Genomic DNA, 55,918 nt, shown 5'->3' on the forward strand with positions numbered 1-55,918 from the left:
GGCCTGTTGGGGGTCTGGTACAACAACTTCCACGACGCCCAGTCGCACGCGGTGCTGCCGTACTCGCACTACCTGTCGAAGTTCACCGCCTACCTGCAGCAGCTCGACATGGAGTCCAACGGCAAGTACGTCGGCCGGGACGGGCACGAGGTCGACTGGCAGACCGGCCCCGTGGTGTGGGGCACGCCCGGCACCAACGGGCAGCACGCCTACTACCAGTTGATCCACCAGGGCACCAAGCTGATCCCCGCCGACTTCATCGGTTTCGCCGAGCCCGTGGAGGAACTGAGCGAAGGGCTCGCCGCCCAGCACGACCTGCTGATGGCCAACTTCTTCGCCCAGACGCAGGCGCTGGCCTTCGGCAAGACCCCGGACGAGGTGCGCGGCGAGGGCGTGCCCGAGGAACTGGTCCCGCACAAGACCTTCCAGGGCAACCACCCCACCACCACGATCGTCGCGCGCGCCCTCACGCCGTCGGTGCTCGGCCAGCTCGTGGCGCTGTACGAGCACAAGGTGTTCGTACAGGGCGCCGTGTGGGACATCGACTCCTTCGACCAGTGGGGCGTCGAACTCGGCAAGGTGCTCGCCAAGCGCGTCGAACCCGCCCTCACCGAGGGTGCCGACGTCCCCGGCCTCGACCCGTCCACCCAGGCACTGGTCGCCGCCTACCGGGAACTGCGCGGCCGGAACTGAGCACCCGGGAGGCGGACGGCGGCCCGCCGTCCGCCTCCCGCGGGCATACAACCTCCGGCTCAGGCCACCGCGCTCAACGTGTCCGCGAGGCGGCGGCGGGCCGCGCGGGCGGCCGGGAGCGCGGCGAGGGCGGCGGCGCCCAGGACCGCGGCCGTACCGAGCAGCACCAGCAGCGCGGGGGACGGCAGCTGGGCGATCCCCGCGCCGATGCCGCTCGACCGGCCCTGGGCGTCGATCAGCCAGTGCGCCAGGGGCAGCCCCAGCGCGGTGGCGAGGAGCACCGCCGCCAGGGCCGTACCGGCGGTGGCGGTGACCGTGACGGCGGTGATCTGCCGGGGGGACAGGCCGACGGCCTTCAGCGCCAGCAGGTCGCGCTCACCCTCGCGGACGGTGCCGCCGATCGCCGTCAGCAGTTCGACCAGCCCGATGAGGGCCAGCACCACGACCAGCCCGAGCACCACCGCGCGCAGCGGGGACAGCCCGTCGGCCGGGTTGGCCACGGTGTGCACGTCCAGGTGACCGCGGCCCTCCGACGCGAGCCGCGCCGCCACCTCGGCCGGGTCCGCGCCCGGCCGCAGACGCAGCTGGTAGAGGCCCGGCCGCATCTCCGGGTCGTTGGCGCGCAGGGTGTCGAGCGAGGTGGAGATGACCCGGCCGGCGTTCTCCGGCTCGATGCTCCGGCCGACGATGTGCAGGATCTGCGGCCGGTCCCCGACGGTCATCCGCACCCAGTCGCCCACCCGCACGTGCAGCAGGTCGAGCAGTCCCTGCCCGGCCACCGCCTCGTCCGGGCCGCGCGCCGCCCGGCCCTCGGCCACCGAGAACGGGTACGGCTCCTCGTGGGTGCCGAACCCGCGCAGGGCGATCGTGGCGGTCTGGCCGGGGACCAGCGCGGCCACCTCCACACCCGGATGGGCGGCGGTGACCCCCGGATCGCTCTCCAGCAGGGCCCGTACCGCCCCGTCGTCCAGCGAGGCGTCGGCGCGGACGCTCAGCGCGGCGGGCAGCCCCACCCGCTCGGGGGCGCCGTGGAAGCGGTCGATCGTCGTCCACGCGCTCAGCGCCACCACGATCAGCAGCAGCGGCAGCGCCAGCCGGCCCACCGCGCCCAGCGACCGCGGCCGCCGGGTGAACGCCTTGTGCCAGCCCAGCACCAGCGCCGGAGGCACCCGCGCCCCCAGCGCGCGGCGCGCCACACCGGTCAGCCGGCCGGCCGGCGCCGCCGCGGGCCGCGGCACCGGAACCGGCGGGACCCGGCCCGCCCGCCAGGCGGCCAGCCCGGTGGTCGCGCCGATGAACAGCACCGCCCCCACCGGTACGACGAACAGCGCGACGGTGTGCCCGGGCAGCCCCTGCCACACGTCCACCGCGTCCCCGAGCCGCCCCGGCACCGCACCGCCGAGGGCCTCGGTGAGCGCGGCGGCGGCCACCGCGCCGAGCAGGGCGTAACCCAGGTGCTGGATCAGGAAGACGCGCACCACCTGGCCGGGCGTGAAGCCGATCGCCTTGAGGACGGAGATGTCCCGCAGATGGCCCCGGATGCGCGTGGTGATCGCCCCGTGCACGGCGAGCCCCGCGGCGACCAGCGCGCCCAGCCCGAACAGGCCCAGCACCTGCCCGAGCAGCCGGTTGTCGCCCTGTGCCTCGGCGCGTGCCTGCTGCCAGGTCGCCACCTCGCCGATCGCCCCGGCGCCCAGCGCGGTCACCGCCCGCTGCACGGCGTACCCGGTGTCGCCCGGATCGGCCAGCCGCAGCCCGATCACCTGGCCGTCCGGCTCGGGCACCGCGGACGGCAGCGCCCACACCAGCCCGGCCCGCTCACCCGGCCGGAAACGCGGCTCGGCGCTGTCCGCCACACCCACCACGGTCAGCCGGCGCGCGGTGCCCGGCACGGTGAGGGTGTCGCCGGGGGCGGTCAGCAGCGCGCGGGCGAGGCCGCTCTCCAGCACCACCCCGTCGGGCGTCGCCGGGTCCAGCCAGCGCCCGGAGGCGACGAGGGGGCGGCCCACCTCGGGCCGGTCCGCGGTGCCCCGCATCTCGACGGAGGCCCGGCCGCCCTGCGAGGCCAGGGTGAGCGAGGCGGTGGGGTAGGGGCCCGCGACGGACCGCACCCCGTCCAGGCCCGCCAGCCTGGACGCGTCGGCGGACGCCGTGGTGTGCAGGGTGACGTGGGCGCCGTGCGCCTGGGTGAAGACCCGTTGCCAGGGGTTGGTGGCGTACCCGAAGAGGGCCGTGGCCAGCAGCAGGGAGACCACGACGCCGGCGGTGGCGAGCACCAGGAACAGGGCCTCGCCGCGGTGCGTGCGCAGATCGGAGTGCGCCCAGCGCAGAGTCGCTCGCACCGGTCTCAGCCCCTCGCGGGTCGGTCGTGGACGCGTATGCGCGTGCGCGCGGCAGGTCGGTGGGTGACGCTCATGTCAGTCCCTGAGCTCCAGCACGCCGGACGTACCGGCCCGGCGCGGCGGGGGACCGGCGTCGAGTTCGGCGTCGTCGGCTATCCGGCCGTCGAAGAAGCAGATCACCCGGTCCGCGGCGCTCGCCAGCCGGGCGTCGTGCGTGACCAGCAGGATCGTCTGCCCGCGCTGGTGGAAGCGGGACAGCAGCCGCATCACCTCGCGGGTGCCCTTGCTGTCCAGGCTGCCCGCGGGCTCGTCGGCCAGCAGCAGCGGCGGGTGGTTGACCAGCGCCCGGGCCAGGGCCACCCGCTGCTGCTCACCCCCGGACAGCTCGCCCGGCATGCTCCGCTCCTTGCCCGTGAGGCCCAGCTCGGCGAGCAGCTCCGCGCGTGCGGCGCGGGCCTTCCTCGGCGGCATCCCGGCGAGCAGCGCGGGCAGTTCCACGTTGTCCGCCACGGACAGGTCGGAAACCAGGTTGAAGAACTGGAAGACGATCCCGATCCGCCGGCGCCGCTCGACCGCCCAGCGGGCCTCGCTCCAGCCGTCGGTGCGTTCACCGTCCAGCCGGATGCCGCCCGCGTCGGGCCGTTGCAGCCCGCCCAGCAGATGCAGCAGTGTCGACTTGCCCGCCCCGGAGGGACCGGTGATCGCCACGAACTCGCCCCGGGTGACCCGCAGGTCGACGCCGCGCACGGCGTGCGCCGGGGCGCCCTCGCCGTGGTGCGTCTTGACCAGGCCTTCGGCGCGCAGCACGGGAGCGTCGCTCTCGCTCACTGAAGCTCCTCCAGCTCTTCCTGACACCGCTCCAGCCAGTCGAGATCGGCCTGCAGGTGCAGCATCGCGCCCTCGATCAGCAGATGGGAGATGCGGTTGTCCCGGTCCTCGGCGGCCGCCAGCTTCGACAACTGCCGCATGGTGTTCAGATACTGGCGCCGCTGCCTGTTGATGAGGGCGATCTGGTCGGCGAGACCGGTCTGCGGGGCCAGGGCCAGCTTCATGAAGAACTCGTCCCGCACCCGGGGTTCGTCCGCCGTCTCCTCGTACCAGGCGCGCAGCGCCTCGTGCCCGGCCTCGGTGAGGTGGTAGACCTTCTTGTTCGGCCGGCTCGACTGCTCGATGGCCTCGCCCTCGATCAGTCCCGTCTTCTCGAGGCGGCCGAGGGTGACGTAGATCTGGCCGACGTTCGGCTGAGGGTACGCGGAGCCCAGCAGTTGCTCAAGGTCCTGCTTGAGCTCGTAACCGTGCGCCGGGCCGCGGGCGAGCAGCGCCAGGAGGGGCAGCCGCACTCGTGCTCTCCTCCTCGCGCTCCTGGGTAATGTGCCGCAGGACCTAGTATCGCCCATACCTAACGGGTATACATGGCCTCTGACCCCGGCAAGGGTGCCCGGGTGCCGGTGTTACAGGGAGGAACCTATGCGGTGGATCCATGCCGCGGGTAGGGGCCTTCTCGTCCTGATCGTCGTTCTGACCGGTTACGTCGCCTCCGGGGCGCAGGCCGGCGAGGGTCCGGGCGACGGGCGTGGACCGCTCACCCTGGCGACCGCGGGGGACCTCACCGGCTATCTCGGCTCCGTCCTCGACGGCTGGAACCGCACCCATCCCGGCGAGGAGGTCACCCTCGTCGAACTGCCTGACTCCGCCGACGAGACCCGCGCGCAGATGATCACCGATCTGCGCGGCGGCGAGCGGGGCCGCTTCGACGTGCTGAACATCGACGTCAGCTGGACCTCGGAGTTCGCCGCCGCCGGCTGGATCCGCCCGCTGCCCCGCGACCGCTTCCCGCTGGAGACCTTCCTGCCTCGGGTCGTCGACACGGCCACCTACGACGACCGGCTGTACGCCGTCCCGTACGTCACCAACGCCGGGCTGCTGCTGTACCGCAAGGACGTCCTCGCCGACGCGGGCGTCCCGCCGCCGCGCACCTGGGCCGAACTGGAACGGGCCGCGAAGACCCTCGCCCCCGCACACGGTCTGGACGGCTACGCCGGCCAGTTCCTGCCGTACGAGGGTCTCACCGTGAACGCCGCCGAGGCCGTCTACTCGGCGGGCGGCAGCATCCTGGGCGACGAGGGCGAACGCGTCACCGTGGACTCCCGGGCGGCCCGCAAGGGCATCGGCTTCCTCGCCCGGGGTGTCCGCGAGGGCTGGATCCCCCGGGAGGCGCTGGCGTACAAGGAGGAGGAGTCCAAGCAGGCCTTCCAGGACGGCCGGCTGCTCTTCCTGCGCAACTGGCCCTACGCCTACGTCGCCGCCTCCGCGCCCGGCTCCAAGGTCGCCGGCCGGGTCGGCGCCGTGCCCCTGCCCGGACCGGACGGCCCGGGCACCAGCGTCCTCGGCGGCTCCAACCTGGCCGTCAGCAGCCACGCCCGGCACCCCGACTCCGCCGCCCGCCTGATCGCGTACCTCACCAGCGAGCGGGTGCAGCGCCAGGTGCTCACCCGCGGCGCGCTGCCGCCCGTACGGGCCGCCCTGTACGACGACCAGCAACTCGTGCGCCGGTTCCCGTACCTGCCGAGCCTGCGGGAGAGCGTGCTGGCCGCCGCCCCCCGGCCCAAGAGCCCGCACTACGACCAGGTGAGCCTGGTGGTGCAGGCGGTGGTGCACGACGCGATGAACGGGCGGCAGACGCCCGGCGCGGCCGTGCGCCGGCTGGCGGCCGAGCTCGCCGCCGTCTCCTCCCGCTGACTCATCCTAGTTACATGTTAGGTAACGCGCGCGTCTCAGTCGCGACCAAGATGCCCCAGCTTGCCCCGCCCTGTACCCCGTAACCTCCCGGTAGCTTGCACCAGTTCATTGACACCTGCTGTTCACCGCTACCTAACATGCATGCATAACAGGCAGCAGCTCTCCTCACAGACGGGTCGACGGGGTGAACAGGCACCACTGGTGGCGTGACGCGGTGATCTATCAGGTGTACGTCCGCAGCTTCCTGGACAGCACCGGTGACGGCATCGGCGATCTCGCGGGGGTCAGGGCGGGACTGCCGTACCTGAGGAAGCTCGGCGTCGACGGGATCTGGCTCAGCCCCTTCTACCCCTCGCCGCAGCACGACCACGGCTACGACGTGGCCGACTACCGCGACGTCGACCCGGTCTTCGGCGACCTCGCCGAGTTCGACCGGCTGGTGGCCGCCGCCCACCGGCTCGGCATCCGGGTCCTGCTGGACATCGTCCCCAACCACTGCTCCAGCGAGCACCCGTGGTTCCGCGAGGCCCTCGCCGCCGCGCCCGGCAGCCCCGAACGCGCCCGCTTCCACTTCGCCGACGGCCGCGGCCCCGACGGCGGCGAGCCGCCCAACAACTGGCACGCCATGTTCGGCGGCCCCGCCTGGACCCGCGTCACCGAGCCCGACGGCCGCCCGGGCCAGTGGTACCTGCACATGTTCACGCCCGAGCAGCCCGACTGGAACTGGCGCGAGCCCGCCGTCGCAGCCGAGTTCGACCACACCCTGCGCTTCTGGCTCGACCGGGGCGTCGACGGCTTCCGCATCGACGTCGCCGCCGGCCTGTACAAGCACCCGGACCTGCCCGACTCCCCGGACCCCGAGGCCGACGCCCGCACCCGCGACTCGGTCAACCCGCTCGCCTGGAACCAGCCCGAGGTGCACGACGTGTGGCGGCACTGGCGCGCCGTGTGCGAGGAGTACACCGCCCGCGACGGCCGCGAACGCCTCCTGGTCGGCGAGGTCTCCGTGCCCTCCGCCCGCGAACACGCCAAGTACGTCCGCCCGGACGAGCTGCACCAGGCCTTCTTCTTCGACCTGCTCGGCGCGCCCTGGGACGCCGACGCCTTCCGCAAGGTCGTCTCCGAGGCCATGCAGGACATCGCGGGCACCGGCTCCACCGTCACCTGGGTCCTCAACAACCACGACCAGGTGCGCACCGTCACCCGCTACGGGGAGCCCGCCGAGGGCAGCGGACTCGGCGCCGCCCGCGCCCGTGCCGCCGCGCTGCTGATGCTGGCGCTGCCCGGCGCCGCCTACATCTACCAGGGAGAGGAGCTGGGGCTGCCGGAGGTCGTCGACCTGCCCGACGACGTGCTCACCGACCCGATCTTCCGCCGCACCGGCAGCCGCGCCCGCATACGGGACGGCTGCCGGGTGCCGCTGCCCTGGTCCGGGCAGGCCTCGCCGTTCGGCTTCACCTCCGGCACCGAGAGCGCCAAGCCATGGCTGCCGCAGCCAGAGTACTTCGCCGAGTACGCCACCCACCGCGCCCTCGCCGACACCCGCTCCTCCTGGCACCTCTACCGGGACGGTCTGCAACTGCGCGCCGCCCTGGACCAGTTGGGTGAGGGTTCGCTGCGCTGGCTGGAGACCCAGCCCGGCGTCCTCGCCTTCACCCGCGGCGACGACCTCGTCTGCGCCGTCAACTTCGGCACCGCCCCCGTACCCGCCCCGGTCCCCGGCACCCCGCTGCTCGCCAGCGGCCCCTGCCCGCCCGGAGAACTGCCCGGCTCCACCGCCGCCTGGTGGATCGACGGCTCCTGAGAAGCACGCCCCGCAACCTCCCGTACCCCCGAAAGGACATCGATGATGATGCGACGACGTACCACCCTGCTCGCCGGATGCACCGCCCTCGTCCTCGCGCTCGGCGCGACCGCCTGCGGAAGCGGCGACCCCGTCACCGCCGGCGGCGGCGACAAGTCGCTCGACGGTCAGACCGTCACCGTGGCCGGCGTCTGGTCCGGCAGCGAGCAGAAGAACTTCCAGAAGGTGCTGGACGCCTTCACCGAGAAGACCGGCGCCAAGACCCAGTTCGTCTCCACCGGCGACAACGTCTCCACCGTCGTCGGCAGCAAGATCGAGGGCGGCAACGCCCCCGACGTCGTGATGGTCCCGCAGGTCGGCGTGCTCAAGCAGTTCGCCGGGCAGGGCTGGCTGAAGCCGCTGGACAAGAAGGTGCAGTCCGCGGTCGGTGCCAACTTCGCCGAGGTGTGGCAGAACTACGGCACGGTCGACAGCACCCTGTACGGGCTGTACTTCAAGGCCGCCCACAAGTCGACCGTGTGGTACAGCCCCGACGCGCTCGAACAGGCCGGCGTCGCGGAGCCCAAGACCTACGACGAGATGCTGAAGAACGGCCGGACGATCTCCGACTCCGGACTCGCCGCCTTCTCCGTCGCCGGCCAGGACGGCTGGACCCTGACCGACTGGTTCGAGAACGTCTACCTCTCCCAGGCAGGACCCGAGAAGTACGACGCCCTCGCCGCGCACGAGATCAAGTGGACCGACCCGACCGTGGTCGACGCGCTCACCACCCTCGGCAAGCTGTTCAAGGACAAGCAACTCGTCGCGGGCGGCCAGAAGGCGGCCCTCAACACAGACTTCCCCGGCTCGGTGGAGAAGGTCTTCGGCCCGAAGGCCGAGGCCGCCATGGTCTACGAGGGCGACTTCGTCGCCGGCGTCGCCAAGGACCAGTTCGGCAGGACCATCGGCACCGACGCGAACTTCTTCCCGTTCCCGCCGGTCGGCGCCGGCGAGGCACCCGTGGTCAGCGGCGGCGACGCGGCCGTCGTCCTCAAGGACGGCAAGAACAGCGACGCCGGCATGGCCCTCGTCGAGTACCTGGCGAGCCCCGAGGCGGCTGCCGTGTGGGCCGAGGCGGGCGGCTTCCTCTCCCCGAACAAGAAGCTCGACCTGTCCTCCTACGGCGACGACGTCACCCGCGCCACCGCCGAGTCCCTGATCGCCGCCGGAGACTCCGTCCGCTTCGACATGTCCGACCAGGCCCCCGCGGCCTTCGGCGGCACCAAGGGCACCGGCGAGTGGAAGATCCTTCAGGACTTCCTGCGCGACCCGTCCGACCCGGCGAAGACCGCGGCCGAGCTGGAGAAGGCCGCCGCCAAGGCCTACGGGAACTGACGGCCATGACCGCCACACTCCTGAAAGAGGCGACCCCGCCGGCCCCCGCGCGCCCCGACGGCGCGCGCGGGCGGCGCCTGCGCCGGCGAGGGCGGATCGTCGCCCTGCTGTTCGCGCTCCCCGCGCTGCTCCTGCTGGGCGCGCTGGTGGTCTACCCGGTGCTGTTCTCCGTCGGCCGCAGCTTCTTCGACGCCTCCGGCACCGAGTTCGTGGGCGGCGAGAACTACGCCGAGATGTTCCGCGACCCGACCACCCTCAAGGCCGTCCGCAACACCGCGATCTGGGTCGTCGTGGCCCCGACCCTGCTCACCGGACTCGGCCTGATCCTGGCCGTCCTGGTGGAGAAGGTGCGCTGGGCCACCGCCTTCAAACTGCTGCTGTTCATGCCGATGGCGGTCTCCTTCCTCGCCGCCGGCATCATCTTCCGCCTCGCCTACGACGAGGACCCCGACAAGGGCGTCCTCAACGCGGCCGTCGTCTCCGTCCATGACGCCTTCACGGGCAGCTCCTCCTACCCGACCGCCCGCGCCCGCGACGACCAGGGACTCACCAAGGAACCGGACGGCTCCTACGTCACCGCGGCGGACGTCTCACCCGGCGGCACGGCGGCGCTCGGCCTGGTCGGCGTCGCCCCCAAGGACCTGCCCGGCGAGGCCGAACCCGCGGCGAAGGCGGCGTCGGACACGGCCGCCGCGGACGAGGTGCGCGGTGTGGTGTACCTCGACTTCACGCCCGGCGGGGGAGGGCGGCAGGGAGCGGTCGACCCGGACGAGAGCGGACTGCCCGGGGTGACCGTCGAGGCGGTGCGCGACGGGAAGAACGTCGCGAGCACCACCACCGCGGCCGACGGCTCCTTCCGCTTCACCGGACTCGACGACGGCTCCTACGCGCTGAAGCTGCCGTCGGCCAACTTCGCTCCGCCCTACGACGGCATCTCCTGGCTCGGCCCGGCGCTGGTCACCCCGGCGATCATCGGGGCCTACCTGTGGATCTGGACCGGGTTCGCGATGGTGCTGATCGGGGCCGGCCTCGCCACGCTGCCCCGGGACGCGCTGGAGGCGGCGCGGATGGACGGCGCGAACGAGTGGCAGATCTTCCGGCGGATCACCGTCCCGCTGCTCGCACCGGTGCTGACCGTCGTCTTCGTGACACTGGTGATCAACGTGATGAAGGTCTTCGACCTCGTCTACATCATCGCGCCCGGCCCGGTGCAGGAGGACGCGACCGTGCTGGCGACGCAGATGTGGCTGGTGTCCTTCGGCGGCGGCAACAACCAAGGACTGGGCAGCGCGCTCGGCGTCCTGCTGCTGCTCCTGGTGGTTCCGGCCATGGTGTTCAACGTCCGCCGCTTCAAGAGGAGTCAGCGATGAACGCGATCCGTCGCGGCCTGAGCAGCGCGGTGGTGCAGGCCTTCCTGGTGGTGATCGGGCTGGTGTGGATCACCCCGCTGGCCGGACTGTTCCTGTCCTCGCTGCGGTCGGCGGAGGACACCGCGAAGGGAGGCTGGTGGACCGTCCTCACCAGCCCCGGGCAGCTGTCCTTCGACAACTACTCGGCGCTGCTGGAGAACTCCGGCATGACCCAGGCGTTCTGGAACACCGTGCTGATCTCGGTGCCGACCACCGTGCTCGTCGTGGTCGTCGCCGCGCTCGCCGGGTACGCCTTCGCCTGGCTGGAGTTCCCGGGCCGGGACGCGGTGTTCCTGGTCGTGGTGGCGCTGCTGGTGGTCCCCGTGCAGATCGGACTGCTGCCGGTCGCCAAACTCTTCGGCCAGCTGGGCCTGTTCGGCACCATCCCGGGCGTGGTGCTGTTCCACGTGGCGTACGGGCTGCCGTTCGCGGTGTTCCTGCTGCGCAACTACTTCGCGGAGATGCCGAAGGAGATGCTGGAGGCCGCCCGGATGGACGGCGGCAGCGAGTGGCGGATCTTCACCCGGCTGGTGCTGCCGGTGGGGCGGCCGGCCATCGCCAGCCTCGCCATCTTCCAGTTCCTGTGGGTGTGGAACGACATGCTGGTGGCGCTGCTGTTCGCGGACAGTTCGTCGCAGCCGTTGACGGTGGAACTGCAGTCGCAGATCCGGCAGTTCGGCAGCAACGTGGATGTGCTGGCGCCGGGGGCGTTCCTGTCGCTGGTGGTGCCGGTGGTGGTGTTCTTCGCGTTCCAGCGGCACTTCGTGCAGGGGGTCATGGCGGGGTCCGTGAAGTAGGGGGTGGGGCGGGGAGGGTTGTTCGCCCCCTCCGCCCCTTCCCTTCCCGTCCCTGGGGCTGCGCCCCAGGCCCCCCTACGGCCCTTCGGGCCTTGTCCGCAAACGCCGGACAGGCTGGGTGTCCGCCGACTACGGAATCGCCGGACGGTACAGCGTCCTCGGGAGTTGCGAGGCCGCTGCCGTGTCCAGGAGCCACAGGGTGCGGGTGCGGCCGTGCGCTCCCGCTGCCGGGGCCTGGATGTCGCCCGCGCCGGAGAGGGCGATGGCCGCCGCCTCCGCCTTGTCCTCGCCCGCCGCCAGGAGCCACACCTCACGGGCCGCGCGGATCGCCGGCAGGGTGAGCGTGACCCGCGTCGGCGGGGGCTTGGGGGCGCCGTGCACGCCGACCACCGTGCGCTCCGTCTCGCGGACCGCGGGCAGTTCGGGGAACAGGGACGCCACGTGCGTGTCCGGTCCCACGCCCAGCATCAGCACGTCGAAGGCCGGAACCGGGCCGTGGTCCTCCGGGCCCGCCGCCGCGGCCAGCTCGGCCGCGTAGGCGTCGGCCGCCGCCTCCACGTCCGAGCCGTGCGGACCGTCCGACGCGGGCATGGCGTGCACGCGCTTCGGGTCCAGCGGCACCGCGTCCAGCAGCGCCTCACGCGCCTGCGTGACGTTGCGGTCCGGGTCGCCTTCGGGCAGGAACCGCTCGTCGCCCCACCACAGGTCCAGGCGCGACCAGTCGATCGCGTCCCGGGCCGGGGCGGCGGCCAGCGCCGCCAGCAGGCCGTTGCCGTTGCGCCCGCCGGTCAGCACGACCGACGCCTCGCCCCGGGAGGACTGCGCGTCCACGATCCGGGTGATCAGCCGGGCCGCCGCGGCCTGCGCCATCAGCTCCTTGTCCCGGTGCACGACCAGCTGGGGTGCCGTACTCACTTGACCGCCGCCCTCTTCACCGGTGCCTCCGCCGTCGCTTCGGCCGCGGGACCTTTCGCAACCGACTCGACGGGAGCCGGGACGGCCTCCCGTCCGCCGGCCTCCCCTTCTCCTTTGGCCGGCGCGTCACCGCCGTTCCCCTGCTTCAGCCGCTCCACCCCGTAGCGCAGGGCGGACGCGTAGGTGTCGTCCGGGTCCAGCCGGCGCAGCTCCTCCGCGATCAGCTCCGCGGTCTCCCGGCGCTTGAGCGCCACCGCCCGCTTGGGCTGGCCCTGGATGGCCAGCGTCGCCAGCGAACCGTCGGCGCGGTCCAGCACGACCGGGCCGCAGTCGGTGTCCATGCGGACCGCCGTGAGACCCGGGCCGGTCGAACGGGTGCGCCTGACGGGGACGTCCAGCCGGTCCGCGAGCCACATCGCCAGCAGCTCGCAGCTCGGGTTGAACTCCTCGCCCTCCACCTCGACGCCCTGCACCTCGCAGGCGACCTGGTCCAGCGCGGCGGCCAGCATCGAACGCCACGGCGTGATGCGGGTCCACGACAGGTCCGTGTCGCCCGGGGTGTAGGCGTCGGCGCGGGCGGCGAGTTCCTTCACCGGCTGCTCGCAGGCGTAGGTGTCGGTCACCCGGCGCTGGGCCAGCGCGCCCAGCGGGTCGTTCGCCGGGTCCAGCGGCGCGTTGACCGGCCACCACACCACCACCGGGGCGTCGGGCAGCAGCAGCGGCAGCACCACCGACTGGGCGTGGTCGACGACCTCGCCGTGCAGCCGCAGCACCACCGTCTCGCCGGTGCCGGCGTCCGCGCCGACCCGCACCTCGGCGTCCAGCCGCGACTGTGTCCGGTCGCGCGGGGAGCGGGAGACGCGCTTGATGACGACCAGGGTGCGCGAGGGGTGCTCGCGCGAGGCGTCGCCGGCCGCCTTCAGCGCGTCGTAGGCGTTCTCCTCGTCCGTCACGATGACCAGCGTCAGCACCATGCCGACGGCCGGCGTGCCGATGGCCCGCCGCGCCTTCACCAGCGCCTTGTTGATCTTGCTGGCCGTGGTGTCCGTGAGGTCTGTCTTCATGGCCGGCGCCAGCTCCGTCCGTCTCGCTCGAGCATTTCGTCCGCCTCGACGGGTCCCCAGGTGCCGGCCGGGTACTGCGCCGGCGTGCCGTTGGTGTCCCAGTACTCCTCGATCGGGTCGAGGATCTTCCAGGACAGCTCGACCTCCTCCGTGCGCGGGAAGAGGTTGGAGTCGCCCAGCAGGACGTCGAGGATCAGCCGTTCGTACGCCTCCGGGCTGGACTCGGTGAAGGACTCGCCGTACGCGAAGTCCATCGACACGTCCCGGATCTCCATCGACGTGCCGGGCACCTTGGAGCCGAACCGCACCGTGACGCCCTCGTCCGGCTGGACGCGGATCACGATGGCGTTCTGGCCGAGCTCCTCGGTGGCCGTCGTGTCGAAGGGGGAGTGCGGCGCCCGCTGGAAGACGACCGCGATCTCGGTGACCCGGCGGCCCAGGCGCTTGCCGGTGCGCAGGTAGAAGGGGACGCCCGCCCAGCGGCGGTTGTCGATGCCCACCTTGATCGCGGCGTAGGTGTCGGTCGTGGAGGACCGGTCGATGCCCTCCTCCTCCAGGTACCCGATGACCTTCGCACCGCCCTGCCAGCCGGCCGCGTACTGGCCGCGCACGGTGTCGCGCCCCAGGTCCTTCGGCAGCCGCACGGCGCCGAGCACCTTGGTCTTCTCCGCGGCCAGCGCGTCCGCGTCGAAGGAGGCGGGCTCCTCCATCGCGGTCAGCGCCAGCAGCTGGAGCAGGTGGTTCTGGATGACGTCGCGGGCGGCGCCGATGCCGTCGTAGTAGCCGGCCCGGCCGCCGATGCCGATGTCCTCGGCCATGGTGATCTGCACGTGGTCCACGAAGGACCGGTTCCAGATCGGCTCGAACATGGTGTTGGCGAAGCGCAGCGCCAGGATGTTCTGGACGGTCTCCTTGCCCAGGTAGTGGTCGATCCGGAACACCTGGTCCGGTGCGAACACCTCGTGGACGATCGCGTTGAGCTCCTCGGCCGACCTCAGGTCGTGTCCGAACGGCTTCTCGATGACCGCGCGCCGCCAGGAACCGTCCGTCTGGTCGGCCAGCCCGTGCTTCTTCAGCTGCTGGATGACCACCGGGAAGGACCGCGGCGGCACCGACAGGTAGAAGGCGAAGTTGCCGCCCGTGCCCTGCGCCTTGTCCAGCTCCTCGATCGTGCTCCGCAGCCGCTCGAAGGACTCGTCGTCGTCGAAGGTGCCCTGCACGAAGCGCATGCCCTGGATGAGCTGCTGCCAGACCTCCTCACGGAAGGGGGTCCGGGCGTGCTCCTTGACCGCGTCGTGGACCTCCTGCGCGAAGTCCTCGTTCGCCCACTCGCGGCGGGCGAAGCCGACCAGCGAGAAACCCGGCGGCAGCAGCCCCCGGTTGGCCAGGTCGTACACGGCCGGCATCAGCTTCTTGCGCGACAGGTCACCCGTGACGCCGAAGATGACCAGGCCCGACGGCCCCGCGATACGCGGGAGCCGTCGGTCCGCGGGGTCACGCAGCGGATTGCTGCTCGACAAGATCTCAGCCCTCCGAGGGGGCGAGGCGCTGGAGCTCCGCCTCGGTCGACTTCAGCAGGTCGTTCCAGGCACTCTCGAACTTGTCGACGCCTTCGTCCTCCAGAAGCCGCACCACCTCGTCGTACGAGATGCCGAGCGCCTCGACCGCGTCGAGGTCCGCGCGCGCCTGCTCGTACGTGCCCGCGACGGCGTCGCCCCGGATCTCGCCCTTCTCCTCGGTGGCGAACAGCGTCGCCTCCGGCATGGTGTTCACCGTGTTGGGCGCGACCAGCTCGTCGACGTACATGGTGGCCTTGTAGGCCTTGTCCTTCACACCGGTCGAGGCCCACAGCGGACGCTGCTTGTTGGCGCCCTCGCGCTCCAGCGCGGCCCAGCGGTCGGTGGAGAAGACCTCCTCGTACGCCTGGTAGGCCAGGCGCGCGTTGGCGATGGCGGCCTTGCCGCGCAGCGCCTTGGCCTCGTCGGTGCCGAGCGCGTCGATCCGCTTGTCGATCTCGGTGTCCACGCGGGACACGAAGAAGGACGCCACGGAGTGGATCTTCGACAGGTCCAGGCCCTTGGCCTTGGCCTGCTCCAGACCGGTCAGGTAGGCGTCCATGACCTTGCGGTAGCGCTCCAGGGAGAAGATCAGCGTGACGTTGACGCTGATGCCCAGCCCGATGGTCTCGGCGATCGCCGGGAGACCGGCCTCGGTCGCCGGGATCTTGATGAGCGTGTTGGGGCGGTCCACCAGCCACGCCAGCTGCTTGGCCTCGGCGACCGTCGCCTTGGTGTTGTGCGCCAGACGGGGGTCCACCTCGATCGAGACCCGGCCGTCGCGGCCGTCCGTGGCGTCGAAGACCGGGCGCAGGATGTCGGCGGCGTCACGGACGTCCGCCGTGGTGATCATCCGGATGGCCTCCTCCACCGACACCTTGCGGAAGGCGAGGTCGGAGAGCTGCTGGTCGTAGCCGTCGCCCTCGGAGATCGCCTTCTGGAAGATCGACGGGTTGGTGGTGACGCCCACGACGTGCTGCTGGTCGATCAGCTCGGCGAGGTTGCCGGAGGTGATCCGCTTGCGCGACAGGTCGTCCAGCCAGATCGCGACGCCTTCGTCGGAAAGGCGCTTCAGTGCGTCTGTCATGGAAATTCCATCTCCTACGTGTCGTATATGAGCGTCAGCGCCGGGCGGCGGCGATCGATTCCCGCGCGACGGCGGCCACGTTCTCGGCGGTGAAGCCGTACTCCTGGAACAGCACCTTGCCGTCGGCGGAGGCACCGAAGTGCTCCAGCGAGACGATGCGGCCGGCGTCGCCCACGAACCTGTGCCAGGTGAGGCCGATCCCCGCCTCGACGGCCACGCGCGCCTTCACGGACGGCGGCAGGACGCTGTCCCGGTACCCCTGGTCCTGCTCCTCGAACCACTCCACGGACGGCATGGACACCACGCGCGTCGGTACGCCGTCGGCCTGCAGCCGCTCCCGCGCCTCGACCGCGACGTGCACCTCGGAACCGGTGGCGATCAGGACGACCTCGGGCTCGCCGCCCTCGGCCTCGAACAGCACGTAACCGCCACGGGCCGCGTCCTCGTCGGGCTCGTACGTCGGCACGCCCTGGCGGGTCAGCGCCAGACCGTGCGGGGCGCCCTTGCCGAACTCCTTCGTCCAGCGCCTGAGGATCTCGCGCCAGGCGATCGCGGTCTCGTTCGCGTCGGCCGGGCGGACCACGTTCAGGCCGGGGATGGCGCGCAGCGCGGCCAGGTGCTCGACCGGCTGGTGGGTCGGGCCGTCCTCGCCGAGACCGATGGAGTCGTGCGTCCACACGTACGTCACCGGCAGGTGCATCAGCGCGGACAGCCGCACCGCGTTGCGCATGTAGTCCGAGAACACCAGGAAGGTGCCGGCGTAGATGCGGGTGTTGCCGTGCAGCGCGATGCCGTTCATCTCCGCGGCCATGGCGTGCTCGCGGATGCCGAAGTGGATCGTGCGGCCGTACGGGTCGGCCTCCGGCAGCGGGTTGTCCGCCGGGAGGAACGACGACGTCTTGTCGATCGTGGTGTTGTTGGAGCCGGCGAGGTCGGCCGAGCCGCCCCACAGCTCCGGGATCACCGCGCCGAGCGCCTGCAGCACCTTGCCGGAGGCGGCGCGGGTGGCGACAGCCTTGCCCGGCTCGAACACCGGCAGCGCGTCCTGCCAGCCCTTGGGGAGCTCACCGGCGGCGATGCGGTCGTACTCGGCGGCACGCTCGGGGTTGTTGTCCCGCCACTGCTGGAAGGACTTCTCCCACACCGAGCGGGCGGCCTGGCCGCGCTCCAGCGCCTTGCGGGTGTGCCCGATGACCTCGTCGGAGACCTCGAAGGACTTCTCCGGGTCGAAGCCGAGGACCCTCTTGGTGGCCGCCACCTCGTCGTCGCCGAGCGCCGAGCCGTGCGCGGCCTCGGTGTTCTGCGCGTTCGGGGCGGGCCAGGCGATGATCGAGCGCATCGCGATGAAGGACGGGCGGTCGGTGACCTTCCTGGCCTCCTGGATCGCGTCGTAGATCGCGTTCGGGTCCAGGTCGCCGTCCGGCTTCGGCGCCACACGCTGCACGTGCCAGCCGTAGGCCTCGTACCGCTTGACCGTGTCCTCCGAGACGGCCGTCTCGGTGTCGCCCTCGATCGAGATGTGGTTGTCGTCCCACAGCAGGACCAGGTTGCCCAGCTTCTGGTGGCCGGCCAGCGAGGACGCCTCCGCGGAGATGCCCTCCTGGAGGCAGCCGTCGCCGGCGATGCAGTAGACGAAGTGGTCGAAGGGGGACTCGCCCGCGGGCGCCTCCGGGTCGAACAGACCCCGCTCGTAGCGGGCGGCCATCGCCATGCCCACCGCGTTGGCGACACCCTGGCCGAGCGGACCGGTCGTGGTCTCCACGCCCGTGGTGTGGCCGTACTCCGGGTGGCCCGGGGTCTTGGAGCCCCAGGTGCGGAAGGACTTCAGGTCGTCCAGCTCCAGGCCGAAGCCGGCCAGGTACAGCTGGGTGTAGAGGGTCAGGGACGAGTGGCCCGCGGACAGCACGAAGCGGTCGCGGCCGACCCAGTCGGCGTCCGCCGGGTCGTGCCGCATCACCTTCTGGAAGAGGGTGTACGCCGCTGGTGCCAGGCTCATCGCCGTGCCCGGATGGCCGTTGCCGACCTTCTGTACGGCATCGGCGGCCAGGACGCGGGCGGTGTCGACGGCCCGCTGGTCCAGCTCGGTCCACTCGAGGTCTGTGGTGGTCGGCTTTGTGCTCACCCTGGGTCAGGGCTCCTCTCCACATGTCGGATGCCGGTGAGTACCCACCGACGAGGTCGAGCCTACCCCCGTAGGACGTGCCTTTTTCCGGGTCGTTCCAGAGTGCGGGCACTCCCCGGGATCCGCCTCCTGACTGGGAAGTTTCCGTATTCGGCAGATGAATACGGAGCCGCTCATCCGCGTGCTCAATCGAGCTGGGGAACGCACCTCGGAGAGCACCTCGGGAGGTACCTCGGAGGGCATTCGCCAACACGACCGGACCCCCGCGAATGCCCGGGTCTGGGCAACGTCTAGAGTGGCGTGGTACGCGCGAGCCTTTACCGCCACTTCACATGGGGAGGCTCGCTGGGATGTCTCTGTAGGGGTGTGCGTGACGGCCGTTGAATCCCGCCCGGCGGGGGTCCTGGGGACGAATCAGAGCCCTGCGCATCGGCCGTTCGGGGCCCGTGTGATGGCTTTCGTGGCTCTCACCAAGCCGCGGATCATCGAACTGCTGCTCATCACCACCGTCCCGGTGATGTTCCTGGCGCAGCAGGGCGTGCCCGACCTGACGCTCGTGCTGCTGACCTGCGTCGGCGGCTACCTGTCGGCGGGCGGCGCCAACGCGCTCAACATGTACATCGACCGCGACATCGACGCGCTGATGGACCGCACCTCGCAGCGGCCGCTGGTGACCGGCCTGGTCAGCCCCCGTGAGGCGCTGGTCTTCGGCATCACCCTGGCGGTCGCCTCGACGCTGATGTTCGGCCTCACCGTCAACTGGCTGTCCGCCTGGCTCTCCCTCGGCGCGCTCCTCTTCTACGTGGTCGTCTACACGATGATCCTCAAGCGGCGCACGTCGCAGAACATCGTGTGGGGCGGCATCGCCGGCTGCATGCCGGTGCTGATCGGCTGGTCCGCGGTCACCAACTCGATGTCCTGGGCCCCGGTCGTCCTCTTCCTCGTCATCTTCTTCTGGACGCCGCCGCACTACTGGCCGCTGTCCATGAAGGTGAAGGAGGACTACGCGCGCGTGGGCGTGCCGATGCTGCCGGTCGTCGCCGGGAACAAGACGGTCGCCCGGCAGATCGTCCTCTACAGCTGGGTGATGGTCGGCGTGTCGCTGCTGCTCACCCCGATGGGCTACACCGGCTGGTTCTACACCGCGGTCGCCCTGGCGGCCGGCGGCTGGTGGCTGTGGGAGGCGCACGCCCTGCTGCACCGCGCCAAGGCCGAGGTGACGGGCGCCAAGCTCAAGGAGATGCGGCTGTTCCACTGGTCCATCACCTATGTGTCGCTGCTCTTCGTCGCCATCGCGGTGGACCCCTTCCTGCGCTGAGACACCTGCTGCACGCCGACGGGCGGGGCACGTGGCCAAGGCCACGGACCCCGCCCGTCGCCGTTCGATCTACCCGTCGGTAGCATCCTGGTCATGGCAGACACGCAGCAGGTGGACCCGAAGGACGGGCAGAAGGCGGCCCGGCTCGCCAAGCGGATCGGCGGCTTCGCCAAGGAGCACGGCGGCGTCGAGGGACACGTGGAGTACCTCGGACAGCGCGGCGCCCGGATCGTCCTCGTCGGCGAGGACGGCGCCTGGGGTGACGTCTTCGCCCCCTCCATGGAGATCGCGCGGCAGGCCGTCGAGAAGGCCGGCATCACCGTGCACGAGGAGTTCGACGGCGAGTTCGCCGCCAAGGTGAAGACCGGCCCGTACGAGTGGAGCCGCATGGCGGGCATCCAGGTCGGCGGCCCCTCCAACGACTGAGGGCCCCCAGGGCAACACCTCTTCACCGGTTCACCCGTTAGGACGTGTAGGCAGCGACAGCGTCCACACGGGGAGAGCCCGGAGATGATCGACCCGCCGTCCCTCGTGGACCAGTACTGCCACGGCGTACTGCGCACGGAGCTGGGCCTCGGCACGTTCGAGGCCCAGCTGGCCCGCACCGAGGGACCGCCCGCGCCCGGCACCACCCTCTTCGACACGCAGACCGGGTTCGCCGTGCGCCGCTGGTGCCCGCCGCTGCTGGGCCTGGAGCCGCACTGCCCGCCCTCCCGCTACCTCGCCCGGCGCCGGGAGCTGGGCAGCGTCGAGGCGGGCCGCCGGCTGCTGCGGGGCAGCGGCATCACCGCCTACCTCGTCGACACCGGCCTGCCCGGCGACCTCACCGACCCCGCCGAGCTGGGCCGGGCCGGGGAGGCCGAGGCGCACGAGATCGTCCGCCTGGAGCAGCTCGCCGAACAGGTCGCCGACACCTCCGGCACCGTCGAGTCCTTCCTGGCCAACCTCGCCGAGTCCGTCCACGCCGCCGCCGCGCACGCGGTCGCCTTCACCTCCGTCGCCGGGCTGCGCCACGGGCTGGCGCTCGCCCCCGAACCGCCGGACGCGGGGGAGGTGCGCGGGGCCGCCGGACGCTGGCTGGCCGCGCGCGGCGCCGGGGGCCGGCTGAGCGACCCGGTGCTGCTGCGCCATCTGCTGTGGATCGCGGTGGCCTCCGGTCTGCCCCTCCAGCTGCATGCCGGACTCGGCGCCCCGGGCGCGCGCGTCGACCGCACCGACCCGGTGCTGCTGACCGACTTCGTGCGGGCCACCGCGGGGCTCGGCACCGACCTCGTGCTGCTGCACGGCTACCCGTACCACCGGCACGCCGCCCACCTCGCCGGGGTCTTCCCGCACGTCTACGCCGACTGCGGCGCCGCCCTGGTGCGCACCGGCGCCCGCGCCGCGACCGTCCTCGCGGAGGTGCTGGAGCTCGCCCCCTTCGGCAAGATCCTCTTCTCCAGCGGCGCCCGCGGCCTGCCCGAGCTGCACGTGGTCGGCGCCCACCTGTTCCGTGAGGCCCTCGGGCGGGTCCTCGGCACCTGGGTGGCCGAGGGCGCCTGGTCCCTGGACGACGCCCGGCGCGTCGCCGCGATGATCGCCTCGGGCAACGCGTGCCGGGTGTACGGGCTGGAGTGACTGACTGACCGGCTGACCGACTGACGGGGGCGGTGGTGTACGGCGGACCGGCCGGAAGACGCCCGCCGGGGGAGTACCGGGGTGGAGACTGGGCGGATGCAGCAGACCGACGCCCTGCTCGACCGCTTCCTCACCGGGCTCGCGCCCCTGTCCCCGGTCGCCGTGTGGGCGCACGGCTCACTGGCCGGGGGCGACTACGTGGAGGGCCGCAGCGACCTCGACCTGATCGCGGTCCTGCCCGCGCCGATCGGCCCGCGCACGGTGTGGCGGCTCGCCGTCCTGCATGCCCGGCTGCGCGCCGAACCGCTCGCGGCCGGGCTCCACTGCACGTATCTGACCCCCGGCACCGCGGAGGGCGCGGAGCGGCGCCACCTCACCTGGGCGCACGAACGGCTGTTCCGGCGCACCGTCACCCCCGTCACCCGGACGGAGCTGCACACCTTCGGCCGGGTGCTGCGCGGGTCACCGCCCGCGCACGTACTGCCTCCGGTGACGGACGGCGAACTCGCCGCGTACGTGCTGCGCGACCAGCGTGACTACTGGCGTCCGCACGTGGACCGGGCCGACCTGTGGACCCGGGACATCTGGGTCGACCTGGGCATGGTGACCTTCGCGCGGGTCACCGTCACCGTCCGGGAGGGACGCCTGATCTCCAAGCGGGAAGCACTCGAGGTGCTGCCGGCGCTGGGCGCGCCCGAGGAGGTCGTCGCGGACATCCGGGCGCGCCGCTACGGCGGGACGGTGGCCACCGACGGGAAGTGGATCCTGCGGCGCGCCGAACTGGTCCGGGGCTACCTGGGGCCGGCGATCGACGGGCTGGTGGCCGGTTCCTGAGCCGGCACGGGCGTGGCCACGGGGGCCGCCGCCTCCTCCGGGCGCTCGCGCAGCGACAGCAGGACGCGCAGCACCCAGATCCACATCACGCAGGAGCCGAACATGTGCAGGCCCACCAGGACCTCGGGCAGGTCCGTGAAGTACTGCACGTAGCCGATGAGGCCCTGCGCGAGCAGGACGAGGAACAGCTCGCGGGTGCGGGCCAGCGGGCCCCTGGGGGCGTCCACCGCCTTGAGCACGAACCACAGGGCGAACGTCAGCGTCACCACGATCCACGCCAGCACGGCGTGCAGCTTGGTGACCGTCTCCCAGTCCAGGGGCATCCGCGGGACCTCGCTGGAGTCACCCGCGTGCGGGCCCGCGCCGGTGACCACCGTGCCGGCCGCGATCAGCAGCGCGGACGCGGCCACCAGGATCCACACCAGCTGCCGCACGGCCTTGCCGACCAGCGGGCGGGGCTCGGCGTCGCCCTCGCGGGTGCGCTGCCACATCACCGTGGCGACCGCGATCAGCGCCGAGGATAGCAGGAAGTGCGCCGCGACCGTGTACGGGTTCAGGCCGACCAGCACCACGATGCCGCCGAGGATCGCGTTGCCCATCACGATCCAGAACTGCGTCCAGCCCAGCAGGGTGAGGCCGCGCCGGTACGGCTTCTGCGAGCGCGCGGCGATGATCGCCCAGCCGACGGCGGCGCAGAGCACGTAGGTCAGCAGGCGGTTGCCGAACTCGATGACGCCGTGCAGGCCCATCTCGCTGGTCGTGGTGAGCGAGTCGTCGGTGCACTTGGGCCAGGTCGGGCAGCCCAGTCCGGAGCCGGTCAGCCGCACCGCGCCGCCGGTGACCACGATGACCACCGACATGACGAGCGCGGTGAGGGCCGCGCGGCGGACGGTCCGGGGATCCGGGGTCCAGCGGGCGGCGATGAAGGCGAGCGGGTTGCGCAGGGCCGCCTGGGCGTCGGCGCGGGTCACGTTTGGCACGCGTCCCATCGTAGGCCGCCGCTTGTGCACGCTTTCACGAGGGTCGGTTCCGGGCATCCCTCGCCTACTCCCAGCGGAAGAACGCGCCGGCCGCCGCGAGCCCCGCGACCGCCCACGCGGTGAGGACGCCCAGGTCGGCCCAGGGCATGCCGGCGCCGTGCTGGAGCACGTCCCGCAGGCCCTCCGACAGCGCGGCGATGGGCAGCAGGCCGAGCACGTCCTGCGCCGCGTCGGGGAACCTGTCCAGCGGCACGACCACCCCGCCGCCGACGAGCAGCAGGAGGAAGACCAGGTTGGCGGCGGCGAGCGTCGCCTCCGCCTTGAGTGTGCCCGCCATCAGCAGCCCGAGTCCGGAGAAGGCCGCCGTGCCGAGGACCAGCAGCGCGACCACCGCGAGGGCGCCGCCCCGCGGGTCCCAGCCGAGCAACAGCGCGATCACCGTCACCAGGACCACCTGGAGCACCTCGGTGACCAGCACCGACAGCGTCTTGGCGGTCATCAGACCCCAGCGCGGCAGCGGCGACGCCGCGAGCCGCTTCAGCACGCCGTAGCGGCGCTCGAAGCCGGTGGCGATGGCCTGCCCGGTGAACGCGGTCGACATCACGGCGAGCGCCAGGATGCCGGGCGCGAGGAAGTCGACCGCCGCGCCGTCACCGGTGTCCACCACGTCCACGGTGCTGAACAGCACCAGCAGCAGGGTGGGGATGATCACGGTGAGCAGCAGCTGCTCGCCGTTGCGCAGCAGCATCTTCGTCTCGAGCACCGCCTGGGCGGCGATCATGCGGGCCAGCGGCGCCGCGCCCGGCTGCGGTGAGTAGGTCCCGGTGGCCGTCACGAACGCAGCTCCTTGCCGGTCAGCTCGAGAAAGACGTCTTCGAGGGTGTGGCGCTCCACCGAGATCCGGTCCGGCAGCACGCCGTGCTGCGCGCACCAGGACGTCACCGTGGCGAGCAGCTGCGGGTCGACCTTGCCGGTGACCCGGTAGGAGCCCGGGGTCACCTCGGCGGCCGAGGCGTCGGACGGCAGTGCCTTCAGCAGGGACGCCACGTCCAGCCCGGGCCGCCCGGAGAAGCGCAGGGTGTTCTCGGCGCCGCCCCGGCACAGCTCCTCGGGGGAGCCCTGGGCGACGACCCGGCCGGCGTCGATGATCGCCACGTCGTCGGCGAGCTGCTCGGCCTCGTCCATGTAGTGCGTGGTCAGGACGACGGAGACCCCGTCGGTGCGCAGGTCGCGGACCAGGTCCCAGGTGGCGTGGCGGGCCTGCGGGTCGAGGCCGGCGGTCGGCTCGTCCAGGAACACCAGCTCCGGGCGGCCCACCACGGCCATCGCCAGCGCGAGCCGCTGCTGCTGCCCGCCGGACAGCCGCCGGTACGTGGTCCGGCCGCAGGAACCGAGGCCCAGCCGCTCGATCAGCGCGTCCACGTCCAGCGGACGGGCGTGCAGCTTGGCCACGTGCCGCAGCATCTCCTCCGCCCGGGCCCCCGCGTACACGCCGCCGGACTGGAGCATCACGCCGATGCGGGGACGCAGCGCCGCCGCCTGGCGGACCGGGTCGAGGCCCAGGACGCGCACCGTGCCGGAGTCCGGCCTCCGGTACCCCTCGCAGGTCTCGACCGTGGTCGTCTTGCCGGCGCCGTTGGGGCCGAGCACGGCGGTCACGCCCGGCCGGGCCACCAGGTCGAGGCCGTCCACCGCGGTCTTCGTGCCGTACCGCTTCACCAGGGCCTGCACCTGGACCACGGGCTCACTTCGCATGGGTCACGAGTCTAGGGAGATGCCGGAGGGCCCCGACCGGCGGGTGCGGGAAGTCGCCCGGACGGGAAAGGCGCCCTTGCGTGGACTCCCGCCGTGTGGTCCGCGACGGACAACCGGGCCGGTCGGAGGGGGTGCGAGGGGCATCGGCAGGGTCCCCGGGAGCGTCCCCGGTTTGATCGATCAAAGATCGTTTGCGCAGGTCGGATTAGGTTCACCTAAGTGATGCAGCGCACGGGGGGCGGTCAGGACGCGGCTTGCCCGGCTCCGATGAATTACGCAACAATGGCGTTGTGAAAAACGTTGGCGAGGCGTCCCACGAGGATCTGGCAACCGGTGAGCGGTCCACCCGCAACCGCGTCGCCCGCTCCATCCTGGACCACGGCCCGTCGACCGTCGCCGAACTGGCCGAGCGGCTGAAGCTCACCCAGGCGGCCGTACGCCGGCATCTGGACGCCCTGACCGCGGACAACGTGGTGGAGGCCCGTGACCGCCGCGTCTACGGCACCCGCTCGCGCGGACGCCCGGCCAAGGCGTTCGCCCTGACCGACTGCGGCCGGGATGCCTTCGACCAGTCCTACGACAAGCTGGCGGTGGACGCGCTGCGCTGGATCGCGGAGCGGGAGGGCGGCAGCGAGGCCATCGCCGCGTTCGCCCGCGCCCGCATCGCCGGTCAGGCCGGCGCCTACCGCAAGGCGGTCGAGGATGTGCCGCCCGAGAAGCGGACGGAGGCGCTGGCCAGGGCGCTCAGCGCGGACGGGTACGCTGCCACCGCGCGCAGCGCACCGGTCGGCGAGCAGCTCTGCCAGCACCACTGCCCGGTCGCCCACGTGGCCGAACAGTTCCCACAGCTCTGCGAGGCCGAGACGGAATTTTTCGCCGAGCTTCTCGGTACGCACGTACAGCGGCTGGCGACGATCGCGCACGGCGACGGCGTCTGCACGACGTTCATCCCCAAGATTTCCCACAACGCATCTGCAAGCACGTCCGGGAGGAACCCCGCATGACTCTCCCCACGGAGACTGCCCACCCCGAGCTGGAGGGTCTGGGCAACTACGAATACGGCTGGGCCGACCGTGACGAGGCCGGTGCGTCGGCGCGACGCGGCCTGAACGAGGAAGTCGTCCGGGACATCTCCGGGAAGAAGGACGAGCCGGAGTGGATGACCAAGCTCCGTCTCAAGGGCCTGCGCCTGTTCGAGAAGAAGCCCATGCCGAACTGGGGCTCCGACCTCTCCGGCATCGACTTCGACAACATCAAGTACTTCGTGCGCTCCACGGAGAAGCAGGCGGAGTCCTGGGAGGACCTCCCCGAGGACATCAAGAACACCTACGACAAGCTGGGCATCCCCGAGGCCGAGAAGAACCGCCTCGTCGCCGGTGTCGCCGCCCAGTACGAGTCGGAGGTCGTCTACCACCAGATCCGCGAGGACCTGGAGGAGCAGGGCGTCATCTTCCTCGACACCGACACCGCCCTGAAGGAGCACCCGGAGCTCTTCAAGGAGTACTTCGGCACGGTCATCCCGGTCGGCGACAACAAGTTCGCGTCGCTGAACTCCGCGGTGTGGTCCGGCGGCTCCTTCATCTACGTCCCGCCGGGCGTGCACGTGGAGATCCCGCTCCAGGCCTACTTCCGGATCAACACCGAGAACATGGGCCAGTTCGAGCGGACCCTGATCATCGTCGACGAGGGTGCCTACGTGCACTACGTCGAGGGCTGCACCGCGCCGATCTACAAGTCGGACTCGCTGCACTCCGCGGTCGTCGAGATCATCGTCAAGAAGAACGCCCGCTGCCGTTACACGACCATCCAGAACTGGTCGAACAACGTCTACAACCTGGTCACCAAGCGTGCCGTGGCCTACGAGGGCGCGACCATGGAGTGGGTCGACGGCAACATCGGCTCCAAGGTCACCATGAAGTACCCGGCCGTCTACCTGATGGGCGAGCACGCCAAGGGCGAGACCCTGTCCATCGCCTTCGCGGGCGAGGGCCAGCACCAGGACGCCGGCGCCAAGATGGTCCACATGGCCCCGAACACCTCGTCCAACATCGTCTCCAAGTCGGTGGCGCGCGGTGGCGGCCGTACCTCCTACCGCGGCCTGATCGAGATCGGCGAGGGCGCCCCCGGCGCCAAGTCGAACGTGCTGTGCGACGCGCTGCTCGTGGACACCATCTCCCGCTCGGACACCTACCCCTACGTGGACGTCCGCGAGGACGACGTGTCCATGGGCCACGAGGCGACCGTCTCCAAGGTCTCCGAGGACCAGCTCTTCTACCTGATGAGCCGCGGTCTGAGCGAGTTCGAGGCGATGGCGATGATCGTGCGCGGCTTCGTCGAGCCGATCGCCAAGGAACTGCCGATGGAGTACGCGCTCGAGCTCAACCGGCTGATCGAGCTCCAGATGGAAGGCGCGGTCGGCTGACACCGGCCAGGGGCGGCCAACCGGCCGCCCCGCCGTTCCGTCAAGCCCCTTACGTAAGGAAAGCGAGCACTACGACAGCCATGGCTGAGGCTCAGAACATCCCGGTGGGCTCCACCACCGCCGGTTCGATCGCGGTCGCCGCCGAGTCGACCGTCGCCACGCGCATGAGCGCGCCCCCGTCCTTCGACGTGGCGGACTTCCCCGTCCCCCACGGCCGCGAGGAGGAGTGGCGCTTCACCCCGCTGGAGCGGCTGCGCGGCCTGCACGACGGCACCGCCACCGCCACCGACGAGGGCGTCAAGGTCGCCGTCGAGGCGCCCGAGGGCGTCACCGTCGAGACCGTCGGCCGCGACGACGCCCGGCTCGGCCGCACCGGCGCCCCTGCGGACCGCGTCGCCGCCCAGGCGTACTCGGTCTTCACCCAGGCCTCGGTCGTGACCGTGCCCAAGGAGACCGTCCTCACCGAGCCGATCCGCATCGCGGTGCACGGCGACGGCGGCACCGCCTTCGGCCACCAGGTGATCGAGCTCGGCGCCTTCGCCGAGGCACTCGTGGTCATCGACCACACCGGCGACGCGGTGCTCGCCGCCAACGTCGAGTACGTCCTCGGTGACGGCGCCAAGCTCACCGTGGTGTCGGTCCAGGACTGGGACGACAAGGCCGTGCACGTCGCCCAGCACAACGCGCTCGTCGGCCGCGACGCCTCCTTCAAGTCGGTCGTCGTCACCTTCGGCGGCGACGTCGTCCGCCTCCACCCGCGCGTCACCTACGCGGCCCCCGGCGGCGAGGCCGAGCTGTTCGGCCTGTACTTCACCGACGCCGGCCAGCACCAGGAGCACCGCCTCCTGGTCGACCACAACGTCCCGCACTGCAAGTCCAACGTCGTCTACAAGGGCGCGCTCCAGGGCGAGCAGGCGCACGCCGTGTGGATCGGCGACGTGCTCATCGAGGCCAAGGCCGAGGGCACCGACACCTACGAGATGAACCGCAACCTCGTCCTCACCGACGGCGCGCGGGTCGACTCGGTGCCGAACCTGGAGATCGAGACCGGTGAGATCGTCGGCGCCGGCCACGCCTCCGCGACCGGCCGCTTCGACGACGAGCAGCTCTTCTACCTGATGGCCCGCGGCATCCCCGAGAAGGACGCCCGCCGCCTGGTGGTCCGGGGCTTCTTCGCCGAGCTCGTCCAGCAGATCGGCGTCCCCGACATCGAGGAGCGCCTGATCGCCAAGATCGAGGAGGAGCTGGAGGCCGCGGTCGCATGACCTTCGTACGCGTCTGTGGACTGGGCGAGCTGGAGGAGGACACCCCCAAGCGGGTGGAACTCGACGGCACGCCGGTCTCCGTCGTGCGCACCGAGGGCGAGGTGTTCGCGATCAACGACATCTGCTCGCACGCGAACGTCTCCCTCTCGGAGGGCGAAGTCGACGACTGCCACATCGAGTGCTGGCTGCACGGCTCGCGCTTCGACCTCCGTTCCGGAAAGCCCGACGCCCTCCCGGCGACGCGCCCCGTCCCCGTTTACCCCGTAAAGATCGAAGGGGACGACGTGCTCGTCTCCGTCACCCAGGAGTCCTGAGGCACCCATGGCAACGCTTGAAATCCGAGACCTGCACGTCACCGTCGAGGCCGACAACGCCACGAAGGAGATCCTCAAGGGCGTCGACCTGACCGTGAAGCAGGGCGAGACGCACGCCATCATGGGCCCCAACGGCTCGGGCAAGTCGACCCTCGCCTACTCCCTCGCGGGTCACCCCAAGTACACGATCACCGGCGGCACCGTCACCCTCGACGGCGAGGACGTCCTGGAGATGTCCGTCGACGAGCGCGCCCGCGCCGGCCTGTTCCTCGCCATGCAGTACCCGGTCGAGGTCCCCGGCGTCTCCGTCTCCAACTTCCTGCGCACCTCCGCCACCGCCATCCGCGGCGAGGCCCCGAAGCTGCGCACCTGGGTGAAGGAGGTCCGGGAGGCCATGGAGCGCCTCAACATGGACCCCGCCTTCGCCGAGCGGAACGTGAACGAGGGCTTCTCCGGCGGTGAGAAGAAGCGCCACGAGATCCTTCAGCTCGAGCTGCTCAAGCCGAAGGTCGCCATCCTCGACGAGACCGACTCCGGCCTCGACGTCGACGCCCTGCGCGTCGTCTCCGAGGGCGTCAACCGCGTCCGCGAGTCCGGCCAGGTCGGCACCCTGCTGATCACGCACTACACGCGCATCCTGCGCTACATCAAGCCCGACCACGTCCACGTCTTCGCGGCCGGACGGATCGCCGAGTCCGGCGGCCCCGAGCTCGCCGACAAGCTGGAGGCCGAGGGCTACGAGGCATACACGAAGGGTGGCGCATCCGAGTGACACAGCTGCCGGGCCTCCTCGACACCGAGGCGATCCGCAAGGACTTCCCCATCCTGGACCGTCAGGTCCACGACGGGCGCAAGCTCGTGTACCTGGACAACGCGGCGACCAGCCAGAAGCCGCGTCAGGTGCTGGACGCCCTCGGCGAGTACTACGAGCGCTACAACGCCAACGTCCACCGCGGTGTGCATGTGCTCGCCGAGGAGGCCACGGCGCTGTACGAGGGTGCGCGCGACAAGGTCGCGGAGTTCGTCAACGCGCCCTCGCGCGACGAGGTGATCTTCACGAAGAACGCCTCCGAGTCGCTCAACCTCGTGGCCAACATGCTCGGCTGGGCCGACGAGCCCTACCGGGTGGACCACGAGACCGAGATCGTCATCACGGAGATGGAGCACCACTCCAACATCGTGCCGTGGCAGCTGCTCGCGCAGCGCACGGGCGCGAAGCTGAAGTGGTTCGGCCTCACCGACGACGGCCGGCTCGACCTGTCGAACATCGACGAGATCATCACCGAGAAGACGAAGATCGTCTCCTTCGTGCTGGTGTCCAACATCCTCGGCACGGTCAACCCGGTCGAGGCGATAGTGCGCCGCGCCCAGGAGGTCGGCGCGCTCGTGTGCATCGACGCCTCCCAGGCCGCCCCGCACATGCCGCTGGACGTGCAGGCCCTCCAGGCCGACTTCGTGGCCTTCACCGGCCACAAGATGTGCGGCCCGACCGGCATCGGCGTCCTGTGGGGCCGCCAGGAACTGCTGGAGGACCTGCCTCCGTTCCTCGGCGGCGGCGAGATGATCGAGACCGTGTCGATGAGCTCGTCGACGTACGCCCCGGCCCCGCACAAGTTCGAGGCGGGCACCCCGCCGATCGCCCAGGCGGTCGGTCTCGGCGCGGCGATCGACTACCTGTCGGCCATCGGCATGGACAAGATCCTCGCGCACGAGCACGCCATCACCGAGTACGCCGTGAAGCGGCTGCTCGAGGTGCCGGACCTGCGCATCATCGGCCCCTCCACGGCCGAGGACCGCGGCGCGGCGATCTCGTTCACCCTCGGGGACATCCACCCGCACGACGTGGGCCAGGTCCTCGACGAGCAGGGCATCGCGGTCCGGGTCGGCCACCACTGCGCCCGTCCCGTCTGCCTGCGGTACGGAATTCCTGCGACCACGCGGGCGTCGTTCTATCTGTACTCCACGCCGGCGGACATCGACGCACTGGTCGACGGTCTGGAGCACGTACGGAACTTCTTCGGATGAGGGGCTGAGGCGTGAAGCTGGACTCCATGTACCAGGACGTCATCCTGGACCACTACAAGAACCCGCACGGGCGTGGTCTCCGGGACGGCGACGCCGAGGTGCACCACGTCAACCCGACGTGCGGCGACGAGATCACCCTGCGCGTGAAGTACGACGGCACGACCATCAGCGACGTCAGCTACGAGGGGCAGGGCTGTTCCATCAGCCAGGCGTCCGCGTCCGTGCTGAACGACCTGCTGGTCGGCAAGGACCTCGCCGAGGCGCAGAAGATCCAGGGCACCTTCCTGGAGCTGATGCAGTCCAAGGGGAAGATCGAGCCCGACGACGCGATGGAGGAGGTGCTGGAGGACGCGGTGGCGTTCGCCGGCGTCTCCAAGTACCCCGCGCGGGTCAAGTGCGCCCTCCTCAGCTGGATGGCGTGGAAGGACGCGACGGCCCAGGCGCTGGGCGCCGACGCCGAAAGGACAACGGCATGAGCGAGACCGTGGAGATGAAGCCGGCCTCGGAGGAAGAGCTCCGCGAGGCCCTGATGGACGTCGTCGACCCCGAGCTGGGCATCGACGTCGTCAACCTGGGCCTGATCTACGGCATCCACGTGGACGACTCCAACGTGGCGACCGTCGACATGACCCTGACGTCGGCGGCGTGCCCGCTGACCGACGTCATCGAGGACCAGGCCAAGTCCGCCACGGACGGCCTGGTCAGCGAGCTGCGCATCAACTGGGTCTGGATGCCGCCGTGGGGCCCGGACAAGATCACGGACGACGGCCGTGAGCAGCTGCGGGCGCTGGGCTTCAACGTCTGAGCCTGCTCCCGCCCGCCGCACGGACCTCTGGCGACGCCTCCTTCGGGGGGCGTCGCCTTTTTGTGTTCGCATGTCCGGAGTGCGACGTCGTTGTGTACGCTCGTACACATGGGATACCTGCTGCTCGCCGGGGCCATCGCCGCCGAGGTGTGCGCCACCACCGCCATGAAGTACAGCGACGGCTTCAGCAGGCTCTGGCCGTCCCTGCTGACCGTGCTCGGCTACGTCGTCTCCTTCGCCCTCCTCGCGCAGACCCTGCGCACGGTGGCCGTCGGCACCGCCTACGCCATCTGGGCGGGCGTGGGCACCGCCGCGATCGCCACGATCGGGATGGTGTTCCTGGGCGAGGGGATGACCGCCGCCAAGGCCGCCGGGATCGCGCTGATCATCATCGGGGTCGTGGTGCTGAACCTGGGAGGTGCGCACTGATGGCGGGGCGCAGGCACGACCCCGAACGGCGGCAGCGGATCATCGACGCGGCGATCCGGGTGGTGGGCCGCGGGGGCATCGCGGGCCTCACCCACCGCACGGTCGCGCGGGAGGCCGACGTGCCGCTCGGCTCCACCACGTACCACTTCAGGACCCTCGACGAGCTGATGGTCGCCGCCCTGCGCCAGGCCAACGAGGGCTTCGCCAAGGTGATCGCCTCACGGGGCGGCCTGGAGGACCCGCGCACCGACCTGGCGGCCGAGCTGGCCGGGCTGATGGGGGAGTGGCTGGGCGGCGAGCGGACGGGCGTGGAGCTGGAGTACGAGCTGTACCTGGCCGCGCTGCGGCGCCCGGCCCTGCGTCCGGTCGCCGCCGAGTGGTGCGAGGACGTCGCCGCGCTGCTGTCCCGCCGCACGGACCCGGTCACGGCGCGGGCCCTGGTGGCGCTGATGGACGGCATCTGCCTCCAGGCCCTGCTGACCGGCACGCCCTACGACGAGGCGTACGCGCGGGAGGTGCTGGGACGGCTGCTGCCGCCGGGCTGAAGGCGGTCCCGGGACCGGCTTCAGCCCGCGACGGGACACACGCCCGCGGGGCGCCGGGGCGGCTGCTGCGGTGGGTCAAACGCGGTGCGGGTGCGGGCACGGCCGGGGATCAGGCGCGCGCCCGCGGTGTGCCAGTCCCGGGCTGCTGCGGTGGGGCCGGACACGGTCCCGGGACCGGCACCTGAGATGCCGGAGGGACCGGTTCGCGTCCGTGGCCACCGGCCGGTTAGGTTGCCCTCATGACCGACACGACTGCTCAGAGCACCACCGGCGCAGTGGCCGCCGGCCTCGCCACCGTCGCCGCCGACGGCACCGTCCTCGACACCTGGTTCCCCGCCCCCGAGCTCGCCGCCGAGCCGGGTCCGTCCGGCACCGAGCGCCTCTCCGCCGAGCAGGCCGCCGAACTGCTGGGCGGCGGGGCCACCGCCGCCGTGGGCCCGGACCGACGCCGCGGTGTCGAGGTCGTCGCGGTCCGCACGGTCATCTCCTCGCTGGACGCCAAGCCGGTCGACGCGCACGACGTCTACCTGCGCCTGCACCTGCTCTCCCACCGCCTGGTGCAGCCGCACGGCCAGAACCTGGACGGCATCTTCGCCCACCTGGCCAACGTCGCCTGGACCTCCCTCGGCCCGGTCGCCGTGGACGAGCTGGAGAAGGTACGGCTCAACGCCCGTGCGGAGGGCCTGCACCTGCAGGTGACGTCCGTCGACAAGTTCCCGCGCATGACGGACTACGTGGCCCCCAAGGGCGTGCGCATCGCCGACGCCGACCGCGTCCGCCTCGGCGCGCACCTCGCCGAGGGCACCACCGTGATGCACGAGGGCTTCGTCAACTTCAACGCCGGCACGCTCGGCACGTCGATGGTCGAGGGCCGCATCTCCGCCGGTGTCGTCATCGGTGACGGCTCGGACATCGGCGGCGGCGCGTCCACCATGGGCACCCTGTCCGGCGGCGGCAACGTCCGCATCTCCGTCGGCGAGCGGTGCCTGATCGGCGCCGAGGCGGGCGTGGGTATCGCCCTCGGCGACGAGTGCGTGGTCGAGGCCGGCCTCTACGTCACCGCCGGCACCCGGGTCACCATGCCCGACGGTCAGGTCGTCAAGGCCCGCGAGCTGTCCGGCGCGTCCAACATCCTCTTCCGCCGCAACTCGGTCACCGGCACGGTGGAGGCCCGCCCGAACAACGCGGTGTGGGGCGGCCTGAACGACGTCTTGCACAGCCACAACTGACGCCCAAACGCCGCGAGTCGCGGTTGCGTCAGCTCTTCGGCGGTCCGGCCCTGTGCCGGGCCGCCGTCGGTTCGTGGGGCTCAGCCGGCCGCGCGCCGCGGCTCCCGTGACCAGGGGGGAGAGCCTGTGACACCATCGCGGGATGCTGCGACTCACCGACTTCATCATCGACTGCCCGGACACCATGAAGCTGGCGGCCTTCTACGCCGACGTGACGGGCCGTCCGGTCAGGAAGGGCAGTACCGAGGAGTGGGCCGGCATCCAGTTCTCCGAGATCGAGCTGGCCTTCATCCGGGTGGACGACTACCGCGCTCCGCAGTGGCCCGACAACGAGCACCCCAAGCAGTTCCACCTCGATTTCGAGGTGGACGACATCGAGGCCGAGCAGCGCCGCGTCCTCGGCCTCGGCGCGACGCTGCGGCGCGACTTCATCGGCCCCGAGGGCTACGGCTGGCGCATCTACACCGACCCGATCGGCCACCCCTTCTGCCTGTGCCGCAACAAGGGTGTCGTCTGGACCGACCAGGGCCCGGTCTGGCCCGAGCGCGCCTGACCGGCTGACGGGCTGCCCGAACGTCCGGTCTCAGGCGCGGCTAAGTGGAGAGCGGTCGCCCTGTCGTAGCCGCGGGGGCCGGATGTGATGATCACATGCGGGTCCCGTACGGGTTACTCCCCCGTGACCTCGGAGTCGTTTTGGCGGATGAACGGGTGGACACAGTGTCCGATCAGACGCCTGGCGGCTGAGGTGCGGGGAGAACGGGACGGGTCATGACCGACAAGTGGGTCCGGGGCGTACTGCGGTGCGCGGTCGGAGTGATGGGGGTGGCCGCGGTGCTGATGCTGTGCGGGACGCTGGCGGGCGTCGCGCACGGGGTCGAGAACTCCGCGGTCCCCCGGGATGGGGACGGGCGGGGCTAGGGCCGCCCGCGAGCCCGGCCTCGTTCCAACGAAAGACCCTAGGGGGCCGTCGCCCGGGCGTGCGTCTCGACGAGGGCGGCGGTCGTCGGGGGGTCGGCCGGGAGCAGAGGGGGGCGGACCGGGCCTGCGGGGAGGTCCAGGGCCGGCAGCAGGGCCTTCGCCGTCACCGTGCCGGGGAGGCCGCTCGCCGTCATCGCCTCGATGAGCGGGGTCAGCCGGTGCTGGAGGCGGGTGGCCCGCGCCGTGTCGCCCTGGTCGAAGGCGTCCAGGACGGAGCGGATCCCGGCCGGGGCCACGTTGGCCACCGTGCTGACGCAGCCGGCGCCCCCCACCGCGTACAGCGCCAGGTTGTGTTCGTCGCAGCCCGCGTAGTACGCGAGGCCGGTGCGGGAGATCACCTTCTGTGCCGCCAGGAAGTCGTTGGCGCAGTCCTTCACCGCCACGACGCGTGGGTGTTCGGCCAGCCGCAGCAGGGTGTCCGGCTCGACGCGGACCCCGGTGCGGGCCGGGATGTCGTACAGCATCACAGGGAGGCCCGACGCGTCCGCGACCGCGCGGAAGTACGCCTCGATCGCGTCCTGCGGGGGCCGGCTGTAGTACGGGGCGGCCAGCAGCAGGGCGTCGGCGCCCGCCCGCTCCGCCTCGCGGGCCAACGTGAGGGTGTGGGCGGTGTCGGGTGTGCCGACGCCGGCGATCAGTGTCGCGCGGTCGCCGACGGCCTCCCGTACGGCCGCGACCAGGGACCGCTTCTCCGCGTCCGTCGTGGTGGGCGACTCGCCCGTGGTGCCGGACAGCACCAGGCCGTCGCAGCCCTGCGTGACCAGGTGGCCGGCGAGGCGCTGGGCACCGTCCAGGTCGAGCGCGCCGGCGGGGGTGAACGGGGTGATCATCGCGCACAGGGCGCGGCCGAGAGAGCTCATGGGAGTAGTGTCGGCCGCCCGACGGTGAAGGTCTACTTACAAGTCCTGACGGGTACGGTTAAGTATTGCTTGAGGGATAGCCGGATGCGGGCGGGGGTACTCGGGTGGCCCCACCGAGAGGAGGCGCACCGTGGCCGGAACCATCCAACAGCGGCCCGTCCGTGACGAGCACAGCGTCGGCGAGCTCGTCGGGCAGGCCACCGAACAGATCTCGCGACTCGCACGGCAGGAAGTGGCGCTCGCCAAGGAGGAACTGGCGGAGAAGGGGCGCCGGGCCGGCGTCGGCGGCGGGATGCTGGGAGCGGCGGGGGCGTTCGGTTACGCGGGACTGCTCGCGCTGGCCGCCACGGGAATCGCCGCGCTGGACCTGGTGCTGCCGCTCTGGGCGGCGGCGCTGATCATCACCGGGGTGCTGTTCGTGATCGCCGGCGTGCTGGCGCTGGCCGGGCGCGGGCAGCTGCGCCGTGCCACGCCTCCCAAGCCGGAGCGGACGCTCGGCAGCGTGAAGGCCGACGTGGATGAGATCAAGGGAAGGGCGCACCGATGACGCACGACGTGAGGGGCACGACGTCCTCGTCGGGAGCCCACGTGGACGCCGCGAGCGAGGCGGCGCAGGGGGCCAAGGGCCCGGACGAGCTGCGCCGCGAGATCGAACGGACCCGGCACGAACTCGGCGACACCGTCGAGGAGCTGGCCGGGAAGATGGATGTCAAGGCACGGGCGCGGGCACGCGCCGACGAACTGCGGGACCGGGCCGGCGCGATGACCGTGCAGGTGCGCAGCAGCGCCGCCCACGCGGGTGAGGTCGGCAAGCAGCACCGCACGCAGCTGATGGCCGCCGCGGGCGCGCTGGTGATGCTCGCCGTGGGTGCGGTGATGGTGCAGCGCCGTCACCACTGACCGGTCCGTCCGGGTGCGAGTGACGGCGGGGGCACGGAAGCGGTGAACCGCTCCGTGCCCCCGCCGTCCGCTGTCACGGCGCCGAGCGCCTTACGCCACGGCGCCGAGCGCCCGACGTCACCGGCGCCGAGCGCCCCGCGTCACGGCTTGAAACGCAGGACCTGCGGGTCGTGGTCGCTGATCTGGTCGTGGAACTCCGCGTTGACGTGCACGCTGTCGTAGTCGAAGGAGCACGTGCGGCGGATGGACGGGCTGATCAGGATCTGGTCCAGCGCCTGGCTGTTGCCCTGGTACACATAGGAGTAACGCTCCGACGCGGGCAGCGACTTGATCGCCGACCAGAGGACGCCGCCACCTTCCATGATGCGGGTGGTGCGGGAGAACTCGAAGTCGTTGATGTCGCCGAGCGCCACGACCGCCGCGTTCTTCTGGACCTTGAGGATCTTCGCCGCGAAGTCGTGGACCTCCTTCGCCTGCAGGTGACGCTGGGTCTCCGAGCTGCGCACCGGCGGCTGGTACTGCGAGGTCAGACCCTGGTCGCCGCCCTTGGACGAGAAGTGGTTGGCGATGACGACGACCGTACGGCCACGGAAGACGAACTCGCCGGCCAGCGGCTTGCGGCTGTCCTCGAAGGCCGCGGATCCCGGGGCGACGCGGCCGGGGGAGAGGGTCAGGGCGGCCTTGCCGCGAACCTTGACGACATCGGTCGGCGTGGTGGCGTCGCCGCCGGGCCGGTCGGTGAAGGAGACCCGGGCCGGGTTGAACAGGAACGCCTGGCGGATGTTGCCGCCCGGCTCGCCGCCGTCCTCCTTGTCGGCCGGGTCGACGGCGCGCCAGTCGTACCGCGGGCCGCCGGCCGCCTCGATGGCGTCGATCAGCTTCGCCAGCGTCTCGTCGGCGGCGACCGTGCCGTCGTCCGTGGCGCCGTTGTTGTCCTGGATCTCCTCCAGCGACACGATGTCGGGCGCGGAGAGATGGCGCACGATCGCGTCGGCGTGCGCGGCGAACGTGTCGTCGGACGGGTCGAGGTTCTCGACGTTGTAGGTGGCTATCGCGAGTTCGGAGCGGTGCTGGGCGCGGGTCGTCTCACGCTGGGTGCCGCCGGACTCCAGGGCGCCGAGCTCGCTCGCCACCAGGGTGTAGCCGCCGTACTGGTTGTAGTCCAGCGGGCCGGTGGTGGCGCCGGCGAGGACGTCGCCGACGTTCGCGTCGGGGAAGGCGGACGCGCTGCCCAGGGACTGGATCTGCAGCCGGCCGGTGTTCTGGGCGTCGTACGAGCCGTAGACCGTGCCCCCGCGCCGGTTGCGGTTCTCCTTGGGCTTCACGGTGACCCACAGCTCGGTGTACGGGTCGGTGGCGCCCACCACGCGGGCGTCGGCCACCCGGACGTTCATGCCCTCCAGGGACTCGTACAGGTCGAGGGCGTACGTGGACGGACGCAGGCGCAGCGCGTTGACCGAGCCGCCGGCCGCCGGGTCGCCCTGCGGCGCGTACGCGGCCGGGACGGAGCGCGCGTCGAGGGTCGCCGGGGCCGGTACCGGGTTGCCCCGGGAGACGACCGTGACGGTGGGCCTGGTGAGCTCGGTCACCGACTGGTTCCCGGACGACGCGCCGCCGGGCACGAACTCCGTGACCGTGCCGGAGACGGAGACCTCGTCGCCCACCGCGACGCCCTGCGGGGTGGAGCTGGTGAAGACGAACACGCCCTCACTGGTGGCCGGGTCGGCGTCCGGGGTGGGGTCCTGCATCCAGAAGCCGCGGGACGAACCGTAGGTACGGATGCCGGTGACGATTCCGGTCACGTCCGTGACCTGCTTGCCGGCGTACGGCGACACGCGGGTGTCGCCCTGGATGTCGTGGATGCGCACGGACTCGGCGTGCGCGGGCGTCGTGAGGACGACGGTGGACGCCGCGGAACACACGGCGGCGACGGTGAGCGCGGCGAGACGCGCGGTCGGCTTGCTCGGCAACGGGATTCCCTCCGGGGACCGGAACGAGGGTGGGCGGGTGCGGGACACACCCTGTCTACGCGCGTCAATGTCCAGCCTGGCCAAGCCACTTGTCAAGGTTTCGGCCATGTGCGGTCACCGACGCGGAGAGGAAGCGGGCGGCATGGGTGGAAATCCGTCTAGGCTGAGCGGCTGAGTCGTAAGAGGCACGAGGAGAACCAGCCGATGTCAGACAGCTCCACCCTGCCCCCGGCGCGGCTGCGCCCCGAAGCGGAGCTGGCGCGCGACGCCCTGTCCACCCCAGTGCTGTCCCGGGCCGCGAAGCTCGCCCGCTGGGCCGGCCCCGGGACCCGCGTGGACGCCGGCGGCGGACTGCTGGAGGAGCAACTCCCCGACGCCGCCGGGGAACTGGGGCTGACCGGGGAGGACGCCGCGGCCGAGGCCAGTGAGGCCTGGCGGGTCGCCGTGGACACCGGGCTCGTCGAGGTGGTCGACGAGGAGGAGGGCACCGTCCGCACGGGTGACGAGCTGTCGCTGCTCACCGGAGGTTCCCCGCAGGACGTGCTGGGCGTGTGGCTCGGCGCGCTGGAGACCGTGCTGGGCGACGCGAGCGTCCCGGACCTGGGCGGGCTGGTCGACGCCATCGCCGAGGGCGAGGGGTCGGGCGAGCTGGACCTCGACGCGCTGGACTGGAACCCGGAGGCCGAGGCGGAGTTCCTCGACGGGGTGCTCGGCAACCTGTACCTGCTGACCGTCGGCGAGGACAAGGCCGGCGACGCGCCGGTGCCGCTGCCCGCGCTGGCCGCCTCCGTCATCGTGCCCGACGACATGCCGGAGCCCACCAACGACGTCCTGGAACAGGTGTCCGACGCGATGATGCGGCTGGACGACCAGTTCCGGATGCTGGAGCCCATCGGGCTCGTGGAGTACCAGCCCGTCGACGAGGCCCTGATGGCCGAGGCCGACGAGGAGCCCGCCGCCCCCGTGGACGACACGGACGTCGCCCGCTACGGCCTGGTGCGGCTGACCCCGCTCGGCCTGTACGGGCTGCGCGCACGGCTGCTGGAGGCGGGCTTCGAGGCGCCCGCCGTCGGTGACCTCGCCGACAAGGGCGCCGACGCGCTGCTCGACGGCACGGCCGGGTACCCGCCGGTCGCCGCCCACGCCGAGACCGCGCACTGGCTGGAGCGGCGCCGGCCGCTGGAGGCCGCACGGGAACTGCTGGCCGCGGCGCGCGGCACGGACGAGGGCGCGCCCCTGCGCCGGCTGCGCTGCCAGCAGGCGCTGTCGCTGGTGGGTGACGCGGCCGAGCCCGCACTGCGGGAGGTGCTGGACGACGCCGAACTCGGCGGTCTGGCGCGGGTGTGGCTCGCCGAGCACGGGGCCGCGGACGTGCCGCCGCCGTCCGAGGCGATGATCTTCTGGCTGACCATCGACACGGTGGCCGCGCAGCTCGCCGCCGAGGGCAACTCGGAGGAACTGCGGTCCCTGGTGGAGGGGCTGGCCCGGCAGCACAGCGGCTTCTTCGACACGGCCTGGCGGGTGGAGCACCCCGCCACGGCGGACGTCCTGGAGGCGATGGGGCGCCTGCACTCCGACAAGAAGATCGCGAAGGAAGCGCGGAAGGCCGCGTTCAAGGCGCGCTCGCAGCAGGGGGGTTAGGCCACACGGGGGGGTGCCCCTATGTCTTTGGTCAAGGGAAACGGGGGTGCGCTGGGTCGGGGAACCGGGGCAGCACGGCGGGGTGGCTGATCTGCTGTGGGATGACGCGAAGTGCTTCTTCGACCCGGACTTGATGGGGTCGCTGCCGGACGTGCGCATCCCGGATGCCTCGGTGGAGGACTGGCAGGCGGTCCTCGGTCTGGTCGCGGAGAGAGGCTGGAAGTACCAGTACGCCGAGGGAGAATCGGTGCTTCCGGTGCCCCCGGGCGGAAGCCGTGCTGTCCCGTCAGGCGGATGCCGAGTGCCCTGACCTGAGGGTCTGGCCGACTGCCGGGCGCAGCGCCGGCTGGCCGTGGGCGGCCGCCTGAGACGAGCGCCGGGCGCTCCTCAGGCGAGCGCCGGGTGCCTCTGAGGGGGCACCCGGCGCCTTCCTCGCCCGCCGCGCGTGACTACAGCGCCTGGGCGGACGGCTTGACCATGCCGCGGACCGTGCGGGACTTCACGAAGTCGCCCATCGCGGTCATCTCCCACTCGCCGGAGAACTGCCGGATCAGCTTCGCCATCATCACGCCCGTCTGCGGCTCGGCGCTGGTGAGGTCGAAACGGACCAGCTCCTCGCCGGTACTGGCGTCCAGCAGGCGGCAGTAGGCCTTGGCGACCTCGGTGAACTTCTGGCCGGAGAAGGAGTTGACCGTGAAGACCAGCCCCGAGACCTCCATGGGCAGGCGGCCGAGGTCGACGGTGATCACCTCGTCGTCGCCGCCGCCCTCGCCGGTGAGGTTGTCGCCGGAGTGCTGGATCGCGCCGCCCAGGATCTGAAGCTTGCCGAAGTAGCAGCTGTCCACGTGGTTGCGCTGCGGGCCGTAGGCGATGACCGACGCGTCCAGGTCGATGTCCTTGCCGCGGTAGGCGGGCTCCCAGCCCAGCCCCATCTGCACCCGGGACAGCAGCGGACGGCCGCCCTTCATCAGCGAGACGGTCTGGTTCTTCTGGAGGCTGACGCGGCCCTTGTCGAGGTTGATCTTGCCGCTGCCGGGCGCCGGGGCGGGCGGGGCCGGGGGTGCGGCGGGGGCGGGCGGCGCCTGCGGGGCGGCCATCGGGGGAGCGGGCGGGGCGGCGGGGGCGGCCGGCGCGGCGGGCGGGGTCACCGGCTGGGCCGGGGCGGCCGGCTCCTCGACCGAGACGCCGAAGTCGGTGGCGATGCCGGCCAGGCCGTTGGCGTAACCCTGGCCGACGGCGCGCACCTTCCAGGCGCCGTTGCGCAGGTAGATCTCGACGATCACCAGGGCCGTCTCGGTGCCGAGCTGCGGGGGAGTGAAGGTCGCCAGCACGGCGCCGCCGTCGGCGTCGCGGACGGTCGCGGTGGGTTCGATGCCCTGGAAGGTCTGGCCGGCCGCGTCGGGGCTCGCGGTCACGACGATCTTCTCGATGCCGGGGGGTACGGCCGCGGTGTCGACCGTGATGGCGTCGGGGGCCGAGCCGCCGCCGGAGCGGTAGGTCACGCCCGGGCCCGAGGGCTGGTTGTAGAAGATGAAGTCGTCGTCGGAGCGCACCTTGCCGTCGGCGGTGAGCAGCAGGCCCGATACGTCGAGCCGCACGGGCGCGGCGACGTCCACCGTCACGCGGGCGGTGGGGAGGGGGATGTTCGAGCCGGGGGTCATAGCTGTCATGCCGGGTGAACGAGCGAGGGCGTTTTACCGTTCCCTTACCTGTGCTCCGTTCGGCGCAGCCGCCGGTTCCGGCCTGCTCAGCCGCGGTTGCGGGGGTGGTTACGGGCGGTGCGTTCGTTGCCGCGCTTGTAGTTGCCGGTCCAGCGGGCCATGACGAGCTGCGGGTCGGCGGCGCCCGTGACCTCGCCGAGGAAGCGGGCGGCGCGGTCGCCCTGCAGGGTGGTGGCGTGGCGGCCGTGGTGGGTGATGTGGACGGTGGTGCCGGCGTGGGACTCGTACGCGAAACCGCTGGGTCTGCCCATGCCGGGGATCGTACGGGCGAGGGGGCGGGCACGCCCACGGGTTTTCACCGCGCGCCCGCCCCCCCGGGGCCCCGGGACCGCTCCCCTACGGCACCACCACGATCTTGCGGCCCACGCCCGCCGCGAACTGCTCCAGGGCCTGCGGGTACCGGTCCAGCGGGAGCCGGTCGCTGATGAAGACGTCCGGGTCCAGGACGCCGTTCGCGAACAGCTCCGCCGCGCGCTCGTAGCTGTGCAGCACGGCCATGGACCCGGTGATGGTGATCTCCTGGTTGTAGATGCGGTACGGGTCGATCTCCACCCGGGTCGCGTAGTCGGCGACCCCGAACTGCAGGAACGTGCCCGCCTTGGCGACCCGCCCGAGCCCGTCCTGGATCGCCGCCGCGTTGCCGGTCGCATCGACGACCAGGTCCCAGCCCTGCGGCCGGTCCAGCTCGTCCGGGGTGGCCGCGGACGCGGAGACGCCCAGCTGCCGCGCCGTCTCCAGGCGGGCCGGGTTCAGGTCCACCATGTCGACGCTCGCCGCGCCGGTCCGCTTGGCCAGCTCCAGCATCATCAGGCCCATGGTCCCGGAGCCGTAAATCAGCACGTGCGCGCCGAGGCGGGACTGGAGCACGTCGTAACCGCGCACCGCGCAGGACAGCGGCTCGACGAGGGCCGCGTCCTGGGTGCGGACGTGCTCGGGGAGCTTCACGCAGTTCGCCACCGGCGCGACCGCGTACTGCGCGGCGCCGCCCGCCGTGGTGACACCGATCGCCGCCCACCGCTCGCACAGGTTGTTGTGCCCGGTACGGCAGTAGCGGCACTCGTAGCAGTACAGGGACGGGTCGACGGCGACCCGGTCGCCGAGCGCCACCTCCGTGACCTGGGAGCCGACACCCACCACCTCGCCGGCGAACTCGTGGCCCGGCACGATCGGCAGCTTGGGCGCGAACTCGCCCTGGAGGATGTGCAGGTCGGTGCCGCACAGCCCGCACGCGGCGACCTCGACGACGACGTCCCTCGGGCCCGGCGTCGGGTCCGGGACCTCGGTGACGACGGCCCTGCCCACGGACTCGATGACGGCGGCCTTCATTTCACGGCTCCCAACGACAGGCCCTGGACGAGTTTGTCCTGGGCGGCGAACCCCGCGGCGAGCACCGGCAGGGAGATGACGAGCGACGCGGCGCACACCTTGGCAAGGAACAGGCCCTGGCTGGTGATGAAGCCGGTCAGGAAGACGGGGGCGGTCTCGGCGACCACGCCCGTCAGGACCCGGGCGAACAGCAGCTCGTTCCAGCTGAAGATGAAGCAGATCAGCGCCGTCGCCGCGATCCCGGGCAGGGCGATCGGGGCGACCACCCGGGCCAGCACCGTCGGCAGCCGGGCGCCGTCGATCTGGGCGGCCTCGATGATCGCGACCGGGACCTCGGCGAGGAAGGACTGCATCATCCACACCGCGATCGGCAGGTTCATCGAGGTGTAGAGGATGACCAGCAGCCAGATGTTGTCGAGCATCCCGGTGTTCTTGGCGAACAGGTAGACCGGCAGCAGGCCGGCCACGACGGGCAGCATCTTGGTGGAGAGGAAGAAGAACAGGACGTCCGTCCACTTCTTCACCGGGCGGATGGACAGGGCGTAGGCCGCGGGCAGCGCCAGCAGCAGCACCAGCAGCGTCGAGACCACGGACGCCACCGTGGAGTTGATCAGGGCGGGCCAGGGGCTGGCGCCGCCGCCCGCGCCGAAGAACTCGCGGTAGCCGTCCAGGGTGAGGGCGGCGCCCCAGGAGGGCGGGTTGGTGGCCGCGTCCGTCTCGGAGTGGAAGGACGTCAGCACCATCCAGGCGATGGGCAGGAAGAACACGATGCCGGCCAGCCAGGCGACCAGGCCGAGACCCGCTCCGCCGCGGAACCGGCCGCGGGTGCGTACGGCGATGCTGCTCATGCGCGGGACACCTCCTCGCGGAACAGGGACGACACCACGCGCAGGGCGAAGGTCGCGATGACGATGGAGCCGATGACGACCAGGACGCCGGCCGCCGAGGCGAGGCCGTTCTCGTGCGCCTGGTAGAAGGTCTGGTAGACGGTGTAGGGCAGATTGGCGGTGCCCAGGCCGCCGGACGTGAGGGTGAAGACCGCGTCGAAGTTCTGCACGATGTAGATCGAGCCGAGCAGCGCGCCCAGTTCGAGGTAGCGGCGCAGGTGCGGCAGCGTGATGTGCACGAAGATCTGCCAGTCGCTCGCGCCGTCGACACGGGCCGCCTCGATCTGCTGCTGGTCCCGGCTCTGCAGTCCGGCGAGCAGGATGAGCATCATGAACGGCGTCCACTGCCACACCAGTGCCGCCTGCACGGCGAGCAGCGGGGTGCCGGAGATCCAGTCGGGCTGGGGGCCGCCGACGTAGTGCAGCAGTCCGTTGAGCAGGCCGTACTCGGGGTTGTAGAGGACGTGCTTCCACAGCAGGGCGGCGGCGACCGGCACCACGAGGAACGGCGCGATGAGCAGGGTGCGCACGATGCCCCGGCCGCGGAACCTCCGGTCCAGGAGCAGCGCGAGGAGCAGTCCGATCACCAGGCTGGCCAGCACCACGCCCGCGGTGAGCAGGACGGTCGTCCAGACCGACTTGCGCAGCGCCGGATCGGTGAGCACCTCCTGGTAGTTGGCGAAGCCGGCGAAGTGACGGGCGTCGGGGTAGAGGGAGTTCCAGTCGAGGAAGGAGATCACCAGGGTCGCCACGAACGGCAGCTGGGTGACCACGATCATGAAGATCAGGGCGGGCAGCAGCGGGGCGCGGGTGGCCCAGGCGCGCAGCCGGGCGGAGGACCGGCGGGGTGCCGCGGGTGTCTGCGGTGCGGCCGGAGGGGCCGTGGTCGTGGCGGTCATCGTCCCTCGTACTCCTCGGCGATCTCTTCTGCGAGCTGCTGGGACTTCCTCAGGGCCGCGTCGACGGACTGGCGTCCGGCGATGGCCGCGCTGATCTCCTGGGAGACCTTGGTGCCGAGATCCGTGAACTCGGGGATGCCGACGAACTGGATGCCGGGTGCGGGCCGGGGCTGCACACCGGGGTCGTCGGGCCTGGCCCTTTCGATGGCCTGCTTGGTCGTCTCCTGGAAGGCGGCGGCCTCCGCGCGGTAGTCGGGGTGGGCGTAGGTGGAGGCGCGTTTGCCGGCGGGGACGTTGGACCAGCCGATCTCCTCGCCGACCAGCTCCTCGTACTCCTTGCCGGACGCCCAGGAGACGAACTTCCAGGCGTTGTCCGGGTTGCGGGAGGCGTCCTGGATGCCCCAGGCCCAGGTGTAGAGCCAGCCGGAGGACTCGGTCTTCTCCACGGGCGCCGGCGCGTAGCCGATCTTCCCGGCGACGGGTGAGCCGTCGGCCTCCAGGGAGCCGGCCGCGGACGTGGCGTCGTACCACATGGCGACCTTGCCCTGGGTCATGTTGTTCAGGCACTCGGCGAAACCGGCCTGGGGCGCGCCGGACTCGCCGTGTTCGCGGACCAGGCCGACGTAGAAGTTGACCGCCTGCTTCCACTCGGGGGAGTCGAGCCGCGCCTTCCAGTCCTTGTCGAACCACGTGCCGCCGAAGGTGTTCACCACGGTGGTGAGCGGCGCCATCACCTCGCCCCAGCCGGGCAGGCCGCGCAGGCAGATGCCCTTCATGCCGGGCTCGGCGCCGTCCAACTGGGCGGCGAGGTCGGCGACCTGCTGCCAGGTGGGTTTGGCGGGCATCGTCAGGCCCTTCGCCGCGAAGACGTCCTTGCGGTACATCAGGAACGACGACTCGCCGTAGAAGGGCTGGCCGTAGAGCTTGCCGTCGTCGCCGGTGAGGGACTGCCGCATCGGCTTGAGGACGTCCTGCTCGTCGTAGCCGGGGTCCTTCCTCACGTACGAGTCCATCTCGTGCAGCCAGCCGTTGCGGGCGTAGATGGGGATCTCGTAGTTGGAGAGGGTGGCGACGTCGTACTGCCCGGCCTGGTTGGCGAAGTCCTGGCTGATCTTGTCGCGGACGTCGTTCTCCGGCAGCACGGTGAAGTTCACCTTGATGCCGGTCTCCTTGGTGAAGTGGGCGGCGGTCAGCTTCTGCAGCTCGACCATCTGCGTGTTGTTCACCATCAGGACGTTGATGGCGTCGCCGCCGGATCCGGCCCCGCCCGCTCCGACCCAGCAGCCGGAGAGCAGCGGGGCGATCAGCGTCCCTGCGGCGGCCGCGGCGAGTGTGGCTCGCGGCCTCCGTCGGCTCTGGGTTCGCATGGATCGCTCCTGGACGTATAGGGAGACAACGGGCGTCACCTGGCATGGATCGGCCCCGGGGGGAGTAACGGTGTGCGGTTCGGTGCGGAGTGGGGCTGAGCTGTGCTGTCTACACCCGGCTACACCCGGACGACCTGGGGTCCCAGCAGGGAGTAGCGGTGGGCCTCGGACGCCGGGAGCAGGGTGCTCGTCACGATCGCCTCCAGCGCGCCGACCTCGGCGAACCGGCAGAAGCTGACCGCTCCGAACTTGGTGTGGACGCCCGCGAACACCACCCGGCGGGCGGCCCGCACCGCCTGCGCCTTGACCTCGCCCACCGCCGGGTCGGGAGTGGTCAGGCCGTGTTCGCGGGAGATTCCGTTGGCGCCGATGAACGCCAGGTCGATGACGAAGCCGGAGAGCATCTTCGTCGTCCAGTGGTCGACGGTGGCGAGCGTGCCGGAGCGGACGCGTCCGCCGAGGAGCAGCACGGAGGCGTTGCCGTTCTCCGCGAGTGCGCCCGCGACCGGCAGAGAGGCGGTGACCACGGTGAGCGGCCGGTCGGCGGGCAGGGCCTCGGCGATGAGCTGCGGGGTGAAGCCCTCGTCGACGAAGACCGTCTCGGCGTCCCCGAGGAGTTCGGCCGCGGCGGCCGCGACCCTGCGCTTCTCGGGGACGTGGCTGGTGGCGCGGAAGGCGAGCGTCGTCTCGAAGCCGGCGCTCTCCACGGGGTAGGCGCCGCCGTGGGTACGGCGCACCAGTCCGTGGTCCTCCAGGGCGCGCAGGTCCCGGCGTACGGTCTCCCTGGCCACGCCCAGGTCGGCGGCGAGCGCGGTCACGTCGACCGAGCCGGTGGCGCGTGCCACCCGCACGATCTCGCGTTGGCGCTCCTCGGCCGTCCTGCTGCCCATGGCCGGACCCCTGCTTCCTGATCTCGCCGGTCTGCTGCCCGTTCGGACCCGGTGTGGGTCCTTGCAGGAAGTTGTACAGCGGGGGCGGGGTGCTGACCAGGTCTGTTGCGTGTCCGTTGCTGCCCGGTTGTGCCCGGTCGGGTGGGTGGATGCCCCGCTCGGACCTGGGTGGGGGGTGAGAGCGGGCGGGGCGGGTGCCCGCTTCTTTCACCGGGGCGCCCGTTTCGCGCCCGCCCGCGTCGGCGGGGACGTGTTTCACGCCGCCGCGGGCGGGGGTGGGGTGCGCCCCTCGGGGGCGCGGGGAACTGCGCGACCGGCCCTCGACGGGCCGCAGTCGGCGGACGGCGGGGTCTCGGCAGGCGGGGTGCCGGCAGGTTCGGGGCGCGGGTCCAGGCGGGGTGCGCTGCAGAGGTGCCGTCTGCGCCCACCCGTGCCGCCCTGCGGCACGACTGCCCGCAGAGGGCGGGGCGTGTGCGCCCCTTCAGGGGCGCGCCGGCAGGGTGCCGTCTGCGCCCACCTGTGCCGCCCTGCGGCACGACTGCCCGCAGACTGCGGGATTTCAGGGGTGCGGGGAACTGCGCGGCCGGCCACGGACGAGCCGCAGCCGGCGTAGGGCCGGGACCGGCGGTCAGTGGGGCCAGAGGGGAGGGTCGGTCACGAAGTGACCCCCAAGGCACGCGTGCGCCGGGTCCGCCGGATCCAGCTCCCCCTGCTCCGCGATCAGCTTCTCCGCGTACGGCTCGGAGTCGTCCCGCGGCTCGTACCCCAGCGCCCGCGCAGACCCGAGGTCCCACCACAGCCGCGTGTTCGCGGACGACCCGTGCACCACGGTGTGCCCCACACCCTCCGCCGTCAGCGCCGCGTGGAACAGCCGCGCCCCGTCCGCCGGGCTCATCCACACCGACAGCATCCGCACACTCGTCGGCTCCGGGAAGCAGGACCCGATCCGCACGGAGACCGTCTCCACCCCGTGCTTGTCCCAGTACAGCTGGGCCAGGTCCTCGCCGAAGCACTTGGACAGCCCGTAGAAGGTGTCCGGCCGGCGCGGGGTGTCGACCGGGATCAGGGGGTCGTCGCCCCGCGGCCGCGGGGTGTAGCCGACGGCGTGGTTGGAGGAGGCGAAGACGATCCGGCGGACGCCCTCCTCCCGGGCGGCCTCGTACAGGTTGTACGTCCCCTCGATGTTGGCCTTGAGGATCTTGTCGAAGGACGCCTCCAGCGAAATCCCCGCGAGGTGCACGATCGCGTCGACACCGCGGACCGCCTCGCGCACGGCGTCCCGGTCGGCGAGGTCCGCGACGACCGCGTCGGGTTCGCCGTCGACCGGGAGCAGGTCGAACAGCCGCAGCTCGTAGCCGTAGTCGGGGAGCAGCCCTCGCATCAGCGTGCCGAGGCCGCCGGCGGCGCCGGTGAGCAGGACGGTGCGGGGAGCGGGCATCTACGGATCTCCTTGCGGCGCCGACCGAACGGGTGAACATACAGGTCCACGCACGTTGTTCACGTGCGTGGACACGCTAAGGAGGCCGGACGCGACGCGTCAAGTGTGTCTCCGACGACCCTCACCCGCCCTCACCCGCCCAGCCACGTGCAGCGAGCCGCTTGACCGGCGTCCCTGGCGCGACTTAGCGTGGTGCCGTTCAGAAATATAGACGCCAATCACGAATATGGACCAGGGAGAGTTTGTGACGTCAGCCCCTCTCGCCGCGCGACTCAGTATCCCCAGCGGGCCGCTGTTCTTCCCGGTCACCGCCTACGGACCCGACGGCGCCGTCGACCTCGCCACCTACCGGCTCCACGTGCGGCGCGGAGTGGAGGCCGGGGCCGCCGCCGTGTTCGCCGCCTGCGGCACCGGAGAGTTCCACGCCCTGACGCCCGAGGAGTTCGAGGCGTGCGTCCGGGTCGCCGTGGAGGCCACCGAGGGGCGCGTCCCGGTCGTCGCGGGCGCCGGCTACGGCACCGCCCTCGCCGCGCACTACGCCCGGCTGGCGGCGCGCGCGGGCGCCGACGGGCTGCTCGCCATGCCGCCGTACCTGGTCAAGGCCGGCCAGGAGGGGCTGCTGCGGCACTACCGCGAACTGGCCGCCGCGACCTCCCTGCCCGTGATCGTCTACCAGCGCGACAACGCCGTCCTCACCCCCGCCACCGTCGTCGAACTGGCCCGCACCGACGGCATCGTGGGCCTCAAGGACGGCTACGGCGACCTCGACCTGATGCAGCGCACCGTCAGCGCCGTCCGCGCGGCCGGCGTCGAGGACTTCCTGTACTTCAACGGGCTGCCCACCGCCGAACTGACCCAGCCCGCCTACCGCGGCCTCGGCATCACCCTCTACTCGTCCGCGGTGTTCTGCTTCGTGCCGGAGCTCGCGCTCGCCTGCCACACCGCCCTGCGCACCGGCGACGAGAGCACCGCGCACCGCCTGATCGACGGCTTCTACCGGCCGTTCGTCGACCTGCGCGACCAGGGCCCGGGATACGCCGTCTCGCTGGTCAAGGCCGGGGTGCGGCTGCGCGGACTGGACGTGGGCGAGGTACGCCCCCCGCTGCACGAGCCGACCGGGGATCATCTCAAGCAGCTCGCTCAGCTGATCGAGCGGGGACAGGCGCTGCTCGAGGAGGGCATGTGAAGGCATCGGCGTTCGTCTACCCCTGGGACGTCAACGGGGACCCCGCGGCCCCCGGGCGGATCGCCGGGCTCGGCACCGCCCAGGTGACCCTGGCGTCGGCCTATCACTCCACCCGCGCGCTGACCCCCCGCCACCCGCGCCACCGCGTGGTCACCGCCGAGTACGCGGCCGTGCTCTACCCGCCCGAGGAGTCCCGCTGGTCCGGCCACGCCGCACGCCCCCACCCGGCCGGCGACTGGGCACCCGGTGACGCCTTCGGCGAGGCCGCCGCCGCGCTCGCGGACGCGGGCCTGGAGGTGCACACCTGGGTGGTGCTCGCCCACAACTCCCGCCTCGGCGCCGAGCATCCGGACACCTCCGTGGTCAACGCCTACGGCGACCGCTACCCGTGGGCGCCGTGCATCGCCCAGCCGGACACCCGCGCCTACCTGACGGACCTCGCCGCCGAGGCGGCCGTGCGTCCCGGGGCCCGCGGCACCGAACTGGAGTCGCTCGGCTGGTACGGGCTGGCCCATCTGCACGCCCACGACAAGACCGGCGGGGTGCCGCTCGGGGACGCCGGGCAGTACCTGATGTCCCTGTGCTTCTGCCCCTCCTGCCAGGACGGCTACGGGCAGGAGGGCCTGGACGCGGACGGGCTCGCCGCCGCCGTACGGGACGCCCTCGACCCGGTGTGGCGCGGGGAGGCACCCTCCGCGGGCGGCTGGCCGGGCGTGGAGAAGCTGCTCGGCGACACCCGGGCGAACGCCACACGCGCGTGGCGCGACCGCACGGCCCGCACCCTCCAGGAGGCGGCCGTCACGGCCGTGCGCCGGGCCGCGCCGGAAGGCTTCCAGGTGCTGCTGCACGCGGACCCGGAGTCCTACCGCTGCGGCGCCAACGCCGGTGTCGACCCGGCGCACATCCTGTCCGTCGCCGACGGCGTGGTCGTCCCCTGCACCGGGGACCCGGGACTCGTCGCCCCGTTCGCCCGCACGGGCCGTGCGGGAGCCGTCCTCGCCGCCAACTTCACCGTTGTCTCCGGCATGGGCGGCAGCCCCGCCACCCTCGCGGCCGACGCGGCCGAGGCCCGCCGCCATGGCGCCACAGAACTGCGGCTCTACCACGCGGGACTGGCGTCGGACGGCGACCTCGCCGCCGTACGGTCGGCGCTGGCCGGCCGCTGATTGGCCGCTGACCGGGCAGGCAGCACCGCCGCCGTCACCCCCAGCGCCACCCCGAGGTCGACCAACTGCTCCCGGTGACCGCGGAGTTCGACCAGCGCCGCGCCCGCGGCGAGGCCGAGCACGTTCGGGGAGGACACCAGGGTGCGGTGGCCCTGACCCGCCCAACAGTGGGCCGGGGGGGCGCCGCGGCACTCCGGTGAGCACGGCGATCAGCACGGCGGGCAGTCCGGCGCCGATCGCCACGCTGCCCGCCCACGCCACCGGCTCGTACGTGACCGACGCCCAGCTGACGAACGGTACGCCGTGCCCGGGGTACGCCGTGCGTCACGTCCTGGGCCACCTCCTCGGACTGTCCGTCGCCTTCCGTGACGCGGGCCGCAAGGACCTGGGGGCCACCACGGACACCGGTCCGCAGTCCGCCCTGCCGGACGTCGGCCCCGCCTGGCGCGCCGAACTGCCCAAGGCCCTCGACGAACTCGCCGAGGCCTGGCGGGACCCGGCGGCCTGGACCGGCATGACGCGCGCCGGGGGCATCGACATGCCGGCCGAGGTCACCGCCGCCGTCGCCCTCGACGAACTGGTCGTCCACGGCTGGGACCTGGCGCGCGCGACCGGGCAGCCGTACACGCCCGACCCCGCCGCGCTGGAGAGCGCGCACGCGTTCCTCCGGGCCGCCGCCGAGGAGGGCGACCGGGGCGACGGCATCTTCGGACCCGTCGTCCCCGTCCCGGCCGCCGCGCCGCTGCTGGACCGGACGCTCGGCCTCAGCGGCCGCGACCCGGGCTGGACCCGGTCCGCGTGAGACGGGCCGGGGCCACGCGGAGGGGGGAGCGCGGTCCGGATCCGTGAGAACTCCGACCCGGGAGCGGGCGGCGGACGTGACGCCATGGCAGGGAGGTGTCCGAAGCCTGTCGGGTCAGGTGCCGAGTGCGTGGCCCGTCGTCGAGTCGACGTGCTCCGGGATCTCGTCGTGGCGATCGCCCACGGACGGTGTCCCGGTGGGTTCGAACAGGAGGAGGGCCGCGCCGGACGGAGCGTACGGCTTGTGCTCCGTGCCGCGGGGGACGGTGAAGACCGCCCCCCGCGGGAGCAGGACCGTGCGCTCCCCGTCGGGCTCGCGCAGGGAGATGTGCAGTTCACCGTCGAGCACCAGGAAGAACTCGTCGGTGTCGTCGTGGACGTGCCAGACGTGTTCGCCCCCGACCTTGGCGATGCGGACGTCATAGTCATTTACCTGCGTGACGATGCGGGGGCTCCACAGGGCGTCGAAGGAGTCCAGTGCCTTGCTGAGGGAGATGAGTTCGCTGCTCATGGGTTCATCCTGAGCCGTTCCGAACGGCCTGCGTGAGTGCTAGGAATCGCACATGGCGAATGAATCCTCGCACGCAGCGCACCCAGCGCACGCGGAGGGCCTCCACCGTGTCGTCGTGATCGTGGACGAGAACTCGAACCCCTTCGAGCTCGGCTGCGCGACCGAGGTCTTCGGCCTGCGCCGACCGGAGCTCGGCCGTGATCTCTACGACTTCAAGCTCTGTTCTCCCGAGCCCCGCACCCTGATGCGAGACGGATTCTTCACGCTCACGGGAGTCGCCGGCCTGGAGGCGGCCGACGAGGCGGACACCTTGGTGGTCCCCAACCGGCCGGACATCGAAGTGCCCCGGCGTCCCGCGGTGCTCGATGCCGTCCGCCGGGCACACGCCCGCGGTGCGCGTCTGGTGGGCTTCTGCAGCGGCGCCTTCACGCTGGCCGAGGCCGGGGTCCTCGACGGGCGCCGGGCCACCGCGCACTGGCAGTGGGCGGATTCCTTCCGGGCCCGCTTCCCCTCTGTCCGCCTCGAAGCGGACGTGCTGTTCGTGGATGACGGTGACATCCTCACCGCGGCAGGGAGTGCGGCCGCGCTCGATCTCGGCCTGCACGTGGTTCGCCGTGACCACGGCGCGGAGGTCGCCAACTCCGTGAGCCGGCGGCTGGTCTTCGCGGCGCACCGGGACGGTGGGCAGCGGCAGTTCGTGGAGCGTCCCATGCCCGACCTGCAGGACGAGTCCCTGGCACCGGTCCTTGCCTGGGCTCAGGAACGGTTGGACTCACCGCTGACCGTGTCGGACCTCGCGGCGCGTGCCGCGGTCAGTCCGGCGACGCTGCATCGCCGCTTCCAATCGCAACTGGGCACGACGCCGTTGGCGTGGCTGACCGGGGAACGGCTCGCTCTGGCGTGCCGGTTGATCGAGCGAGGTGAGTCCCGGTTCGAGATGGTCGCCCGACGCAGCGGGCTCGGAACCGCCGCCAATCTGCGCACGCTGATGCGCCGCGAGACCGGCATCACCCCGTCGACGTACAAGCGCCGGTTCGGGCCGGAGGCGAACTGACGGCGGGTGACGGCTGGTCGCTCGGGAAGCCGAACACCGCGGCTGTGGCCCCGGCGAACCGATCACGCACCCCGGCCCCTTCGCCCGGCTTCCGGCGGATCCGTCCCTTGCCCCACGACCGCGGTGCGCGGAGCAACCTCACCTTCCTCTGTCAGAAGCATTGACGAAACCCCGGGCCACTCCTACGGTCATCCGCGTCGTACTTCGTACGTCATATATGAGACGCGATACGCGAGATCCGATACGCGATCCGACGCGAGATCCGAGAGGCGCGCATGACCTCTGTGCCCACGCCGATCCCCTCCCGCACGCAGTACGTGCTGGAGGAGATCAAACGCCGCATCCTCACCGGCCGGTTCACCCCCGGCCAGGCCCTGGTCGAGACCGACCTCGCCGCGCAGTTCGGGGTGTCCAAGACCCCGGTGCGCGAGGCGCTCAAGACCCTGGCCGGCACCGGCCTGGTGGTGATGAGCCAGTACAAGGGCGTCACGGTGCGCATGGTCGACGCGGACATGGCGCGCGAGGTCTACGACGTGCGGCTGCTCCTCGAACCCGAGGCGCTCAAGCGCGCCGTGCGCCGCGGCGCGTCCCTGGACGACGCCCGCGAGGCGCTCACCCGGGCCGCCCAGGCCACCGACACCGCCGAACGCTCCCTCGCCAACCGGGAGTTCCACCGCGCCCTGTACGTGCCCTGCGGCAACCCGCTGCTCGGCCGGATGCTCGACGAGGTCCGCGACCAGGCCGCCCTGGTCTCCGCGGTCGCCTGGGCCGCCGACCCCTCCTGGGAGCGGGAGGCCGACGAGCACCGCGTGATCCTCGACCTGGCCCTCGCCGGGGACGCGGACGGCGCGGCCCGCGCCCTGCACGCGCACATCGCGTCCTTCGTGCGGCGCGCCTTCCCGGAGGCGGAGTTCGAGGCGGAGTTCGCGGAGCGGGAGTCCCGGAAGGACGGTCAGGCATGACGACGACGTCTCCCACCCAGGAGCGCGCCGCCCGGACGCCCGGGGCGCGGACGTTCGACGCCCAGCGCGCGGCCCTGGCCGGCGTGGTGGCGATCCCCGTCACCCCCTTCGCCGAGGACGGCTCCGTCGACCCGGACACCTACCGGGTCCTGCTGCGCCGCCTCCTCGACGGGGGCATCACCACCCTCACCCCCAACGGCAACACCGGCGAGTTCTACGCCCTCACCCCCTCCGAGCGGCGCCTCGTCACCGAGCTGACCGTCGAGGAGGCCGGCGACCGCGCCGCGATCCTCGTCGGCGTCGGCCACGACGTGCCCACCGCCGTCGCCTCCGCGCGGCACGCCCGTGACCTCGGCGCGCAGATGGTGATGGTGCACCAGCCGGTCCACCCGTACGTCTCGCAGAGCGGCTGGGTCGACTACCACCGGGCCATCGCCGAGGCCGTGCCCGAGCTGGGCGTCGTCCCCTACCTCCGCAACGCGCAGCTCACCGGCGCCCGGCTCGCCGAACTCGCCGACGCCTGCCCCAACGTGATCGGCGTGAAGTACGCGGTGCCGGACGCGGCCCGGTTCGCCGCGTTCGCGCGGGACGCGGGACTGGAACGCTTCGTATGGGTGGCGGGGCTCGCCGAGCCGTACGCCCCTTCCTACTTCTCCGCCGGCGCGACCGGCTTCACCTCGGGCCTGGTCAACGTCGCCCCGTCGGTGTCGCTGACCATGCTGGAGGCGCTGCGCTCCGGCGACTACCCGACCGCCATGAAGGTGTGGGAGCAGATCCGCCGCTTCGAGGAACTGCGCGCCGCCAACGGCTCCGCCAACAACGTCACCGTCGTCAAGGAAGCCCTCGCCTCCCTCGGCCTGTGCCGCCGCGAGGTCCGCCCGCCGAGCAGGCCGCTGCCCGAGAGCGAGCGCGCCGAGGTCGCCGCCATCGCCGCGGGGTGGTCGATATGAGCCCCCGCAAGTCCCCCGAGCAGCTCCGCAGCCACCAGTGGTACGGCACCGACGGCCTGCGCTCCTTCAGCCACCGCGCCCGCACCCGCCAGCTCGGCTACCTGCCCGAGGAGCACCTGGGCAAGCCGGTCGTGGCGATCCTCAACACCTGGTCCGACATCAACCCCTGCCACGTGCACCTCCGCGACCGCGCGCAAGCCGTCAAGCGGGGCGTGTGGCAGGCGGGCGGCTTCCCGCTGGAGTTCCCGGTCTCCACCCTCAGCGAGACCTTCCAGAAGCCGACCCCCATGCTCTATCGCAACCTCCTCGCCCTGGAGACCGAGGAACTGCTGCGCTCGTACCCGGTCGACGGGGCCGTGCTGATGGGCGGCTGCGACAAGTCGACTCCCGCCCTGCTGATGGGCGCCGCGAGCGCCGGGCTGCCCGCCGTGTTCGTGCCCGCCGGGCCCATGCTGCCCGGGCACTGGCGCGGCGAGACCCTCGGCTCCGGCACCGACATGTGGAAGTACTGGGACGACAAGCGGGCCGGTGTCATCGGCGACTGCGAGATGCAGGAACTGGAGAGCGGTCTGGCCCGCTCGCCCGGCCACTGCATGACCATGGGAACCGCGTCCACGCTGACCGCCGCCGCCGAGGCGCTCGGTGTCACCGTGCCGGGCGCGTCCAGCATCCCGGCCGTCGACTCCGGACACGACCGGATGGCCGCGAAGGCCGGCATGACGATCGTCGACCTGATCCACAAGGACCGCCGGATCGGCGACATCCTCACCGCGGAGGCGTTCGAGGACGCCGTGACGACCGTCCTCGGGCTCGGCGGCTCCACCAACGCCGTCATCCATCTGATCGCCATGGCCGGACGCGCGGGGGTGAAGCTCACCCTCGACGACTTCGACCGCGTCGCCCGCACCGTCCCGGTGCTCGCCAACGTGCGCCCCGGCGGACAGACGTACCTGATGGAGGACTTCCACTTC

The 55,918-nt window shown here is 71.8% G+C and carries 54 protein-coding genes and 2 pseudogenes (1 of these 56 cut by a window edge); 34 read left to right on the plus strand and 22 right to left on the minus strand.

Translation table 11 applies throughout. The annotated features are described in order from the left end of the window. Positions 1–693: pseudogene (locus tag ACIF8S_RS25945) on the plus strand (glucose-6-phosphate isomerase); the annotation flags it as partial. Between the two features lie 59 nt (positions 694–752). Here the strand turns inward: ACIF8S_RS25945 and ACIF8S_RS25950 are convergent. From ACIF8S_RS25950 to ACIF8S_RS25960, 3 genes are all read right to left on the minus strand, one after another. Next, on the minus strand, positions 753–3,035 hold the full coding sequence (locus tag ACIF8S_RS25950; RefSeq protein WP_400002135.1) for an FtsX-like permease family protein: 2,283 nt from the start codon (positions 3,033–3,035) through the stop codon (positions 753–755). 75 nt (positions 3,036–3,110) lie between these two features. Beyond that, complete coding sequence (locus ACIF8S_RS25955; RefSeq protein WP_400002137.1) at positions 3,111–3,863, minus strand: ABC transporter ATP-binding protein; 753 nt, start codon at positions 3,861–3,863, stop codon at positions 3,111–3,113. Beyond that, positions 3,860–4,375, minus strand: a complete 516-nt coding sequence (locus ACIF8S_RS25960; protein WP_024887280.1) for a PadR family transcriptional regulator — start codon at positions 4,373–4,375, stop codon at positions 3,860–3,862. The genes ACIF8S_RS25955 and ACIF8S_RS25960 overlap by 4 nt, the downstream gene beginning before the upstream one ends. 127 nt (positions 4,376–4,502) lie before the next feature. On the opposite strand from ACIF8S_RS25960, the gene ACIF8S_RS25965 reads away from it, so the two are divergent. The 5 genes from ACIF8S_RS25965 to ACIF8S_RS25985 all read left to right on the plus strand — a co-directional run bounded on the left by ACIF8S_RS25965 (position 4,503) and on the right by ACIF8S_RS25985 (position 11,158). Further along, the gene (locus ACIF8S_RS25965) at positions 4,503–5,774 is read left to right on the plus strand and encodes an ABC transporter substrate-binding protein (RefSeq protein WP_400002139.1); all 1,272 of its coding nucleotides are present in this window, start codon (positions 4,503–4,505) and stop codon (positions 5,772–5,774) included. A gap of 184 nt (positions 5,775–5,958) precedes the next feature. Next, positions 5,959–7,578 carry a glycoside hydrolase family 13 protein gene (locus ACIF8S_RS25970; protein WP_400002141.1) on the plus strand — a complete coding sequence of 540 codons (1,620 nt, stop codon included), beginning with the start codon at positions 5,959–5,961 and terminating at the stop codon, positions 7,576–7,578. Between the two features lie 45 nt (positions 7,579–7,623). After that, positions 7,624–8,952 (plus strand): ABC transporter substrate-binding protein, encoded by a 1,329-nt coding sequence (locus ACIF8S_RS25975; protein ID WP_400002143.1) that lies wholly within the window; start codon positions 7,624–7,626, stop codon positions 8,950–8,952. A 5-nt stretch (positions 8,953–8,957) separates the two neighbouring features. Further along, positions 8,958–10,322 carry an ABC transporter permease subunit gene (locus ACIF8S_RS25980; protein WP_400002145.1) on the plus strand — a complete coding sequence of 455 codons (1,365 nt, stop codon included), beginning with the start codon at positions 8,958–8,960 and terminating at the stop codon, positions 10,320–10,322. Further along, entirely contained in the window at positions 10,319–11,158 is an 840-nt protein-coding gene (locus ACIF8S_RS25985) for a carbohydrate ABC transporter permease (RefSeq protein WP_349791378.1), read from the plus strand. Before ACIF8S_RS25980 ends, ACIF8S_RS25985 begins: the two co-directional genes overlap by 4 nt. 129 nt (positions 11,159–11,287) lie before the next feature. Here the strand turns inward: ACIF8S_RS25985 and pgl are convergent, their stop codons facing one another. From pgl to tkt, 5 genes are read right to left on the minus strand one after another with little or no spacing between them, the layout of a single operon-like run. Further along, the gene (pgl, locus tag ACIF8S_RS25990) at positions 11,288–12,073 is read right to left on the minus strand and encodes a 6-phosphogluconolactonase (protein ID WP_349791380.1); all 786 of its coding nucleotides are present in this window, start codon (positions 12,071–12,073) and stop codon (positions 11,288–11,290) included. Continuing rightward, positions 12,070–13,137, minus strand: coding sequence for a glucose-6-phosphate dehydrogenase assembly protein OpcA (gene opcA / locus ACIF8S_RS25995; RefSeq protein ID WP_400002147.1), 1,068 nt, complete (start codon positions 13,135–13,137; stop codon positions 12,070–12,072). Before opcA ends, pgl begins: the two co-directional genes overlap by 4 nt. After that, complete coding sequence (zwf, locus tag ACIF8S_RS26000) at positions 13,134–14,657, minus strand: glucose-6-phosphate dehydrogenase (protein WP_349791385.1); 1,524 nt, start codon at positions 14,655–14,657, stop codon at positions 13,134–13,136. Before zwf ends, opcA begins: the two co-directional genes overlap by 4 nt. 4 nt (positions 14,658–14,661) lie before the next feature. Then, positions 14,662–15,780 carry a transaldolase gene (gene tal, locus ACIF8S_RS26005; protein ID WP_349791387.1) on the minus strand — a complete coding sequence of 373 codons (1,119 nt, stop codon included), beginning with the start codon at positions 15,778–15,780 and terminating at the stop codon, positions 14,662–14,664. A 34-nt stretch (positions 15,781–15,814) separates the two neighbouring features. Further along, positions 15,815–17,902, minus strand: a complete 2,088-nt coding sequence (gene tkt / locus ACIF8S_RS26010) for a transketolase (RefSeq protein ID WP_349791388.1) — start codon at positions 17,900–17,902, stop codon at positions 15,815–15,817. Between the two features lie 364 nt (positions 17,903–18,266). Here tkt and ACIF8S_RS26015 point away from each other — a divergent pair, with 364 nt between their 5' ends. From ACIF8S_RS26015 to ACIF8S_RS26030, 4 genes are all read left to right on the plus strand, one after another. Next, positions 18,267–19,220: a heme o synthase gene (locus ACIF8S_RS26015; RefSeq protein ID WP_400002150.1), complete on the plus strand. Its 954-nt coding sequence runs from the start codon at positions 18,267–18,269 to the stop codon at positions 19,218–19,220. A gap of 93 nt (positions 19,221–19,313) precedes the next feature. Then, positions 19,314–19,646 (plus strand): hypothetical protein, encoded by a 333-nt coding sequence (locus tag ACIF8S_RS26020; protein ID WP_349791391.1) that lies wholly within the window; start codon positions 19,314–19,316, stop codon positions 19,644–19,646. Between the two features lie 84 nt (positions 19,647–19,730). Further along, positions 19,731–20,837: an amidohydrolase family protein gene (locus ACIF8S_RS26025; RefSeq protein ID WP_400002152.1), complete on the plus strand. Its 1,107-nt coding sequence runs from the start codon at positions 19,731–19,733 to the stop codon at positions 20,835–20,837. A 96-nt stretch (positions 20,838–20,933) separates the two neighbouring features. Continuing rightward, a complete protein-coding gene (locus tag ACIF8S_RS26030; RefSeq protein WP_400002154.1) occupies positions 20,934–21,671 on the plus strand; it encodes a nucleotidyltransferase in 738 nt (245 codons plus the stop codon). On the opposite strand, the gene ACIF8S_RS26035 is transcribed toward ACIF8S_RS26030, so the two are convergent. From ACIF8S_RS26035 to ACIF8S_RS26045, 3 genes are read right to left on the minus strand one after another with little or no spacing between them, the layout of a single operon-like run. After that, complete coding sequence (locus ACIF8S_RS26035; protein WP_400002155.1) at positions 21,629–22,660, minus strand: heme A synthase; 1,032 nt, start codon at positions 22,658–22,660, stop codon at positions 21,629–21,631. The two genes, ACIF8S_RS26030 and ACIF8S_RS26035, sit on opposite strands and share 43 nt — an antisense overlap. Positions 22,661–22,715: 55 nt before the next feature. Next, a complete protein-coding gene (locus tag ACIF8S_RS26040; RefSeq protein WP_400002157.1) occupies positions 22,716–23,486 on the minus strand; it encodes an ABC transporter permease in 771 nt (256 codons plus the stop codon). After that, the gene (locus tag ACIF8S_RS26045; RefSeq protein ID WP_400002159.1) at positions 23,483–24,406 is read right to left on the minus strand and encodes an ABC transporter ATP-binding protein; all 924 of its coding nucleotides are present in this window, start codon (positions 24,404–24,406) and stop codon (positions 23,483–23,485) included. The genes ACIF8S_RS26040 and ACIF8S_RS26045 overlap by 4 nt, the downstream gene beginning before the upstream one ends. Before the next feature lie 290 nt (positions 24,407–24,696). Here ACIF8S_RS26045 and ACIF8S_RS26050 point away from each other — a divergent pair, with 290 nt between their 5' ends. The 13 genes from ACIF8S_RS26050 (at position 24,697) to ACIF8S_RS26110 (ending at position 34,358) form a co-directional block, all read left to right on the plus strand. Beyond that, the gene (locus ACIF8S_RS26050; protein ID WP_400002161.1) at positions 24,697–25,410 is read left to right on the plus strand and encodes a helix-turn-helix transcriptional regulator; all 714 of its coding nucleotides are present in this window, start codon (positions 24,697–24,699) and stop codon (positions 25,408–25,410) included. Next, positions 25,407–26,828: a Fe-S cluster assembly protein SufB gene (gene sufB / locus ACIF8S_RS26055; RefSeq protein WP_024887261.1), complete on the plus strand. Its 1,422-nt coding sequence runs from the start codon at positions 25,407–25,409 to the stop codon at positions 26,826–26,828. The genes ACIF8S_RS26050 and sufB overlap by 4 nt, the downstream gene beginning before the upstream one ends. Before the next feature lie 80 nt (positions 26,829–26,908). Further along, positions 26,909–28,093 (plus strand): Fe-S cluster assembly protein SufD, encoded by a 1,185-nt coding sequence (gene sufD / locus ACIF8S_RS26060; protein WP_400002163.1) that lies wholly within the window; start codon positions 26,909–26,911, stop codon positions 28,091–28,093. Beyond that, positions 28,090–28,407 carry a non-heme iron oxygenase ferredoxin subunit gene (locus tag ACIF8S_RS26065; protein ID WP_400002165.1) on the plus strand — a complete coding sequence of 106 codons (318 nt, stop codon included), beginning with the start codon at positions 28,090–28,092 and terminating at the stop codon, positions 28,405–28,407. Before sufD ends, ACIF8S_RS26065 begins: the two co-directional genes overlap by 4 nt. 7 nt (positions 28,408–28,414) lie before the next feature. After that, positions 28,415–29,179 (plus strand): Fe-S cluster assembly ATPase SufC, encoded by a 765-nt coding sequence (gene sufC, locus ACIF8S_RS26070; protein ID WP_349791408.1) that lies wholly within the window; start codon positions 28,415–28,417, stop codon positions 29,177–29,179. Further along, on the plus strand, positions 29,176–30,432 hold the full coding sequence (locus ACIF8S_RS26075) for a cysteine desulfurase (protein ID WP_145825150.1): 1,257 nt from the start codon (positions 29,176–29,178) through the stop codon (positions 30,430–30,432). The genes sufC and ACIF8S_RS26075 overlap by 4 nt, the downstream gene beginning before the upstream one ends. 11 nt (positions 30,433–30,443) lie before the next feature. Then, positions 30,444–30,908 (plus strand): Fe-S cluster assembly sulfur transfer protein SufU, encoded by a 465-nt coding sequence (sufU, locus tag ACIF8S_RS26080; RefSeq protein WP_093546387.1) that lies wholly within the window; start codon positions 30,444–30,446, stop codon positions 30,906–30,908. Next, the gene (locus ACIF8S_RS26085) at positions 30,905–31,237 is read left to right on the plus strand and encodes a metal-sulfur cluster assembly factor (protein ID WP_004989638.1); all 333 of its coding nucleotides are present in this window, start codon (positions 30,905–30,907) and stop codon (positions 31,235–31,237) included. Before sufU ends, ACIF8S_RS26085 begins: the two co-directional genes overlap by 4 nt. Positions 31,238–31,345: 108 nt before the next feature. Then, a complete protein-coding gene (locus ACIF8S_RS26090) occupies positions 31,346–31,666 on the plus strand; it encodes a multidrug efflux SMR transporter (RefSeq protein WP_349791410.1) in 321 nt (106 codons plus the stop codon). Beyond that, positions 31,666–32,211 (plus strand): TetR/AcrR family transcriptional regulator, encoded by a 546-nt coding sequence (locus ACIF8S_RS26095; RefSeq protein WP_400002167.1) that lies wholly within the window; start codon positions 31,666–31,668, stop codon positions 32,209–32,211. The genes ACIF8S_RS26090 and ACIF8S_RS26095 overlap by 1 nt, the downstream gene beginning before the upstream one ends. 239 nt (positions 32,212–32,450) lie before the next feature. Further along, positions 32,451–33,440: a 2,3,4,5-tetrahydropyridine-2,6-dicarboxylate N-succinyltransferase gene (dapD, locus tag ACIF8S_RS26100; RefSeq protein WP_024887252.1), complete on the plus strand. Its 990-nt coding sequence runs from the start codon at positions 32,451–32,453 to the stop codon at positions 33,438–33,440. 142 nt (positions 33,441–33,582) lie between these two features. Next, positions 33,583–33,993 carry a VOC family protein gene (locus tag ACIF8S_RS26105; RefSeq protein WP_400002169.1) on the plus strand — a complete coding sequence of 137 codons (411 nt, stop codon included), beginning with the start codon at positions 33,583–33,585 and terminating at the stop codon, positions 33,991–33,993. A gap of 215 nt (positions 33,994–34,208) precedes the next feature. Then, complete coding sequence (locus ACIF8S_RS26110) at positions 34,209–34,358, plus strand: hypothetical protein (RefSeq protein WP_349791421.1); 150 nt, start codon at positions 34,209–34,211, stop codon at positions 34,356–34,358. A gap of 38 nt (positions 34,359–34,396) precedes the next feature. Here ACIF8S_RS26110 and dapA read toward each other — a convergent pair whose 3' ends face one another. Beyond that, the gene (gene dapA / locus ACIF8S_RS26115) at positions 34,397–35,278 is read right to left on the minus strand and encodes a 4-hydroxy-tetrahydrodipicolinate synthase (RefSeq protein ID WP_400002172.1); all 882 of its coding nucleotides are present in this window, start codon (positions 35,276–35,278) and stop codon (positions 34,397–34,399) included. A 130-nt stretch (positions 35,279–35,408) separates the two neighbouring features. On the opposite strand from dapA, the gene ACIF8S_RS26120 reads away from it, so the two are divergent. Both ACIF8S_RS26120 and ACIF8S_RS26125 read left to right on the plus strand, forming a co-directional pair. Next, positions 35,409–35,825 carry a phage holin family protein gene (locus tag ACIF8S_RS26120; RefSeq protein ID WP_400002174.1) on the plus strand — a complete coding sequence of 139 codons (417 nt, stop codon included), beginning with the start codon at positions 35,409–35,411 and terminating at the stop codon, positions 35,823–35,825. Continuing rightward, positions 35,822–36,178, plus strand: coding sequence for a DUF3618 domain-containing protein (locus tag ACIF8S_RS26125; protein WP_400002176.1), 357 nt, complete (start codon positions 35,822–35,824; stop codon positions 36,176–36,178). The genes ACIF8S_RS26120 and ACIF8S_RS26125 overlap by 4 nt, the downstream gene beginning before the upstream one ends. A 140-nt stretch (positions 36,179–36,318) precedes the next feature. Here ACIF8S_RS26125 and ACIF8S_RS26130 read toward each other — a convergent pair whose 3' ends face one another. After that, the gene (locus ACIF8S_RS26130) at positions 36,319–38,148 is read right to left on the minus strand and encodes an endonuclease/exonuclease/phosphatase family protein (RefSeq protein ID WP_400002178.1); all 1,830 of its coding nucleotides are present in this window, start codon (positions 38,146–38,148) and stop codon (positions 36,319–36,321) included. A gap of 204 nt (positions 38,149–38,352) precedes the next feature. On the opposite strand from ACIF8S_RS26130, the gene ACIF8S_RS26135 reads away from it, so the two are divergent. Then, the gene (locus ACIF8S_RS26135) at positions 38,353–39,789 is read left to right on the plus strand and encodes a hypothetical protein (protein ID WP_400002180.1); all 1,437 of its coding nucleotides are present in this window, start codon (positions 38,353–38,355) and stop codon (positions 39,787–39,789) included. 82 nt (positions 39,790–39,871) lie between these two features. Further along, positions 39,872–40,121, plus strand: a pseudogene (locus tag ACIF8S_RS26140) (hypothetical protein); the annotation flags it as partial. A gap of 117 nt (positions 40,122–40,238) precedes the next feature. Here ACIF8S_RS26140 and ACIF8S_RS26145 read toward each other — a convergent pair. The 8 genes from ACIF8S_RS26145 to ACIF8S_RS26180 form a co-directional block, all read right to left on the minus strand. Then, positions 40,239–41,450, minus strand: coding sequence for a TerD family protein (locus ACIF8S_RS26145; protein ID WP_349791615.1), 1,212 nt, complete (start codon positions 41,448–41,450; stop codon positions 40,239–40,241). A gap of 86 nt (positions 41,451–41,536) precedes the next feature. Then, positions 41,537–41,761 (minus strand): hypothetical protein, encoded by a 225-nt coding sequence (locus ACIF8S_RS26150; RefSeq protein ID WP_145825140.1) that lies wholly within the window; start codon positions 41,759–41,761, stop codon positions 41,537–41,539. 85 nt (positions 41,762–41,846) lie between these two features. Beyond that, on the minus strand, positions 41,847–42,836 hold the full coding sequence (locus ACIF8S_RS26155) for a zinc-dependent alcohol dehydrogenase family protein (RefSeq protein WP_349791436.1): 990 nt from the start codon (positions 42,834–42,836) through the stop codon (positions 41,847–41,849). Continuing rightward, positions 42,833–43,684, minus strand: coding sequence for a carbohydrate ABC transporter permease (locus ACIF8S_RS26160; protein ID WP_400002182.1), 852 nt, complete (start codon positions 43,682–43,684; stop codon positions 42,833–42,835). Before ACIF8S_RS26160 ends, ACIF8S_RS26155 begins: the two co-directional genes overlap by 4 nt. Beyond that, positions 43,681–44,622 (minus strand): carbohydrate ABC transporter permease, encoded by a 942-nt coding sequence (locus ACIF8S_RS26165; RefSeq protein WP_400002183.1) that lies wholly within the window; start codon positions 44,620–44,622, stop codon positions 43,681–43,683. The genes ACIF8S_RS26160 and ACIF8S_RS26165 overlap by 4 nt, the downstream gene beginning before the upstream one ends. Further along, entirely contained in the window at positions 44,619–45,989 is a 1,371-nt protein-coding gene (locus ACIF8S_RS26170; RefSeq protein WP_400002185.1) for an ABC transporter substrate-binding protein, read from the minus strand. The genes ACIF8S_RS26165 and ACIF8S_RS26170 overlap by 4 nt, the downstream gene beginning before the upstream one ends. Positions 45,990–46,108: 119 nt before the next feature. After that, positions 46,109–46,879, minus strand: coding sequence for a DeoR/GlpR family DNA-binding transcription regulator (locus tag ACIF8S_RS26175; protein ID WP_400002187.1), 771 nt, complete (start codon positions 46,877–46,879; stop codon positions 46,109–46,111). Between the two features lie 628 nt (positions 46,880–47,507). Continuing rightward, positions 47,508–48,317 carry an NAD-dependent epimerase/dehydratase family protein gene (locus ACIF8S_RS26180; RefSeq protein WP_400002188.1) on the minus strand — a complete coding sequence of 270 codons (810 nt, stop codon included), beginning with the start codon at positions 48,315–48,317 and terminating at the stop codon, positions 47,508–47,510. A gap of 244 nt (positions 48,318–48,561) precedes the next feature. Here ACIF8S_RS26180 and ACIF8S_RS26185 point away from each other — a divergent pair, with 244 nt between their 5' ends. The 3 genes from ACIF8S_RS26185 to ACIF8S_RS26195 all read left to right on the plus strand — a co-directional run bounded on the left by ACIF8S_RS26185 (position 48,562) and on the right by ACIF8S_RS26195 (position 51,471). Then, positions 48,562–49,503, plus strand: coding sequence for a 5-dehydro-4-deoxyglucarate dehydratase (locus tag ACIF8S_RS26185; protein ID WP_400002190.1), 942 nt, complete (start codon positions 48,562–48,564; stop codon positions 49,501–49,503). Next, the gene (locus tag ACIF8S_RS26190; RefSeq protein WP_400002192.1) at positions 49,500–50,669 is read left to right on the plus strand and encodes a hypothetical protein; all 1,170 of its coding nucleotides are present in this window, start codon (positions 49,500–49,502) and stop codon (positions 50,667–50,669) included. The genes ACIF8S_RS26185 and ACIF8S_RS26190 overlap by 4 nt, the downstream gene beginning before the upstream one ends. A 235-nt stretch (positions 50,670–50,904) precedes the next feature. Next, on the plus strand, positions 50,905–51,471 hold the full coding sequence (locus tag ACIF8S_RS26195) for a TIGR03086 family metal-binding protein (RefSeq protein WP_400002344.1): 567 nt from the start codon (positions 50,905–50,907) through the stop codon (positions 51,469–51,471). A 114-nt stretch (positions 51,472–51,585) separates the two neighbouring features. Here the strand turns inward: ACIF8S_RS26195 and ACIF8S_RS26200 are convergent, their stop codons facing one another. Continuing rightward, positions 51,586–51,981 (minus strand): cupin domain-containing protein, encoded by a 396-nt coding sequence (locus ACIF8S_RS26200; RefSeq protein WP_400002193.1) that lies wholly within the window; start codon positions 51,979–51,981, stop codon positions 51,586–51,588. Positions 51,982–52,033: 52 nt separating this feature from the next. Between ACIF8S_RS26200 and ACIF8S_RS26205 the strand changes: the two genes are divergently transcribed. The 4 genes from ACIF8S_RS26205 to araD form a co-directional block, all read left to right on the plus strand. Further along, positions 52,034–53,035, plus strand: coding sequence for a GlxA family transcriptional regulator (locus ACIF8S_RS26205; protein ID WP_400002195.1), 1,002 nt, complete (start codon positions 52,034–52,036; stop codon positions 53,033–53,035). 275 nt (positions 53,036–53,310) lie between these two features. Continuing rightward, positions 53,311–53,997, plus strand: a complete 687-nt coding sequence (locus ACIF8S_RS26210; RefSeq protein WP_400002196.1) for a GntR family transcriptional regulator — start codon at positions 53,311–53,313, stop codon at positions 53,995–53,997. Beyond that, positions 53,994–54,947, plus strand: a complete 954-nt coding sequence (locus ACIF8S_RS26215) for a dihydrodipicolinate synthase family protein (protein ID WP_400002198.1) — start codon at positions 53,994–53,996, stop codon at positions 54,945–54,947. Before ACIF8S_RS26210 ends, ACIF8S_RS26215 begins: the two co-directional genes overlap by 4 nt. Next, positions 54,944–55,918 carry the 5' portion of an L-arabinonate dehydratase gene (araD, locus tag ACIF8S_RS26220; protein ID WP_400002200.1) on the plus strand. 756 nt of this gene lie beyond the right edge of the window, so the window shows 975 of its 1,731 coding nt (coding positions 1–975); its start codon is at positions 54,944–54,946; the stop codon falls past the right edge of the window. Before ACIF8S_RS26215 ends, araD begins: the two co-directional genes overlap by 4 nt.

The sequence above is a fragment of the Streptomyces sp. NPDC085937 genome (assembly GCF_044540535.1).
Taxonomy (GTDB): Bacteria; Actinomycetota; Actinomycetes; order Streptomycetales; family Streptomycetaceae; genus Streptomyces.

Coding starts and splice junctions, on each gene's coding strand:
- ACIF8S_RS26155 (WP_349791436.1), bottom strand. CDS start 42,836: ATGAAGGCCGCCGTCATCGAGTCCGTGGGCAGGGCCGTCGTCACCGAG.
- ACIF8S_RS26020 (WP_349791391.1), top strand. CDS start 19,314: ATGGCAGACACGCAGCAGGTGGACCCGAAGGACGGGCAGAAGGCGGCC.
- ACIF8S_RS26025 (WP_400002152.1), top strand. CDS start 19,731: ATGATCGACCCGCCGTCCCTCGTGGACCAGTACTGCCACGGCGTACTG.
- ACIF8S_RS26145 (WP_349791615.1), bottom strand. CDS start 41,450: ATGACCCCCGGCTCGAACATCCCCCTCCCCACCGCCCGCGTGACGGTG.
- ACIF8S_RS26105 (WP_400002169.1), top strand. CDS start 33,583: ATGCTGCGACTCACCGACTTCATCATCGACTGCCCGGACACCATGAAG.
- ACIF8S_RS26085 (WP_004989638.1), top strand. CDS start 30,905: ATGAGCGAGACCGTGGAGATGAAGCCGGCCTCGGAGGAAGAGCTCCGC.
- ACIF8S_RS26125 (WP_400002176.1), top strand. CDS start 35,822: ATGACGCACGACGTGAGGGGCACGACGTCCTCGTCGGGAGCCCACGTG.
- dapD (WP_024887252.1), top strand. CDS start 32,451: ATGACCGACACGACTGCTCAGAGCACCACCGGCGCAGTGGCCGCCGGC.
- ACIF8S_RS26045 (WP_400002159.1), bottom strand. CDS start 24,406: ATGCGAAGTGAGCCCGTGGTCCAGGTGCAGGCCCTGGTGAAGCGGTAC.
- ACIF8S_RS26065 (WP_400002165.1), top strand. CDS start 28,090: ATGACCTTCGTACGCGTCTGTGGACTGGGCGAGCTGGAGGAGGACACC.
- ACIF8S_RS26215 (WP_400002198.1), top strand. CDS start 53,994: ATGACGACGACGTCTCCCACCCAGGAGCGCGCCGCCCGGACGCCCGGG.
- dapA (WP_400002172.1), bottom strand. CDS start 35,278: ATGAGCTCTCTCGGCCGCGCCCTGTGCGCGATGATCACCCCGTTCACC.
- sufB (WP_024887261.1), top strand. CDS start 25,407: ATGACTCTCCCCACGGAGACTGCCCACCCCGAGCTGGAGGGTCTGGGC.
- ACIF8S_RS26110 (WP_349791421.1), top strand. CDS start 34,209: ATGACCGACAAGTGGGTCCGGGGCGTACTGCGGTGCGCGGTCGGAGTG.
- ACIF8S_RS25980 (WP_400002145.1), top strand. CDS start 8,958: ATGACCGCCACACTCCTGAAAGAGGCGACCCCGCCGGCCCCCGCGCGC.
- ACIF8S_RS26035 (WP_400002155.1), bottom strand. CDS start 22,660: ATGGGACGCGTGCCAAACGTGACCCGCGCCGACGCCCAGGCGGCCCTG.
- ACIF8S_RS26135 (WP_400002180.1), top strand. CDS start 38,353: ATGTCAGACAGCTCCACCCTGCCCCCGGCGCGGCTGCGCCCCGAAGCG.
- ACIF8S_RS26170 (WP_400002185.1), bottom strand. CDS start 45,989: ATGCGAACCCAGAGCCGACGGAGGCCGCGAGCCACACTCGCCGCGGCC.
- ACIF8S_RS26160 (WP_400002182.1), bottom strand. CDS start 43,684: ATGAGCAGCATCGCCGTACGCACCCGCGGCCGGTTCCGCGGCGGAGCG.
- sufC (WP_349791408.1), top strand. CDS start 28,415: ATGGCAACGCTTGAAATCCGAGACCTGCACGTCACCGTCGAGGCCGAC.
- sufD (WP_400002163.1), top strand. CDS start 26,909: ATGGCTGAGGCTCAGAACATCCCGGTGGGCTCCACCACCGCCGGTTCG.
- ACIF8S_RS25965 (WP_400002139.1), top strand. CDS start 4,503: ATGCGGTGGATCCATGCCGCGGGTAGGGGCCTTCTCGTCCTGATCGTC.
- ACIF8S_RS26175 (WP_400002187.1), bottom strand. CDS start 46,879: ATGGGCAGCAGGACGGCCGAGGAGCGCCAACGCGAGATCGTGCGGGTG.
- ACIF8S_RS26095 (WP_400002167.1), top strand. CDS start 31,666: ATGGCGGGGCGCAGGCACGACCCCGAACGGCGGCAGCGGATCATCGAC.
- ACIF8S_RS26200 (WP_400002193.1), bottom strand. CDS start 51,981: ATGAGCAGCGAACTCATCTCCCTCAGCAAGGCACTGGACTCCTTCGAC.
- ACIF8S_RS25975 (WP_400002143.1), top strand. CDS start 7,624: ATGATGCGACGACGTACCACCCTGCTCGCCGGATGCACCGCCCTCGTC.
- tal (WP_349791387.1), bottom strand. CDS start 15,780: ATGACAGACGCACTGAAGCGCCTTTCCGACGAAGGCGTCGCGATCTGG.
- ACIF8S_RS26030 (WP_400002154.1), top strand. CDS start 20,934: ATGCAGCAGACCGACGCCCTGCTCGACCGCTTCCTCACCGGGCTCGCG.
- opcA (WP_400002147.1), bottom strand. CDS start 13,137: ATGAAGACAGACCTCACGGACACCACGGCCAGCAAGATCAACAAGGCG.
- ACIF8S_RS26180 (WP_400002188.1), bottom strand. CDS start 48,317: ATGCCCGCTCCCCGCACCGTCCTGCTCACCGGCGCCGCCGGCGGCCTC.
- ACIF8S_RS26205 (WP_400002195.1), top strand. CDS start 52,034: ATGGCGAATGAATCCTCGCACGCAGCGCACCCAGCGCACGCGGAGGGC.
- ACIF8S_RS26165 (WP_400002183.1), bottom strand. CDS start 44,622: ATGACCGCCACGACCACGGCCCCTCCGGCCGCACCGCAGACACCCGCG.
- ACIF8S_RS25985 (WP_349791378.1), top strand. CDS start 10,319: ATGAACGCGATCCGTCGCGGCCTGAGCAGCGCGGTGGTGCAGGCCTTC.
- ACIF8S_RS26090 (WP_349791410.1), top strand. CDS start 31,346: ATGGGATACCTGCTGCTCGCCGGGGCCATCGCCGCCGAGGTGTGCGCC.
- ACIF8S_RS26150 (WP_145825140.1), bottom strand. CDS start 41,761: ATGGGCAGACCCAGCGGTTTCGCGTACGAGTCCCACGCCGGCACCACC.
- ACIF8S_RS26210 (WP_400002196.1), top strand. CDS start 53,311: ATGACCTCTGTGCCCACGCCGATCCCCTCCCGCACGCAGTACGTGCTG.